Source organism: Streptomyces sp. NPDC001530 (assembly GCF_042894545.1).
Lineage (GTDB): Bacteria > Actinomycetota > Actinomycetes > Streptomycetales > Streptomycetaceae > Streptomyces.
The window spans coordinates 393,151-448,279 of sequence record NZ_JBIAVS010000005.1; the positions used below are offsets into that span (position 1 = coordinate 393,151).

Annotated in this window: 51 protein-coding genes and 2 pseudogenes (2 of these 53 running past the window's edge); 23 read left to right on the forward strand and 30 right to left on the reverse strand. The window is 70.6% G+C overall.

The window, feature by feature from the left end:
* The 7 genes from ACFY0T_RS12410 to ACFY0T_RS12440 all read right to left on the reverse strand — a co-directional run.
* Positions 1-807 carry the beginning of an SAV_2336 N-terminal domain-related protein gene (locus ACFY0T_RS12410; RefSeq protein WP_388868008.1) on the reverse strand. Its footprint begins 2,544 nt before the window's first position, so 807 of the gene's 3,351 nt are visible here — the first part of the coding sequence; the start codon lies at positions 805-807; its stop codon lies beyond the left edge, outside the window.
* 1 nt (position 808) lies between these two features.
* A complete protein-coding gene (locus ACFY0T_RS12415) occupies positions 809-1,759 on the reverse strand; it encodes an AAA family ATPase (protein ID WP_388868011.1) in 951 nt (316 codons plus the stop codon).
* 52 nt (positions 1,760-1,811) lie between these two features.
* Positions 1,812-3,935: a trypsin-like peptidase domain-containing protein gene (locus tag ACFY0T_RS12420; protein ID WP_388868013.1), complete on the reverse strand. Its 2,124-nt coding sequence runs from the start codon at positions 3,933-3,935 to the stop codon at positions 1,812-1,814.
* Positions 3,936-3,965: 30 nt separating this feature from the next.
* Positions 3,966-4,391: a CU044_2847 family protein gene (locus ACFY0T_RS12425; protein WP_388868286.1), complete on the reverse strand. Its 426-nt coding sequence runs from the start codon at positions 4,389-4,391 to the stop codon at positions 3,966-3,968.
* Between the two features lie 178 nt (positions 4,392-4,569).
* The gene (locus ACFY0T_RS12430) at positions 4,570-5,259 is read right to left on the reverse strand and encodes a siderophore-interacting protein (RefSeq protein WP_388868016.1); all 690 of its coding nucleotides are present in this window, start codon (positions 5,257-5,259) and stop codon (positions 4,570-4,572) included.
* A gap of 162 nt (positions 5,260-5,421) precedes the next feature.
* Positions 5,422-6,336: a GNAT family N-acetyltransferase gene (locus ACFY0T_RS12435; protein ID WP_388868019.1), complete on the reverse strand. Its 915-nt coding sequence runs from the start codon at positions 6,334-6,336 to the stop codon at positions 5,422-5,424.
* A 90-nt stretch (positions 6,337-6,426) separates the two neighbouring features.
* Positions 6,427-7,191, reverse strand: coding sequence for a hypothetical protein (locus ACFY0T_RS12440; RefSeq protein WP_388868022.1), 765 nt, complete (start codon positions 7,189-7,191; stop codon positions 6,427-6,429).
* A 204-nt stretch (positions 7,192-7,395) separates the two neighbouring features.
* Between ACFY0T_RS12440 and ACFY0T_RS12445 the strand changes: the two genes are divergently transcribed.
* The 5 genes from ACFY0T_RS12445 (at position 7,396) to ACFY0T_RS12465 (ending at position 14,737) form a co-directional block, all read left to right on the forward strand.
* Entirely contained in the window at positions 7,396-8,907 is a 1,512-nt protein-coding gene (locus ACFY0T_RS12445; protein ID WP_388868025.1) for an aldehyde dehydrogenase family protein, read from the forward strand.
* An 86-nt stretch (positions 8,908-8,993) separates the two neighbouring features.
* Positions 8,994-10,523, forward strand: coding sequence for a GMC family oxidoreductase (locus ACFY0T_RS12450; RefSeq protein WP_388868028.1), 1,530 nt, complete (start codon positions 8,994-8,996; stop codon positions 10,521-10,523).
* Positions 10,523-11,791, forward strand: a complete 1,269-nt coding sequence (locus ACFY0T_RS12455) for a glycine betaine/L-proline ABC transporter ATP-binding protein (RefSeq protein WP_388868031.1) — start codon at positions 10,523-10,525, stop codon at positions 11,789-11,791. Before ACFY0T_RS12450 ends, ACFY0T_RS12455 begins: the two co-directional genes overlap by 1 nt.
* Entirely contained in the window at positions 11,791-13,776 is a 1,986-nt protein-coding gene (locus tag ACFY0T_RS12460; protein WP_388868034.1) for an ABC transporter permease, read from the forward strand. The genes ACFY0T_RS12455 and ACFY0T_RS12460 overlap by 1 nt, the downstream gene beginning before the upstream one ends.
* Position 13,777: 1 nt before the next feature.
* A complete protein-coding gene (locus tag ACFY0T_RS12465; protein ID WP_388868037.1) occupies positions 13,778-14,737 on the forward strand; it encodes an ABC transporter substrate-binding protein in 960 nt (319 codons plus the stop codon).
* A 255-nt stretch (positions 14,738-14,992) separates the two neighbouring features.
* Here ACFY0T_RS12465 and ACFY0T_RS12470 read toward each other — a convergent pair whose 3' ends face one another.
* Genes ACFY0T_RS12470 through ACFY0T_RS12480 form a run of 3 tightly spaced genes read right to left on the reverse strand, consistent with a single transcriptional unit; the run spans position 14,993 to position 16,688 of the window.
* A complete protein-coding gene (locus ACFY0T_RS12470; RefSeq protein WP_388868039.1) occupies positions 14,993-15,721 on the reverse strand; it encodes an isocitrate lyase/phosphoenolpyruvate mutase family protein in 729 nt (242 codons plus the stop codon).
* Positions 15,715-16,161 carry a carboxymuconolactone decarboxylase family protein gene (locus ACFY0T_RS12475; protein WP_388868042.1) on the reverse strand — a complete coding sequence of 149 codons (447 nt, stop codon included), beginning with the start codon at positions 16,159-16,161 and terminating at the stop codon, positions 15,715-15,717. The genes ACFY0T_RS12470 and ACFY0T_RS12475 overlap by 7 nt, the downstream gene beginning before the upstream one ends.
* The gene (locus tag ACFY0T_RS12480) at positions 16,158-16,688 is read right to left on the reverse strand and encodes a carboxymuconolactone decarboxylase family protein (protein ID WP_388868045.1); all 531 of its coding nucleotides are present in this window, start codon (positions 16,686-16,688) and stop codon (positions 16,158-16,160) included. Before ACFY0T_RS12480 ends, ACFY0T_RS12475 begins: the two co-directional genes overlap by 4 nt.
* Before the next feature lie 47 nt (positions 16,689-16,735).
* On the opposite strand from ACFY0T_RS12480, the pseudogene ACFY0T_RS12485 reads away from it, so the two are divergent.
* A pseudogene (locus ACFY0T_RS12485) lies at positions 16,736-18,135 on the forward strand (PLP-dependent aminotransferase family protein).
* A 146-nt stretch (positions 18,136-18,281) separates the two neighbouring features.
* Here ACFY0T_RS12485 and ACFY0T_RS12490 read toward each other — a convergent pair.
* Positions 18,282-19,106 carry a DMT family transporter gene (locus tag ACFY0T_RS12490; protein ID WP_388868289.1) on the reverse strand — a complete coding sequence of 275 codons (825 nt, stop codon included), beginning with the start codon at positions 19,104-19,106 and terminating at the stop codon, positions 18,282-18,284.
* A gap of 180 nt (positions 19,107-19,286) precedes the next feature.
* Here ACFY0T_RS12490 and ACFY0T_RS12495 point away from each other — a divergent pair, with 180 nt between their 5' ends.
* Entirely contained in the window at positions 19,287-19,637 is a 351-nt protein-coding gene (locus ACFY0T_RS12495) for a hypothetical protein (RefSeq protein WP_388868048.1), read from the forward strand.
* Between the two features lie 38 nt (positions 19,638-19,675).
* Entirely contained in the window at positions 19,676-20,899 is a 1,224-nt protein-coding gene (locus ACFY0T_RS12500; protein WP_388868051.1) for a glutathionylspermidine synthase family protein, read from the forward strand.
* Positions 20,900-20,928: 29 nt separating this feature from the next.
* Here ACFY0T_RS12500 and rocD read toward each other — a convergent pair whose 3' ends face one another.
* The gene (gene rocD / locus ACFY0T_RS12505; protein WP_388868054.1) at positions 20,929-22,143 is read right to left on the reverse strand and encodes an ornithine--oxo-acid transaminase; all 1,215 of its coding nucleotides are present in this window, start codon (positions 22,141-22,143) and stop codon (positions 20,929-20,931) included.
* A 371-nt stretch (positions 22,144-22,514) separates the two neighbouring features.
* On the opposite strand from rocD, the gene ACFY0T_RS12510 reads away from it, so the two are divergent.
* Positions 22,515-23,960: a glycine hydroxymethyltransferase gene (locus ACFY0T_RS12510; RefSeq protein ID WP_388868058.1), complete on the forward strand. Its 1,446-nt coding sequence runs from the start codon at positions 22,515-22,517 to the stop codon at positions 23,958-23,960.
* Positions 23,961-23,988: 28 nt separating this feature from the next.
* Here the strand turns inward: ACFY0T_RS12510 and ACFY0T_RS12515 are convergent, their stop codons facing one another.
* From ACFY0T_RS12515 to ACFY0T_RS12530, 4 genes are all read right to left on the reverse strand, one after another.
* The gene (locus ACFY0T_RS12515; protein WP_388868061.1) at positions 23,989-24,702 is read right to left on the reverse strand and encodes a hypothetical protein; all 714 of its coding nucleotides are present in this window, start codon (positions 24,700-24,702) and stop codon (positions 23,989-23,991) included.
* Positions 24,703-24,813: 111 nt separating this feature from the next.
* Entirely contained in the window at positions 24,814-25,491 is a 678-nt protein-coding gene (locus ACFY0T_RS12520; RefSeq protein ID WP_388868064.1) for a hypothetical protein, read from the reverse strand.
* Positions 25,492-25,660: 169 nt separating this feature from the next.
* Positions 25,661-26,527 carry a hypothetical protein gene (locus ACFY0T_RS12525; protein WP_388868291.1) on the reverse strand — a complete coding sequence of 289 codons (867 nt, stop codon included), beginning with the start codon at positions 26,525-26,527 and terminating at the stop codon, positions 25,661-25,663.
* 1 nt (position 26,528) lies between these two features.
* Positions 26,529-27,143 carry an RNA polymerase sigma factor gene (locus tag ACFY0T_RS12530; RefSeq protein WP_388868067.1) on the reverse strand — a complete coding sequence of 205 codons (615 nt, stop codon included), beginning with the start codon at positions 27,141-27,143 and terminating at the stop codon, positions 26,529-26,531.
* A 99-nt stretch (positions 27,144-27,242) separates the two neighbouring features.
* Between ACFY0T_RS12530 and trpS the strand changes: the two genes are divergently transcribed.
* On the forward strand, positions 27,243-28,256 hold the full coding sequence (gene trpS, locus ACFY0T_RS12535) for a tryptophan--tRNA ligase (RefSeq protein WP_388868070.1): 1,014 nt from the start codon (positions 27,243-27,245) through the stop codon (positions 28,254-28,256).
* 230 nt (positions 28,257-28,486) lie between these two features.
* Positions 28,487-29,068, forward strand: a complete 582-nt coding sequence (locus tag ACFY0T_RS12540) for a 2'-5' RNA ligase family protein (RefSeq protein ID WP_388868073.1) — start codon at positions 28,487-28,489, stop codon at positions 29,066-29,068.
* 59 nt (positions 29,069-29,127) lie between these two features.
* On the opposite strand, the gene ACFY0T_RS12545 is transcribed toward ACFY0T_RS12540, so the two are convergent.
* Together ACFY0T_RS12545 and ACFY0T_RS12550 are read right to left on the reverse strand one after the other, a co-directional pair.
* Positions 29,128-29,883 carry a decaprenylphospho-beta-D-erythro-pentofuranosid-2-ulose 2-reductase gene (locus ACFY0T_RS12545; RefSeq protein ID WP_388868076.1) on the reverse strand — a complete coding sequence of 252 codons (756 nt, stop codon included), beginning with the start codon at positions 29,881-29,883 and terminating at the stop codon, positions 29,128-29,130.
* A 105-nt stretch (positions 29,884-29,988) separates the two neighbouring features.
* Complete coding sequence (locus ACFY0T_RS12550) at positions 29,989-31,338, reverse strand: FAD-binding protein (RefSeq protein ID WP_388868078.1); 1,350 nt, start codon at positions 31,336-31,338, stop codon at positions 29,989-29,991.
* Between the two features lie 179 nt (positions 31,339-31,517).
* On the opposite strand from ACFY0T_RS12550, the gene ACFY0T_RS12555 reads away from it, so the two are divergent.
* The 4 genes from ACFY0T_RS12555 to ACFY0T_RS12570 are packed head-to-tail and all read left to right on the forward strand — an operon-like array spanning position 31,518 to position 34,411.
* The gene (locus ACFY0T_RS12555) at positions 31,518-32,048 is read left to right on the forward strand and encodes a phosphatase PAP2 family protein (RefSeq protein WP_388868081.1); all 531 of its coding nucleotides are present in this window, start codon (positions 31,518-31,520) and stop codon (positions 32,046-32,048) included.
* Complete coding sequence (locus tag ACFY0T_RS12560) at positions 32,041-32,985, forward strand: decaprenyl-phosphate phosphoribosyltransferase (protein WP_388868084.1); 945 nt, start codon at positions 32,041-32,043, stop codon at positions 32,983-32,985. Before ACFY0T_RS12555 ends, ACFY0T_RS12560 begins: the two co-directional genes overlap by 8 nt.
* A 35-nt stretch (positions 32,986-33,020) precedes the next feature.
* Positions 33,021-33,455 carry a GtrA family protein gene (locus tag ACFY0T_RS12565; RefSeq protein ID WP_388868294.1) on the forward strand — a complete coding sequence of 145 codons (435 nt, stop codon included), beginning with the start codon at positions 33,021-33,023 and terminating at the stop codon, positions 33,453-33,455.
* Positions 33,443-34,411, forward strand: a complete 969-nt coding sequence (locus tag ACFY0T_RS12570) for a YihY/virulence factor BrkB family protein (protein WP_388868087.1) — start codon at positions 33,443-33,445, stop codon at positions 34,409-34,411. The genes ACFY0T_RS12565 and ACFY0T_RS12570 overlap by 13 nt, the downstream gene beginning before the upstream one ends.
* On the opposite strand, the gene ACFY0T_RS12575 is transcribed toward ACFY0T_RS12570, so the two are convergent.
* Positions 34,365-35,669, reverse strand: coding sequence for a D-alanyl-D-alanine carboxypeptidase family protein (locus ACFY0T_RS12575; protein ID WP_388868090.1), 1,305 nt, complete (start codon positions 35,667-35,669; stop codon positions 34,365-34,367). The genes ACFY0T_RS12570 and ACFY0T_RS12575 overlap by 47 nt on opposite strands.
* Before the next feature lie 175 nt (positions 35,670-35,844).
* Between ACFY0T_RS12575 and ACFY0T_RS12580 the strand changes: the two genes are divergently transcribed.
* The 4 genes and pseudogenes from ACFY0T_RS12580 (at position 35,845) to ACFY0T_RS12595 (ending at position 39,771) form a co-directional block, all read left to right on the forward strand.
* Positions 35,845-36,087 (forward strand): SCO4848 family membrane protein, encoded by a 243-nt coding sequence (locus ACFY0T_RS12580; RefSeq protein ID WP_362021718.1) that lies wholly within the window; start codon positions 35,845-35,847, stop codon positions 36,085-36,087.
* A 187-nt stretch (positions 36,088-36,274) separates the two neighbouring features.
* Complete coding sequence (locus ACFY0T_RS12585; RefSeq protein ID WP_388868296.1) at positions 36,275-37,564, forward strand: metallophosphoesterase; 1,290 nt, start codon at positions 36,275-36,277, stop codon at positions 37,562-37,564.
* 147 nt (positions 37,565-37,711) lie between these two features.
* A pseudogene (locus ACFY0T_RS12590) lies at positions 37,712-39,267 on the forward strand (ABC transporter substrate-binding protein).
* A gap of 102 nt (positions 39,268-39,369) precedes the next feature.
* Positions 39,370-39,771 (forward strand): ATP-binding protein, encoded by a 402-nt coding sequence (locus ACFY0T_RS12595; protein ID WP_388868093.1) that lies wholly within the window; start codon positions 39,370-39,372, stop codon positions 39,769-39,771.
* A gap of 1 nt (position 39,772) precedes the next feature.
* Here the strand turns inward: ACFY0T_RS12595 and ACFY0T_RS12600 are convergent, their stop codons facing one another.
* The 3 genes from ACFY0T_RS12600 to ACFY0T_RS12610 form a co-directional block, all read right to left on the reverse strand.
* A complete protein-coding gene (locus ACFY0T_RS12600) occupies positions 39,773-41,752 on the reverse strand; it encodes a sulfatase-like hydrolase/transferase (protein WP_388868096.1) in 1,980 nt (659 codons plus the stop codon).
* A gap of 225 nt (positions 41,753-41,977) precedes the next feature.
* A complete protein-coding gene (locus ACFY0T_RS12605; RefSeq protein WP_388868098.1) occupies positions 41,978-43,486 on the reverse strand; it encodes an ATP-binding protein in 1,509 nt (502 codons plus the stop codon).
* A 50-nt stretch (positions 43,487-43,536) separates the two neighbouring features.
* Positions 43,537-44,226, reverse strand: a complete 690-nt coding sequence (locus ACFY0T_RS12610) for a response regulator transcription factor (protein WP_388868102.1) — start codon at positions 44,224-44,226, stop codon at positions 43,537-43,539.
* A 164-nt stretch (positions 44,227-44,390) separates the two neighbouring features.
* On the opposite strand from ACFY0T_RS12610, the gene ACFY0T_RS12615 reads away from it, so the two are divergent.
* Positions 44,391-46,796: an MMPL family transporter gene (locus ACFY0T_RS12615; protein WP_388868299.1), complete on the forward strand. Its 2,406-nt coding sequence runs from the start codon at positions 44,391-44,393 to the stop codon at positions 46,794-46,796.
* 72 nt (positions 46,797-46,868) lie between these two features.
* On the opposite strand, the gene ACFY0T_RS12620 is transcribed toward ACFY0T_RS12615, so the two are convergent.
* The 5 genes from ACFY0T_RS12620 to ACFY0T_RS12640 all read right to left on the reverse strand — a co-directional run bounded on the left by ACFY0T_RS12620 (position 46,869) and on the right by ACFY0T_RS12640 (position 49,824).
* The gene (locus tag ACFY0T_RS12620; protein ID WP_388868104.1) at positions 46,869-47,657 is read right to left on the reverse strand and encodes a TetR/AcrR family transcriptional regulator; all 789 of its coding nucleotides are present in this window, start codon (positions 47,655-47,657) and stop codon (positions 46,869-46,871) included.
* A 10-nt stretch (positions 47,658-47,667) separates the two neighbouring features.
* Positions 47,668-48,174, reverse strand: coding sequence for a thiol-disulfide oxidoreductase DCC family protein (locus tag ACFY0T_RS12625; protein ID WP_388868107.1), 507 nt, complete (start codon positions 48,172-48,174; stop codon positions 47,668-47,670).
* Between the two features lie 14 nt (positions 48,175-48,188).
* The gene (locus ACFY0T_RS12630; protein ID WP_388868110.1) at positions 48,189-48,596 is read right to left on the reverse strand and encodes a hypothetical protein; all 408 of its coding nucleotides are present in this window, start codon (positions 48,594-48,596) and stop codon (positions 48,189-48,191) included.
* Positions 48,597-48,693: 97 nt separating this feature from the next.
* Positions 48,694-49,104 (reverse strand): VOC family protein, encoded by a 411-nt coding sequence (locus ACFY0T_RS12635; RefSeq protein WP_388868112.1) that lies wholly within the window; start codon positions 49,102-49,104, stop codon positions 48,694-48,696.
* 153 nt (positions 49,105-49,257) lie between these two features.
* Positions 49,258-49,824 carry a hypothetical protein gene (locus tag ACFY0T_RS12640; RefSeq protein ID WP_388868115.1) on the reverse strand — a complete coding sequence of 189 codons (567 nt, stop codon included), beginning with the start codon at positions 49,822-49,824 and terminating at the stop codon, positions 49,258-49,260.
* A gap of 94 nt (positions 49,825-49,918) precedes the next feature.
* Here ACFY0T_RS12640 and ACFY0T_RS12645 point away from each other — a divergent pair, with 94 nt between their 5' ends.
* The 3 genes from ACFY0T_RS12645 (at position 49,919) to ACFY0T_RS12655 (ending at position 53,808) form a co-directional block, all read left to right on the forward strand.
* Positions 49,919-50,311, forward strand: coding sequence for a hypothetical protein (locus ACFY0T_RS12645; protein WP_388868118.1), 393 nt, complete (start codon positions 49,919-49,921; stop codon positions 50,309-50,311).
* Complete coding sequence (locus tag ACFY0T_RS12650) at positions 50,311-52,782, forward strand: DUF4132 domain-containing protein (RefSeq protein ID WP_388868121.1); 2,472 nt, start codon at positions 50,311-50,313, stop codon at positions 52,780-52,782. Before ACFY0T_RS12645 ends, ACFY0T_RS12650 begins: the two co-directional genes overlap by 1 nt.
* A gap of 105 nt (positions 52,783-52,887) precedes the next feature.
* Positions 52,888-53,808, forward strand: coding sequence for a hypothetical protein (locus ACFY0T_RS12655; RefSeq protein WP_388868124.1), 921 nt, complete (start codon positions 52,888-52,890; stop codon positions 53,806-53,808).
* Here ACFY0T_RS12655 and ACFY0T_RS12660 read toward each other — a convergent pair.
* The 3 genes from ACFY0T_RS12660 to ACFY0T_RS12670 form a co-directional block, all read right to left on the reverse strand.
* The gene (locus ACFY0T_RS12660) at positions 53,761-54,234 is read right to left on the reverse strand and encodes a hypothetical protein (protein ID WP_388868126.1); all 474 of its coding nucleotides are present in this window, start codon (positions 54,232-54,234) and stop codon (positions 53,761-53,763) included. The genes ACFY0T_RS12655 and ACFY0T_RS12660 overlap by 48 nt on opposite strands.
* A 283-nt stretch (positions 54,235-54,517) precedes the next feature.
* Positions 54,518-54,832 carry a hypothetical protein gene (locus tag ACFY0T_RS12665; RefSeq protein WP_388868129.1) on the reverse strand — a complete coding sequence of 105 codons (315 nt, stop codon included), beginning with the start codon at positions 54,830-54,832 and terminating at the stop codon, positions 54,518-54,520.
* Positions 54,829-55,129 carry the 3' portion of a hypothetical protein gene (locus ACFY0T_RS12670; protein ID WP_388868132.1) on the reverse strand. Its footprint extends 293 nt past the window's final position, so the window shows 301 of its 594 coding nt (coding positions 294-594); its start codon lies off the right edge, out of view; it ends in the stop codon at positions 54,829-54,831. Before ACFY0T_RS12670 ends, ACFY0T_RS12665 begins: the two co-directional genes overlap by 4 nt.

The window sequence follows — 55,129 nt, forward strand, 5'->3', positions numbered from 1 at the left end:
CGTGCCGTGCCGCCAGGCGGCGCCCATGCCGTCGCTGACGACCAGCACGAGGGTGCGGCCCGAGGGGTCCTTGACCGTGCTCAGCGGCACCTGGACGCTGTCGTGCTGGAAAGGCCGTGCGCGCAGCCGCGGTTCGCGGGCGGCGCGGGTGTCGAGACCGAGCACGCGGGTGGTGGCGAAGGCCCCCAACCGTTCGAGCAGGGTGCGCAGTTCGGCGCCCAGCCGGTGCCACAGCAGCATCGACAGGCCGTCGTCGACGAGCAGCACGAGGTTCAGCCAGCGCTCCTGCACGGGCCGCTGCACCACGTCGGGCAGCCGGGTCTCGGCGAGCTCGGTCGCGGTGCGCTCCTCGTCGATCTCCAGGCGGTGCCTGCTGGCCAGGCGGCGGCGCAACGGCCGTAACGCGCGGCCCAGTTCGAGCTCGTCGCTCAGCGCCTTGCCCTCGGGGACCCGCACGGGCAGCGCCCTGCGTGGCTCCCGCTCGCGCTCGGGTCCCCGCAGCCGTACCTCGGGTGCCGGTGTCTGGCGGGCCGACGCGTACAGGGAGGGTGCGGTCAGGTCGGGCAGATCCGGGTCGTCGGGCTCCGGCGCGGACTGCGGCGGGGGCTGCTCGTCGGGTTCGGGGGCGGCGGGCCGCGGCGGGGGTTCTTGGGCGGCGCGCAGGCCCCGGTTCAGCGGTGCGGCGTCCGTGGCGGGCAGCCGGCGGGCGAGCCAGAGCACGTCGAGGACCTGGTCCGCGTCCAGGTCCTGCCCGCACGCGCCCAGCACCCGCAGTGCCTCGGCGAGCCGGTCACCGCCGCCCGCCATGTCACATGGCCCCGGTGAGCTGGTGCAGTACGGCGTCCAGGAGACCCTCCGCGTTCAGGTCGACGCCGCCGGCGCGCAGGAAGACGGCGTTCAGCAGCTGGTCGGTGGCGAGTTCGCCGGGGGCGCGGCGGCGCAGGAACGCCTCCAGCAGGTCGTCCGCCTGCCGCAGCGCGTCCGCGCCGAGGTGCGCGGCGACGATGGCGCGCAGCCGCTCCTCGTCGGGCACCGGCAGGTCGAGGCGGACGCAGCGGCGCAGGAACGCGGGCGGGAAGTCGCGCTCGCCATTGCTGGTGATGACGACCACGGGGAACTCGGCGCACTGGATGCGCCCCTGGTGCACCCGGACGGTGCCCCGGTGGTCGGCGGTCTGCACGTCCACGTCGGCGATGTCCTCGGGCAGCCGGGTGAGTTCGGGGATGTCGAAGACGCCCTCCTCGAAGACGGTGAGCAGATCGTTGGGCAGGTCGACGTCGCCCTTGTCCATCTCGTCGACCAGCAGGGCGCGCGGTACGGCGGAGGGGACCAGCGCGGTGCCGAGCGGGCCGAGCCGGATGAACGTGCCGATGGACGGCTCGCGTTCACCCCGGTCGCGGCTGAGCGTCGTCTCGCGCAGGCGCCCGATCGCGTCGTACTGGTAGAGGGCCTCGCGCACGGTGGAGCGGCTGTTGATGGGCCAGCGCAGCAGCTCGCCCAGGTTCAGCTCGTGCGCCACGGCCCGGGCCAGCGACGACTTGCCGGTGCCGGCCGGTCCCGTGACGAGCAGCGGGCGGCGCAGATGCAGCGCGGCGTTGACGACGTCGGCGTGCTGCGGCTCGATCAGGTACGGCAGTTCGGGCCGTACGGCCTGCGCGGGGGTGAAGCGGCGCCAGGGCGGGGCCGAGGGGAGGGCGACGGCCCGTGGCACGCCGTCGCCGCGGAAGAGACGCCAGTCGGCGTCGGGAGCGGTCGTCATGCGCTCTCCTGTGGCTCGAAAACGGGGACCGTACGTGGCCCGGGAGCGGGTGTCATGCGCTCTCCTGCGGTTCGGTCAGATGGAGGCGGGGCACCGTGCGGTCGGCGTCGGCCCAGGCGAGGACCGGACGGCCGGTGAACTCGAGGGGATTGGCCATGGTGTTGGCGCGGTAGGAGCGCACGCCGTCGGGCAGTTCGCGCGTGGCGACCTCCGCCATGTGCCTCACGACGTGCGAGTCCTCGTCCCGCCCCCGGTCCCACACCACTACTGGTACCCCGACGGCGAGACAGACCTGCACGATGCCGTCGCGAAGCCCCGGCGGCACGTCGACGGAGACCCGCACCGCGTCGAGCTTCTCCATCAGCTCGTAGTAAATCTGGTTCGGATCCTTGGACGCGTCCGAGAAGACCAGGGTTGCTCCGGAGTCGAGGCGACTCCACCGGTGCCGCCAGTCGGGCAGGAAACGCTCGTGTCGGCGCAGGAGTTCCGGACAGTGCACGACCAGCGGGAACTCCACCCCGAGCACACCGGGGACGATCTCGTCGGGAGCCCTGCCCTCCCATTCGTCGACGGGCAGGTTGAGGCTGGTGCGGTCGACCAGGACCTCCACGAGCGGACGCCTGCCGTGCACGGCGGAGGGGCCGAGGGACTCCAGGACGCGCAGCAGTTCGCGCGCCGCCTCCGAGGCCGAGTAGGAGACGGCGGCCGCGGTCGACACCTGCCGGGGCCCCGCGCCCTCGTCGCACCAGATCCGCAGCCGGTGGCGCCCCGGCTCGGCCCGCCGCACCTCCACCAGGACCCGTACGCGCGCCGATCGCGTCCGCATCTCACGCGCCCACTCCTGGGCGTCCGAGCGTCGCTCGGCCAGCGCCGAGCGGGGGATGCCGAGCCGGGTGATCACCGAGTCGGACCACATGCGCAGACCCGCGCGCTGCGGCCCTGGGCACAGCACACTGACGTACTCGATGACGCGCAGGAGCGCCGGAACCCGCGGCCCGCCGTCGTCCGAGCGGCCGTCGCCGTGCAGCGCCTCCAGATGGTCGAGCAGCGCGTCCAGGCTGCCGCCGCCGGGGAACGCGGCGGCCAGCGGCAGCGCGGCGCGCACCGCCTCCCCGAACCGCCCGAGCACCGCCTTGTCGACGCCCCGCAGGAGCTGGTGCAGGCGGGTGTACTCGCGTGGGGAGAGCAGCCGGGGCCCGCGCGCGAGGCGGCCCGCGGCCAGGATGCGGTCGGCCGCCGGCACGCCCTTGCGCCGCAGGATCTCGGTGAAGGCCGCGAGGGCGCGCGGATGGGTGAGGAGGAAGTCCGCGAACTCCTCGATCGTGGGCGGTGTCACCTCGCCGCCGTCCCCGACACCGCAGGCACGAGCCAGCTCACGGGCGATGTCGCCGCGCCCGGTCGAGAACGGGAACGCACCGTCGATCGCTTCCATGAGCAGACCGTGGGCCGGGTCGTCGACGTCGGCGGGTGCGAGGTCCTGGGTTTCGAAGGCGCCCGCGGCGCGCAGTTCGGCCTCGATGCGCTGCCAGGGGATGCCCCAGCTGCGCCGGATCAGATGCTGGGGGCTGTGCGCGGCGTAACCGCCGGTGTGCGGGTCGCGAGGCGGCATGAAGTGCGCGACGACGAGACCGACCACGGCCTTGTCCGGCCGGCACCACAGCGGGCCGCCGCTGTAGCCGGGGCCGACGGCCATGCCGGTGGCCTCCCCGTCGAGGTAACCCACGGGCCCGTCGGCGGACTTGACCGTCAGATCGGCGAAGGTGGCGCCGCCGGCGCTGCCGTGCCAGGTGCGCACCTCCTGCCCGGCCTCCATCGCGATCCGGCGGGCCGGCGGGTGGACGGCGTCGCCCGGCGCGTCGACCCGCAGGACGGCGAGGTCGCCCAGCCACTCGTCGTCGCCCTCGCCGACCACGCCGCCGTCCCTGGTGCGCGGCGCGATCCAGTGCGCCACGCGCGCGGGATACCGGTCGTGGCCGCGCGGTCCCCTCAGCTCGACCGGGATCTCGTCGGGACCCGGTGCCCCGGCCTCGAACAGGCCCCTGCCCAGGGCGTCATTGACGACATGGGCGCACGTCAGCACCGTGTCGGCGCCGAGGATGAGGCCCGCCCCCGCCACCTTGCCGTCCCGGGTGCGGCGTACGGACGCCACGCACGCGACCGGGGTCCCCCCGTCCATGGCCCCCAGGGGCCGGAACCACCCCACGGATCACTCCGCGCCCGGCGCCGCACCGCTGTCGGTGGCCGCCGTCGGCCTCCAGCTGGCGGTCACCGTGAGGTGGGCCTGTCCGTTGCCGCCGACGATCCCGAACTTGAGGTCCTGTCCGACCTGGACCCCGAAGGTCACGCTCATCTCACTGGGCGGCTCGGGCGCGGCCGTGACCGCGTCGTGGACCTCCTGGAGCAGCGGACCGAGCGGCCGGAGCGCGGCGCGCAGGGTGCCGACCGCGAACGTGGCGACGGCGCCGCGTCCGGTGGCCACGGGGATGGCCTTCCCCATGCCCTCGGGACGGTCTTCGTCTCCGCCCGGATCGGGTACCGCCCCGCCCTGGTCGGGCATCGCGCCCTGGACGGGAGTGAGCAGGAACCTGACGGGAGTACCGTCCTCGAACTGTGCTTCCGCTGAGGCTTCCATTGAGGTGGACACGGTCACATTGTGGCCGAGGTGGGCCCATGACAGCGGCACGTGTGCCCAACTCGGTTACCGCATCGATGCATTGGGCACGCGACCGAAGCATGTCCGGTATCTTGCGGGGGCGTTGCGGCGCTACTCCAGTGACGCATGTCCGGTTTCGCGTGGGGGCGTTGCGGCGCTATTCCAGTCCGCGTTTCCCCGGCGCCCAGAACGGTTTCGTCAGCACCGCCCGCCGGTCCCAGCCGGCGTCCCGCACGAGGGTCTGCCTCACCTGCTGCACGGTGCGGGCCTCTCCGGCGACGTAGGCGACGCCACCCGGCGCGGGGCTCAGCCCGCGGACCGCGTCCGGCAGTGAAGTGGCCCCGCGCAGCGACCAGGTGAGCCGCCCGGCGTGCGGGAGCGGAAGCCGGTCGTCGGCGCTCTCCGTCTCCAGGCAGCCGGAGACCGGCGCGCCGTCCGGCAGCGCGGCCAGCATCGCCCCGAAGGCGACGGACGCCGTCTCGTCCCCTACGAAGACATGGTGGGCGGCGTCGGGCCGCAGCACGAACGACCCCTCGGGCTTGCCGAGCCGGACGGTGTCGCCGGTCCGCGCGCTCCGCCCCCAGCGCGCTCCGGGCCCCGCCTTCGGGTGGTCCAGTACGCACAACTCGACGGCGCCAGAAGGGTCGTAGCGCCAGACCGAGTACGTACGCCGGGTCAGCGAGCCGTCCACCAGGACCCGCACCTGCTGTCCGGGGCGGGGGTCGAGACCCGCCAGCGCGGGGCCCTCGATGCGCAGCCGCCGCATCCGGGAGGCCACGGGCTCGGCCTCCGTGACGGTGCCCTGGAGCATCAGCAGGTCCAGGACGCGGGTGAGTAACGCGGGCATCGAGGGGCTCCTCGCGGTTCGGGGCGCGGCAGGGCGCGGTCGCGGTGCGGTGAGGGTGCGGCGGGGGATGCCCTGTCACCGTAGGGGCGGTGGTGACGTGTGCTCCAGTGCAATGTCGGCAGGGGACGCGTGCGTGGGACGCAGCCTTCCTGGCCGCAGGGGTCACCCCGACGCGTCGGGCAGCCGCTTCTCGAACCAGTGGGCGGCGTACACGTTGTCGTCGTAGCGCGGGATCTCCGTGTACCCGCACGCCCGGTACATCGCCTGCGCCTCCGCGAGCACGGCGTGCGTGTCGAGCCGTACGACCCCGTACCCGCGCGCGATCGCCTCTCGCTCGAGCCCGTCGAGAATCCGCCGCGCGAGCCCGAGCCGCCGGGCGTCGGGGTGCACCCACACATGCCGGATCTCGCCGACCCCCGCGTCGAGCCGGCGCAGCGCCCCGCACCCGACGGGACGCCCCTCCTCGTACGCGACGAGGAAGGCGCCCGAGTCCCCCGCCACCTCATGGGGCCGTACGAGAGCGGCGGGATCGAACCCTTCAGGGAACCGTGCGTCGATGTCGGCGGCGTACGCGTCGAGGCAGGCGCGGGCGTCGGGAGAGGCACCGTCGACGACTTCCACGGTGATGGCGGCCAGCCGCAGCAGCCGCTGCGCGGTGCCGAGGGCGGCGGTCAGCTCGTCGCGCTGGGGTGCGCCGAGTCCGGCGAGGAGCCCCTCGGCCAGCCCGTTGGCCAGCCGGTTCTGCTCCTTCACCTCGACCCGTCCGGCCGCCGTGAGCTCCGCGACGCGCAGCCTGCTGTCCCCGGGATGCACACGCACCCGGACCAGCCCCTGCGCCTCCAGCGCCCGCACCATCCGGCTCAAGTACCCGGCATCCAGCCCGAGCCGCCCCCTGAGCTCCCGCAACGAGGCCCCGTCGTCCCCGATCTCGAACAACAGCCGCGCCTCACCGAGCGGCCGGTCCTGCCCGAGGTAGTGGTCGTCGAGGACTCCGATGCGCCGGGTGAAGTAGCGATTGAAGCGGCGCAGGGCCCTCACGTGCTCGGCGGCTACGGCTTCTGCTGACACAGGCTCCATGGTTCTTTGACCTTAGTCAAAGAACAGTGAGCCCGCCATGGTTCCGCGGTGTCTTCGCCCCGCTCCACCGGTCGGATCCTCTGCGGCTGGTCAGAACTTCTGCAGCTCGCTCTGGAGCTCGGAGATGTCGACCGACTCGTCCGCCGACGGTGTCGCCGACGGGACCGGCTTGTTGTAATCCGTGAAAGTGAGGGCCGTGTCGGCGCCCTCGCCCTTCTCGGTCGCCCGGAACAGATGGTGATTGGAGTCGGCGGTGACGTACATCATGATCGTCCTGCCGTCCTCCCGCGGGTAGGTCAGCGGGATCACCTTGGTGCCGTCCAGCGTCGTTTCAGCGCCCTTCTTCAGGGGCGGGACGTGGTCCGAGTCGCTGAGGGCCTCCCTCTGGAAGGCGGTGAGGTCGCAGACGCCGGCCATGCCTATGAGGAGGGTGTCGGACGTCGAGCCGTGGATGTAGCGGTTGTTGAAGAGGTCGGCGACCGCCGAGCCCTGATTGCCCGGAATCTGCGCCTTCCAGAACTCCGTGTCCGGCTTCATCCACACGTCGGCGCCGCGTTTGATGAGCTTGACGCTGCCGCCGTCGGCACCCATCCGCATGCTGCCCGCGCAGTTGGCGTCCTGGTCGAGCGAGAGGTCGATCGAAGTCGGCACCCTCTTGCTCGCCGACGCGGCCGCGCTCTTGTCGGTCAGGTTCAGATGGACGGACTTCGCCGTCCGCAACCCTTCCCGTGCCTGGTCGGCGAGCTGCTGAGCGGTCGGATTGTCGCCGTCGTCCGCCAGGGCCGCCGTGGCGAGGGCGGGGGAGAGCAGGAGGGCCGCGGCCGCCGCCGCGCAGGTCAACGTCTTCCCGGACATCACGTCACCTCCGGGGTGCCGATGACTCTCAGCGTACGTTTCTGCAGATCTGCCCGCATTTCTGGTGATTTTTCAGTGACCCGGCGCACTTTTGGTCACCGATTGTGCATGCATCCGGGGCCGAGGGGCAGGTGCTCCCGGCCTCCGAGAGCGGCACATGTGTGACGCAGGGGCACGGAACAGGAACGGAAGGCAACACCGATCATGGCCGGACAGCAGGCACAACAGACCATCTACGTGGGCGGCGAGTGGCGCGAAGCCCTCTCCCGCGCCACCCGCGAGATCCTCGATCCCGCCGATGCCAAGCCGTTCGCCGTGGTCGCGGAGGGTGACGAGAAGGACGCGGACGCGGCCATCGAGGCCGCCCGCCACGCCTTCGACACGGGCCCCTGGCCGCACACCCCCACCGCCGAACGCGCCGCACTCCTGCGCCGCGTCGCCGATCTCCTCGTACGCGACCGCGAACGGCTCGGGCTCCTGGAGAGCCGCGACGCGGGCAAGACCCTGGAGGAGGGGCGCGTCGACATCGACTGTGTCGCCGACGCCTTCCGGTACTTCGCCGACCTCGTCGTGGGCGAGGGCGGCGGACGGGTCGTCGACGCGGGCTCCGACGACATCCACAGCGTCGTCGTGCACGAGCCCGTCGGCGTCTGCGCCCTGATCACGCCCTGGAACTACCCGCTCCTGCAGGCCAGTTGGAAGATCGCGCCCGCTCTCGCCGCCGGGAACACCTTCGTCGTCAAGCCCAGCGAGATCACCCCGCTGACGACCATCGCCCTGATCGACCTGCTGGTCGAGGCGGGACTGCCCGCCGGGGTCGCGAACCTTGTCACCGGGCCCGGCCACTCCGTCGGCGCCCGCTTCGCCGAGCACCCCGACGTCGACCTCGTCTCCTTCACCGGTGGCCTCGTCAGCGGTACGACGGTCGCACGGGCCGCCGCCGCGACCGTCAAGAAGGTCGCCCTCGAGCTCGGCGGCAAGAACCCCAACGTCGTCTTTGCCGACGCCTGCGCGACCGAGGAAGGCTTCGACACCGCCGTCGACCAGGCCCTCAACGCCGCCTTCATCCACAGCGGCCAAGTGTGTTCCGCCGGGTCGCGGCTCATCGTCGAGGAGTCCGTCCGCGAGCGCTTCGTCGCCGAACTCGCCCGCAGGGCAGGCAGGATCAGGCTCGGACGCGGCACCGAGGACGGTGTCGAGTGCGGCCCGCTCGTCTCCGCGCAGCAGCGGGAGAAGACCGAGGCATACGTCGCCTCCGCGCTGGCCGAGGGCGCGGTGCTGCGCGCGGGCGGCAAGCGGCCCGAGCCGTCCGAGGTCCGGCCCGCCACCGGGTACTTCTACGAGCCGACCGTCCTCGACCAGTGCCACCGCGAGATGACGGTCGTCCGCGAGGAGGTCTTCGGGCCCGTTCTCACGGTGGAGACCTTCCGCACCGAGGACGAGGCCGTCGCCCTCGCCAACGACACCGAGTACGGGCTCGCCGGCGCCGTCTGGACCGCCGACGCGGGCCGCGCCCGCCGCGTCGCCGGACGACTGCGGCACGGCACCGTCTGGATCAACGACTTCCACCCCTACCTTCCGCAGGCGGAGTGGGGCGGCTTCGGCAGGAGCGGGGTCGGGCGCGAACTCGGCCCGGCCGGTCTCGCCGAGTACCGCGAGACGAAGCACGTGTACCAGAACCTCGCGCCGAAGCCGGTCCGCTGGTTCGCCGGCTGAAGCCCTTTCCCGGCTTAAGCCGCCGCCCCCGTCCCCCCATCACCACTACGCGCCGTACCTTGCACGCCCCGGAGGAGCACCACTTCATGTCCCAGCACGAGAACACGTACGACTACGTCGTCATCGGCGGCGGCACGGCGGGCTCCGTCATCGCATCCCGCCTCACCGAGAACCCGGACGTCACTGTCGCCGTCATCGAGGGCGGCCCCAGTGACGTCGACCGCGAGGACGTCCTCACCCTGCGCCGCTGGATGGGCCTGCTCGGCGGAGAGCTGGACTACGACTACCCGACGACCCAGCAGCCGCGCGGCAACTCGCACATCCGGCACAGCCGCGCCCGCGTGCTCGGCGGCTGCTCGTCCCACAACACGCTGATCGCGTTCAAGCCGCTGCCGTCCGACTGGGACGAGTGGGAGGCGGCGGGCGCCAAGGGCTGGGGTGCGGTGCCGATGGAGGCGTACTACGCACGGCTCCTCAACAACATCGTCCCGGTCGACGAGAAGGACCGGAACGCCATCGCCCGCGACTTCGTCGACGCTGCGCAGGCCGCGCTCGACGTACCGCGCGTCGAGGGCTTCAACCAGAAGCCGTTCACCGAGGGCGTCGGCTTCTTCGACCTGGCGTACCACCCCGAGAACAACAAGCGCTCGAGCGCGTCGGTCGCGTATCTGCACCCCGTCATGGACCACCGGCCCAACCTGACGCTCCTGCTGGAGACCTGGGCGCACAAGCTGGAGCTGGACGGGACGCGCGCGACCGGCGTGCACGTCCGCACCAAGGAGGGCGAGGAGCTCCTCGTACGGGCCCGGAACGAGGTCCTGCTGTGCGCGGGCGCCGTGGACTCGCCGCGGCTGCTGCTGCACTCCGGCATCGGGCCTCGCGCCGACCTGGAGGCGCTCGGCATCCCGGTCGCGCACGACCTGCCCGGTGTCGGCGAGAACCTGCTCGACCACCCCGAGTCCGTCATCGTCTGGGAGACCAACGGTCCCCTCCCCGAGAACTCCGCGATGGACTCCGACGCGGGCCTGTTCGTACGCCGGGACCCGGAGCACCAGGGTCCGGACCTGATGTTCCACTTCTACCAAATCCCCTTCACCGACAACCCGGAGCGGCTCGGCTACGAGCGCCCGGCGCACGGCGTCTCGATGACCCCCAACATCCCCAAGCCGCGCAGCCGCGGCCGTCTGTACCTGACGAGCGCCGACCCGTCCGTCAAGCCCGCCCTCGACTTCCGGTACTTCACGGACGAGGACGACTACGACGGCCGTACCCTCGTCGACGGCATCAAGATCGCCCGCGAGATAGCCAAGGCCGAGCCGCTCGCCGGCTGGCTCAAGCGCGAGGTGTGCCCCGGTCCCGGCGTCACGGACGACGAGGAGCTCAGCGCGTACGCGCGCCAGGTCGCCCACACCGTGTACCACCCGGCGGGCACCTGCCGTATGGGCGCGCCGTCCGATGAACTCGCGGTCGTCGACCCCGAGTTGCGCATCCGCGGCCTCGACGGCATCCGGATCGCCGACGCGTCCGTCTTCCCGACGATGCCCGCCGTGAACCCGATGATCGGGGTGCTCATGGTCGGGGAGAAATGCGCCGAGCTGATCGGGGGTGCTGCGTGATGAGTACCGTAACCCTGCATCAGGACAAGGGCGTTGAGCCCGTCTTCTCCGTGCACAACCTGTGGAAGGTCTTCGGCCCCAAGGCCGACCGTATCCCCGCCGACTCCGAACTCGCCGCGCTCGACGCCGCCGAACTGCGCTCCCGCACCGGCTGCACGGCCGCCGTCCGCGACGTCAGCTTCGACGTCCGCAAGGGCGAGGTGTTCGTGGTGATGGGCCTGTCCGGCTCCGGCAAATCCACGCTCGTGCGCTGCCTCACCCGGCTGATCGAGCCCACCTCCGGCGGCCTCGCGATCGACGGCGAGGACGTCCTCGCCATGGACAAGACCCGGCTGCGCGAACTGCGCCGCCACCGCGCCGCGATGGTCTTCCAGCACTTCGGCCTGCTGCCCCACCGCACGGTCCTCGACAACGTCGCGTACGGCCTGGAGATCCAGGGCGTCGCCAAGAGCGCGCGCCGCGCGAAGGCCTTGGAGGTCGTCGCCAAGGTCGGCCTGGAGGGCATGGAGCAGCGGAAGCCCGGACAGTTGTCCGGCGGTCAGCAGCAGCGCGTGGGCCTGGCGCGGGCGCTCGCCGTGGACCCGGAGGTCCTCCTCTTCGACGAGCCGTTCAGCGCGCTCGACCCGCTGATCCGGCGCGACATGCAGGAGGAGGTCATCCGGCTCCACCGCGAGGAGGGCCGCACCATGGTCTTCATCACCCACGACCTGAACGAGGCCCTGCGCCTGGGCGACCGCATCGCCCTCATGCGCGACGGCCGCATCGTCCAGCTCGGCACACCCGAGGAGATCGTCGGCTCCCCCGCCGACGACTACGTCCGCGAGTTCGTCCGGGACGTCCCACGCGAACAGGTGATGACGGTGCGCACGGCCATGCGGACGGCGTCCATGGAGGAGGCGGGAAGTGGCCCCGCGGTCGCGCCGGACGCGACGGTCTCCGAGGCCATCGAGGCTGTCGCCCGCACCGGCTCCCCGGCCCGGGTCATGGATGAGGGCCGCTGCATCGGGGTGGTCGACCACGAGCGCCTGTTGGGCGTGGTGGCAGGCGCCGGTGCACCGGCGGGCAACGGTGCCGCCGAAGCGGCCGGTGCATCGGCGGGTAATGGTGCCGCCGAGGCAGCCGCTTCACCTGCGGGCCATCGTGCCGCCGAGGCGGCGCCCGTCCCACAGCGAGGCGGCACCCCGCAAGCGCCGGTGAGCGACACCCCGGCCCCGGCCACCCCCGACACCGGTGCACCTGTCGCCCCCGGCGAGGAGGAGGTGGCCTGATGGCTACAGCCACCGCTCCCATCGGCCATACCGGCCTGGCGGACCGAGCCAGAGCTCTGGTCCGCCACCGCGCCGCGGGCAAGCTCCTCCTGCTGGCCCTGGCCGCAGCCGTCCTCGCCCCGATCCTCGACGCCCGTTGGGCCAGCGGCACCTGGCCCCACGCCCTCACCGTCGACCTCACCGAACCCCTCGGCAGGACCAGCGACTGGATCATCGACAACCGGGACAGCCACCCCCTGTTCCTCTACTTCTTCGGGTACGTCAGCAACGCCGTCGTCCTCTCCGTACGCGCCGTCTACCTGCTGCTGCTCGCAGCGGGCTGGGCCGGCGTGACGGCCGCGGCGGCACTGGTCGCCTGGCGCACGGCAGGCGTACGGCTGGCCCTCGGCACGGCCGCCGCGTTCCTCGCCTGCGGCCTGCTCGGCATGTGGGTGCCCACCATGCAGACGCTCGCGCTCATGGTGGTCGCCGTGCTCGCGTCCGTCGTCCTGGGCACGCTGCTCGGCCTCGCGGCGGGCCTCTCCGACCGCACGTACCGCGCGCTGCGCCCCGTGCTCGACACCATGCAGGTGCTCCCGGCCTTCGCGTATCTGCTCCCCGTCGTCCTGGTCTTCGGCATCGGCGTCCCCGCGGCCGTGCTCGCGACCGTCGTGTACGCGGCCCCGCCCATGGCCCGCCTGACCGCGCTCGGCCTGCGCGGCGCGGACGGAGGTGTGATGGAGGCGGTGGCTTCCCTGGGCGCCACGGCCCGCCAGCGGCTGCTCACCGCCCGCCTCCCGCTGGCCCGCAGGGAACTCCTCCTCGGCCTCAACCAGACGATCATGATGGCGCTGTCGATGGCCGTCATCGCCTCCGTGATCGGCGCGGGCGGCCTCGGCGACCGCGTCTACCAGGCGCTGGCCTCCGTCGACGTGGGCGCCGCGCTGGCCGCCGGCATCCCGATCGTGCTGCTCGCGGTCGTCCTGGACCGGGTGACCGGAGCGGCGGGGGAGCGGCTCGGTGGCGACGGTGGCGACGCGGGCGACAGGGGTGACTCCCGCGGGAAGCCGACGGCATGGGCGTACGCCGCCGCCGCGGCCGTCGCCGTCGCGCTCGCCGGACGCTTCACGGACACCCTCGACTGGCCCGACGCCTGGACCCTGACCATCGCCGAGCCCGTGAACCACGTCGTCGACTGGATGACGAATCACCTCTACTCCGGCGTCCCCTACATCGGCGGCACCGCCGACTGGGCCGGCCACTTCACCACCTGGATCCTCGACCCGCTCCGGGACGGCCTCCAGTGGCTGCCCTGGTGGTCGGTCCTCCTGATCGTCGCCGCCCTCGCCTGGCTGATCGGCACCTGGCGCACCGCGCTCACCGCCGTCCTCGCGATGGCCGCGATCGGTGTGCTGGGCGTCTGGAAGCCGTCGCTGGACACGCTCTCGCAGGTACTCGCCGCGGTTGCCGTCACCCTCGTCCTGGGCTTCGCCATCGGTGTCGCGGCGGCCCGCAGCGAGCGGTTCGAGCGCCTGCTGCGGCCCGTACTCGACGTCTTCCAGACCATGCCGCAGTTCGTCTACCTGATCCCGGTGGTGGCGCTGTTCGGCGTGGGCCGCGCGCCCGCCGTCGCCGCGGCGGTCGTCTACGCGCTGCCCGCCGTCGTCCGCATCACCACCCAGGGCCTGCGCGCCGTCGACCGCGCCGCACTGGAGTCGGCCCGTTCGCTCGGCGCGACCAGTGGTCAGCAACTGCGCCAGGTCCAGCTGCCGCTCGCCCGCCCGGCGCTGCTCCTCGCCGTCAACCAGGGCGTCGTGCTCGTCCTCGCCGTCGTCATCATCGGCGGCCTCGTGGGCGGTGGCGCGCTCGGCTACGACGTCGTCTTCGGCCTCGCCCAGGGCGACTTGGCGACCGGCCTGGTCGCCGGCGCCGCGATCGTCTGCCTCGGCCTGATGCTCGACCGGGTGACCCAGCCGACGGAACGCCGCGCGAAGAAGGGAGCGTGACATGCGCATACGTACGATCTCCGCGGTGGCCGGCGCCTCGGCCCTGTTGCTGCTGACCGGCTGCGGCGCCGCCGACATGACCAAGCAGGCCTCGCCCTTCGCGAACGCCCAGGGCGCCAAGACCGTGACCCTCTCCGTGCAGTCCTGGGTGGGCGCGCAGGCCAACGTGTCTGTCGCGCAGTACCTGTTGGAACACGAGCTGGGCTATCGCGTCGACACCGTCCAGGTCGACGAGGTCCCCGCGTGGGACGCGCTCAGCCAGGGCCGGGTCGACGCGATCCTGGAGGACTGGGGCCACCCCGACCAGGAGAAGCGCTACGTCGAGGACAAGAAGACGATCGCGCCGGGCGGTGACCTGGGCGTCACCGGCCACATCGGCTGGTACGTCCCCACGTACTTCGCCAAGCAGCACCCCGACGCCACCGACTGGAAGAACCTCAACAAGTACGCGGACCAGCTGCGCACCGCGGAGAGCGGAGGCAAGGGCCAGCTTCTGGACGGCTCCCCGTCCTACGTCACCAACGACAAGGCGCTGGTGAACAACCTGAAGCTCGACTACCAGGTGGTGTTCGCCGGTTCCGAGGCCGCGCAGATCACCCAGATCAAGCAGTTCGCGAAGGAGAAGAAGCCCTTCCTGACCTACTGGTACTCCCCGCAGTGGCTCTTCGAGAAGGTCCCCATGACCGAGGTGAAGCTCCCCGCCTACAAGGAGGGCTGCGACACCGACCCGAAGAAGGTCGCCTGCGCCTACCCGCACACCCCGCTCCAGAAGTACCTCAACGCGGACTTCGCCAAGACCGGCGGCAAGGCCGCGGCCTTCCTGAAGAACTTCAAGTGGACCACCGAGGACCAGAACGAGGTCTCCCTGATGATCGCCAACGACAAGCTGACGGCCCAGGAGGCGGCGAAGAAGTGGGTGGGCAGCCACGAGTCGACATGGAGGTCATGGCTGCCGTCGTAACCGACGTACGTAGCTGTGGGCCTGCGTGCGGCAAGGGGGCGGCATCCCACCCGTCATAGCTGTGGGCAGGCGTGCCGCTAGGGGCGATGGGGGTCCCCCTGTTCGAGCGAAGTCGAGAACTTGGGGGAGGGTGGGCACTGGGGGTACCTCCTGCTCGAAGGGCTTGGGGGGAGGCACCTCGTAGGCGCCGAGTTGCGCACCCACCCCAAGCCCAGCCCCCACGCCGGGCGCCTCTGCGAGAGGCGCCCGGCCCGGCTACCGCAACCCCGCCGCGATGTCCCGCAACGCTTCGGTCGCCCACCGCTGCAACCCCGGCCCAAAAGTAACCCGCGTCGCCCCGAGTTCCCCCAGCTCGGAAACCGAGGGCCCATCAAGCCGGGCGAACACATTCACCGGCCCCTGGATCCCCGCCCGTAACAGTGGAAGCACATCAATGGGCGCCCCGATCGGATACACACAGTCGGCCCCCGCGGCGACGTACCGCGCCGCCCGCTCGATGGCCCGCTCGGCATCCGCGTCCCCGTACGCGAACACGTCGACCCGAGCGTTGATGAACAGCTGGTCACCCGCGGCGCCCCGCACCTCCGCCAGCCAGTCGGCGTGCTCTGCCGGGTCCTTGAGGACACCCTCGTTGGAGTCCTCGAGGTTGCAGCCGACCGCGCCCGCCTCCAGCAGCCGCTCCACCAGTTCCTTGGGCGCGAGCCCGTAACCGCCCTCGACGTCCGCGGACACGGGCACGTCGACGGCCCGTACGATCCGCGCGACCGCCGCGAACATCTCGTCGGCGGGCGTCGCCCCGTCCGCGTACCCGAGCGAGGCGGCGACCCCGGCGCTGGGCGTGGCGAGCGCCGGGAACCCGGCGTCCGCGAACACGCGCGCGCTCGCGGCGTCCCAGGGCCCGGGCAGGACCAGCGGCTCGTCCGGGAGGCGGCCCCGGTGCAGCGCGCGGAAGGTCTCGGCCTTGCTGACCCCGTAGCTCACCATTCCGTGCTCCCCGCCGGGATACGACGGCTGACCATCAGCCGGTTCCACCCGTTGATGACCGTGATCAACCCGATGAGATGCGCCAGTTGGCCCTCGTCGAAGTACTGTGCGGCCCGCTCGTACACCGCGTCCGGCACGAAGCCGTCCGTCAGGACGGTGACGGCCTCGGTCAGCGCGAGCGCGGCCCGCTCGCTCTCGCTGTAGAGGCCCTCGGCCTCCTCCCAGGCGCTGAGGAGCTGTAACCGGTCCTCGCTCACGCCGTGCTCGCGGGCGAGCGCGAGGTGCATGTCGAGGCAGAACGCGCAGTGGTTGAGCTGCGAGGCGCGGATCATGACCAGCTCCGCGAGCGCCGGGTCCCCGAGCCCCTTCTTCGCGGCGGCACTCAGCGACTGCATCGCGGAGCGGACACCGGCGTCCAGGTGGGTGGTGCGCGCCGTCACTTGTACTGCCCCGCCTGGTAGTGCCCGGGCACGAGACGGCAGGTCACGCCGAACCGGTTCCACGCGTTGATCACCGTGATCGCGGCGATCAGCTGCGCCAGCTCGGCCTCCTCGAAGTGCTCGGCGGCGTGCTCGTACACCTCGTCCGGCACGAAGCCGTCCGTCAGGACCGTGACCGCCTCGGTCAGCTCGATCGCCGCGAGCTCCTTCCGCGTGTAGAAGTGCTTCGACTCCTCCCACGCGCTGAGCTGCACGATCCGCTCGACGCTCTCGCCCGCCGCGAGTGCGTCCTTGGTGTGCATGTCGAGACAGAACGCGCAGTGGTTGAGCTGCGAGGCGCGGATCTTCACCAGCTCCAGGAGCACGGGGTCCACGCCCCGCCGGGCCGCCGCGTCGAGCTTGATCATCGCCTTGTAGACGTCGGGCGCGAGCTTGGCCCAGTTCAGCCGGGGGCTGCGCTCCGGGGCGTACTGAACGGCCTCGCCGGTCTTCGTGCTCTCGTCGGTGTGGGTCGTCTGGGTCGTCATGTGATCGACCCTACGAGCGGAGTAGCCCAGGAGTATGGTCCATTCCCATGGCAGAAACATGGGCCACTTTGAGGGTCGAAGGGGTCGACCTGCACGTCGAACCGACAGGGGCCGGCGTCCGCAGAGGCCTCACGGACGCGCTGCGCGAGGCGGTCCGCAGCGGCCGGCTGGCCCCCGGGACCCGCCTCCCGTCGTCCCGCTCGCTCGCCGCCGATCTCGGCATCGCCCGCAACACGGTCGCCGACGCGTACGCCGATCTCGTCGCCGAGGGCTGGCTCACCGCACGCCAGGGCTCGGGCACGAGGGTGGCCGAGCGGACCGTCGTACGGCCGGCCCCGGAGTCGGCGCCGCGCAGACGCGAGCAGGGGCGCCCCACCTACGACCTCGTCCCCGGCAGCCCCGACCTCGCCGCCTTCCCGCGCACCGCCTGGCTCAAGGCGGCCCGCCGCGCACTGACCGCCGCGCCGCACGACGCCCTCGGCTACGGCGATCCGCGCGGCCGCCCCGAACTGCGCACCGCCCTCGCGCACTACCTCTCCCGGGCCCGGGGCGTACGGGCCGATCCGGACCGCATCGTGATCTGCTCCGGCTTCTCGGACGGCCTGACCCTGCTGGGGGCGGTGCTGCGCGGGCGGGGCTTGCGCACGGTGGCCGTGGAGTCGTACGGCCTGGACGTCCACTGGAACCTCCTGCACCGCTCGGGCCTGCGTACGACGCCCCTTCCCTTCGACGAACTCGGTCCGACACAGGCGACTTGACGGGCGTACGGGCGGTCCTCCTGACCCCCGCCCACCAGTTCCCGATGGGCGTGCCGCTCCACCCGGACCGCCGGGCCGCCGTCGTGGACTGGGCCCGCCGCACCGGCGGGCTGATCCTGGAGGACGACTACGACGGCGAGTTCCGCTACGACCGCCAGCCCGTCGGCGCGCTCCAGGGCCTCGACCCTGATCGCGTGGTCTATCTGGGCACCGCCAGCAAGTCCCTGGCTCCCGCGCTGCGGCTGGGCTGGCTGGTGCTGCCCCCGTCGCTCGCGGACGAGGTCACCTCGCTGAAGGGCGGCGGGGGCTGGTCCACCGGAGCCCTGGACCAGCTCACCCTCGCGGAATTCATCACCTCCGGCGCCTACGACCGGCACGTCCGCGCCGCCCGTCTTCGCTACCGCCGCCGCCGGGACGCCCTGGTCGCCGCCCTCGCCACGCGCGCCCCCGCCGTCCACGCCACCGGCATCGCGGCCGGCCTCCATGCCGTCCTCCAACTCCCGCCGGGCACCGAACAGTCGGTGGTGCAGGCCACCGCGTGGCAGGGCCTCGCCATCCACGGCCTGTCCCGCTACCGCCACCCCGACGCGACCCCCGAGCCCCTCGACGCCCTGGTCGTGGGCTACGGCACCCCACCGGACCACGCATGGTCGGGAGCGTTGGACGCACTGTGCCGAGCGCTTCCTTGAGGGTCCGCTCGCTCCTCAAACGCCGGACGGGCTGAAGGATTCAGCCCGTCCGGCGTTTGAGGACGAGCGCGTCAGCGCGATACGGGGGTCTGGGGGCGGAGGCCCCCCAGGTACGGGACGGGTAGGGGCGGAGGGGGCGAAAAAACCTACGCCTCCCCACCCGGCGCCTCCCCGAACCGCGCCAGCGCCAACGCCCCCGCCACAGCCACCGCAAACCCGAGAACCGCCAGCCACTCCAGCCCCTCCCGCGTACGGTCCCCCAGCCACACCACCCCCACCACCGCAGGCCCGATGGTCTCCCCGATGACCAGCCCGGCGGTAGCCGTCGTCACCGACCCCCGCTGCAAGGCCGACGTGAGCAGCAGAAACGCCGCCCCTCCACCCAGCAGCAGCGCATACGTCGCCGGATTGCTCAGCAGCGCGCCCAAATCGAGGTCGTCAATCAGCCGCACCGCCACCTCGACCACCCCGAACCCGAACCCGGCCCCCAGCCCGAGTGCGAGCGCCCGCCCCCGCTCGGGCAGCCGCCCGCCCACGAACCCCAGCAGCAGCACCGCGACAGCCGTCGCCAACATCGCGTACTTCAACGCCGTGGACCCCGTCTGCTCCCCCTCCGTCCCGGACGCCAGACCCAGCATCGCGAGCCCCGCGCACACCACCCCCACCGCGCCCCACTCGACCCGGCTCAACCGCACGCGCAGCAGCCGCGCGGCCACCACCGCGGTCACGGCGAGGCTCGAGGCGAGCGCCGCCCCGACCGCGTAGATCGGAATCGAGCGCAGCGCCGCGATCTGCAGCAGAAACCCGACGCCGTCGAGCGCGAGCCCCGCCAGATACCGCCACTGCCGCAGTGCCCGCAGCAACAACGCGGCGTCGCCGCCCCGCCCGCTGTCGGCCGCGGCGCGCGCGGCCATCGCCTGCAACACCGTCGCCGTACCGAAACAGACCGCCGCGCCAAGGGCGCACATCATTCCAAAGAGCACGAAGTGACTGTAGGGGACGGCGAATCGCGGGGGGCCGCCTCACGCTCGTCCCAAGCGATCTCTAATCTGATCACCTTCAGCAAGCGAACGAACTGAACAGATCAAACGCACCGCTCAGAACAAACCGCTCAGAATCAACGCATCGCTCAGAACAACGGGGGAACGGACATGGCAGACGCACGACGCCAACTGCGCTCGGGCACGGTCGTACTCGGCGGCATGGGACTCCTCGCGGCCGCGCTCACCGCCTGCTCCTCGGACCCCGACAAGCGCTGCGTCGACCGCGACAGCTACACCCTCACCAAGGGCTACAAGGTCGTCGCCGACAAGAACTGCAAGTCGACGAAGACGTCCGTCAACGGCTCCTGGTACTACGGCGGCAAGAAGAAGAGCGGCTGGGTCGACGGCGGCTCCTTCACCAAGCCCAGCAAGGGGTCGGGCAGTTCGAGCGGCGGCAGCCACGGCAGCGGCGTCGACCGCGGCGGCTTCGGCAGCGGCAAGGGCAGCTCCGGCGGCTGAGCGCCCGGGACACACGGACGCGATCGGACTCGTACGCCATGGAACGCCGCACCATCGACCCCCGCCCCGGCTGGCAGCAGACCGTCGAGGAACAGGGCCTCATCTATCCGCTCACCCTCCCCCAAGCTCTCGAATCCGCTCGAGCAGGGGGGACCCCCATCCCCGACGACGCCTGGCTTCCCTACTGGGACGAGAGCGCGTACTACGTCTTCTCGCTCCCCGAGGTGGAGGCGCTGGAGGAGGTCGTCGAGGAACTGCACCGCATGTGCCTGGCGGCGGCCGACCACATCGTCACCGCACACCGCTTCGCCGACCTCGGCATCACCGACCCGCGCGTCGTCGAACTCGTCGCCGATGCCTGGCACCGCCGCGCCGAACTCCCCTCCGTCTACGGCCGTTTCGACCTTCGCTACGACGGCACGGGCCCGGCCAAGCTCCTCGAATACAACGCCGACACCCCGACCTCCCTGGTCGAGGCCGCGAGTCCCCAGTGGTTCTGGATGGAGGACCGCTTCCCCGGCGCCGACCAGTGGAACTCCCTCCACGAACGTCTCGTCGCCGCCTGGAAGAAACAGGCCGCCCTCCTGCCGCCCGGCAGCCCCCTCTACTTCGCCCACTCCGCCGCCGACGAACTCGGCGAGGACCTGATGACGGTCGCCTATCTGAAGGAGACCGCGGAACAGGCCGGCCTCGACACCGACTGGATCTCCATGGAGGAGATCGGCTGGGACTCCCTCTCCGGCCGCTTCGTCGACAACCAACTCCGCTTCATCCGCAGCTGCTTCAAGCTCTACCCCTGGGAGTGGCTCACCACCGACCGCTTCGCCGACCACGTCCTGGACACCCTCGACAACGGCGGCGGCACGGGCACGACCCTGTGGATCGAGCCCGCCTGGAAAATGCTCCTCTCCAACAAGGCCCTCCTCGCCATCCTCTGGGAGCTGTACCCGGACCACCCGAACCTCCTCCCGGCCTACCTCGACGGCCCCCGCGAGCTGGCCACCACCAAGGGATACGTGGCCAAGCCGCTCCTCGGCCGCGAAGGCGCCGGGGTGACGGTCCACGAACCGGGCGCCGCCCCCGTCGTACGCGAAGAGCCCTGCTGTTACCAGGAGTTGGCCCCCCTCCCGTCCTTCGACGGCAACCGCGTCGTCCTCGGCGCCTGGGTCGTCGAGGACGAGTCGGCGGGCCTCGGTATCCGCGAGTCCTCCGGCCTGATCACCGACGAGTACGCCCGCTTCCTGCCGCACGTGATCCTTTAGCCATCGAGTACGGCCAGGTAGGGCATCCTCTAGGCCCCCAGTACGTCACGGAGTTGGGCGAGCCCCCAGTCCAGGTCCTCCTTGCTGATGACCAGGGGCGGGGCGATCCGGATCGTGACGCCGTGGGTGTCCTTGACGAGGACACGCCGGTCCATCAGCTTCTCGGAGATCTCCCGTCCCGTGCCGTACTCCGGGGCGATGTCGACGCCCGCCCACAGCCCGCGCCCGCGCACCTCGGTGACATGACCCGTGCCCGTGAGCAGGCCCAGCTCGTGGTGCAGATGCTCGCCGAGCTCGGCGGCCCGCCGCTGGAACTCGCCCGACCGCAGCATCGCGATCACCTCCAACGCCACCGCACAGGCCAGCGGATTCCCGCCGAACGTCGACCCGTGCTCCCCGGGCCGGAACACCCCGAGCACCTCACGGGACGACACCACCGCCGAGACGGGTACGACCCCACCGCCGAGCGCCTTGCCCAGCACATACACATCCGGCACGACCCCCTCGTGGTCGCATGCGAAGGTCTTCCCCGTTCTGCCGAGCCCCGACTGGATCTCGTCCGCGATGAACAGCACGCTCCGCTCACGGGTCAGCTCCCGTACCCCCGCCAGATAACCGGGCGGCGGCACCAGCACCCCCGCCTCGCCCTGGATCGGCTCCAACAGCACGGCGACCGTCTCCTCGGTGACCGCCTCCCGCAGCGCCGCCAGATCCCCATACGGCACGATGTCGAAGCCCGGCGTGTACGGCCCGAAGTCCGCCCGCGCCTCCGCGTCCGTGGAGAAGCTGATGATCGTCGTCGTACGGCCGTGGAAGTTGTCGCTCGCCACGACGATCCGCGCCCTCCCGTCCGGGACGCCCTTGACCCGGTACCCCCACTTCCGGGCCGTCTTCACCGCGGTCTCCACCGCCTCCGCGCCCGTGTTCATCGGCAGCACCATCTCCATGCCGCACAGCGCCGCCAGCTCCCGGCAGAAGTCCGCGAACCGGTCGTGATGGAACGCCCGCGACGTCAGCGTCACCCGCTCCAACTGCGCCTTCGCCGCGTCGAGCAGCCGCCGGTTGCCGTGTCCGAAATTCAGCGCCGAGTATCCGGCCAGCATGTCGAGGAAGCGGCGTCCCTCGACATCCGTCATCCAGGCCCCGTCCGCCGTTGCCACGACGACCGGCAGCGGGTGGTAGTTGTGCGCGCTGTGCGCGTCGGCCGCGGCGATGAACGCCTGCGTCGTCTCCCTAGCGGTCACGGGATCTCCGTTTCTTGACGAGCGGCACCAGGGGCGTCCCCGAGCACGGGGGAGCGGCGCCCACGAGTGGCTTGTGGCCTGTTTTCTCTTGTGGCTCATTTCCTATCGTCGCTCGCATGGTGGACTCGGGAACCCGGCGATCCGGCGCGCCCGGTAGGCTGACCGGCGGGGCCGTGACTGGCGCGCTGGGATGGGACCGACCATCGGGGAGCGGCCCCACGCCGCGTTTTCCCGGGGGACAACCCCGGACCCCCGGCCGGAAAGACAGGTCGGCCGAGGGGCCCGGAGTGTCCACACGAGGAGACCCGGCAACCGAGTGCCGTGCGCCTGGGCCGACCCGTGAACGCTGAACGCCACGTCCGGAGGCCGTCATGCCAGAGCCCCTCTCCACCGAGTCCACCGCCTTCCGCAACGCCCTCGAGGTGATCCGGGCCGTGGAGCCCCGAGTCGCCGACGCCATCAGCCAGGAGCTCGCCGACCAGCGCGACATGCTCAAGCTGATCGCGTCGGAGAACTACGCCTCCCCGGCCACCCTCCTGGCCATGGGCAACTGGTTCAGCGACAAGTACGCCGAGGGCACCATCGGCCGCCGCTTCTACGCCGGCTGTCGCAACGTCGACACCGTCGAAGCCCTCGCCGCCGAACACGCCCGCGAACTCTTCGGCGCCGAGCACGCCTACGCCCAGCCGCACTCCGGAATCGACGCCAACCTCGTCGCCTTCTGGGCCGTCCTCGCCGCCCGCGTCGAGGCCCCCGCCCTGGAGCGGGCCGGCGTCCGCAACGTCAACGACCTCTCCGAGGCCGACTGGGCCGAGCTGCGCCAGGCCTTCGGCAACCAGCGCATGCTCGGCATGTCCCTGGACGCCGGCGGCCACCTCACCCACGGCTTCCGCCCGAACATCTCCGGCAAGATGTTCGACCAGCGCTCCTACGGCACCGACCCCGCCACCGGCCTCATCGACTACGAGGCCCTGCGCACCTCCGCCCGTGAGTTCAAGCCGCTGATCATCGTCGCCGGCTACTCCGCCTACCCCCGTCTGGTGAACTTCCGCATCATGCGCGAGATCGCCGACGAGGTCGGTGCCACGCTCATGGTCGACATGGCCCACTTCGCGGGCCTGGTCGCCGGCAAGGTCCTCACCGGCGACTTCGACCCCGTCCCGCACGCCCAGATCGTCACCACCACCACGCACAAGTCACTGCGCGGCCCGCGCGGCGGCATGGTGCTGTGCGACGAGACCCTCGCCGAGCAGGTCGACCGCGGCTGCCCGATGGTCCTCGGTGGCCCCCTTCCCCATGTCATGGCCGCCAAGGCCGTCGCGCTCGCCGAGGCCCGCCGCCCCGAGTTCCGCGACTACGCCCAGGCCGTCGTCGACAACTCCCGCGCCCTCGCCGAGGGCCTGATGCGCCGCGGCGCCACGCTGGTCACCGGCGGCACCGACAACCACCTCAACCTGATCGACGTCGCCTCCTCCTACGGCCTCACCGGCCGCCAGGCCGAGTCCGCCCTGCTCGACTCGGGCATCGTCACCAACCGCAACGCCATCCCCGCCGACCCCAACGGCGCCTGGTACACCTCCGGCATCCGCATCGGCACGCCCGCGCTGACCACCCGTGGTCTGGGCACGGCCGAGATGGACGAGATCGCCGGTCTGATCGACCGCGTCCTCACCGCCGCCGAGCCCGGCACCACCGCCAAGGGCAGCCCGTCCAAGGCCCAGCACGTCCTGGACCCGAAGATCTCCGACGAGATCTCCCACCGCGCCACCGACCTGCTCGCCCCCTTCCCGCTCTACCCGGAGATCGACCTCGGCTGACGCACCCAGCACCCCCACCTCACCGGGGCTACAAGTCGATCAGCTCCTGTCGTGGTTCCCGCGGCGGTCCGGCAGCTTCACGCCGGGCCGCCGCGCGGCGTATCAGGAGGGCGCCACCGGCGCCTAGGGCCAGGCCCGCCGCCAGCCCGGGTATCGCCCACCCTGCACGCCGCGCCGCATCCGGTTTCGAGACAGCCACCGACGCGCTTCCGGAGCCGAACAGCCTCCCCTGCTCCTCCAACTGCTCGAACACCGAGAGCGGTGCCCGATGCCAGCGGATGTCGTCGTCCTCCACGTCGGGCGAGGGATCCGACCGCACCCAGGGCGTGCCGTCCGCCGCGAGGAACACCTGGTCCTGGCGCTCGATGGCGACATCGCCGCCGGGCGCGCTGTTGGTCTGCGGCCAGCCGCCGACGCCGGTCAGCCCCCAGATCACCGTGGCCCGCACCTTGGGGAAGCGGCCCGCCACCCAGGCCTCGGGCACCGTCTCGGTCCCCGTGTACTTGGGCGACAGCAGCCGCCAGAGCCGTACGAAATCCTGTTCTCCCGAGCGCAGGGTGGTTGTCCGCCCCGTGTCACCGGCGACGACCAGGGCCAGATCTGGTGTGTCGGCCCGTGCGTACAGGGTGGTGCCCGTCGAGGCGTGGGCCCCTGGTGTGCCGAGCGCGACCAGCGCAAGCGCCCCGGAAGCCAGACACAGAAGCGATAACCTCGCCCTCGCCCGTCTGACGTGAAGCTTCATCCGACCCCCCTCATGCCCGCCCCCTCATGCGTCCCCCCTCGTCATCCGTCCCCCCTTATGGCCCGCACCTCACATGTCCCCCCGCCATCAGTCCCCTCGTATGGCCCGCACTCACGCGTCCAGCAACTCCTGCCGAGGCTCCCCCTTGCGAGGCAGCCGTACTCGGGCCAGCAGGGCCCCGGCCGCCGCGCCCGGTATCGCCCACCACCAGTCGGTGCCGTTGTCGGTCGTGGCACGGGCGGCCGTCGTCGTGCGCGGCTGTTCGGTGGGTGTGGGTGTGGTGCCGGAGTCATCCGGCGTCTGCAAGGGGGCCGGGAGGATTCCCCCGCCGCCCTCGGACGACGGCTTGCCCAGGACGCCGAGCTTCTTGAACAACGCCCGCACCTGGGCCGGGTGTTCGGCCTTGTGCCAGTAGCCGTTCATGCTCGGCAGGTCGGTCGTCGTGTGTATCCAGACGTCTTTGCTCCGCGGTGAGTCCGGATACACGCGGTCGACCCGCCATGGCGATACGTCATGGACCAGCCATGTGACATTGAGCTGATGTCCGGCCGCCGCGCCCAGTCCCGGCGGCTCCTCTCGGGTGCCCGCGCCCGGCTCGCCCAGCAGTCGCGTCAACTCCTCGTACTCCTTGTCCGAGTAGTACAGCGACGCGCTCTCCGCGCTCTCCGGTGAGACCACCAGCACGCTTGTCGGGCCACCGGCCATCGCGGACGGCGCCCCCAGCAGCACCGCCACGAAGGCCACCGCCAACGCCCCCATCACCGCGAGCAGTTCACGAAGTCTGCGCATCCGAACCCCCAACCAGCCGGTCGATCCACGTGCAGCCCGCCCGCACGCCGTGTGTCACTTCTGGTACACCGCTCGACCGGTCGGGGTTCCCACATGGCGCCGACCAATTTTCCGGCTGGTCCGACGGCCTCATGTCCGACGACTTCTCCGACTACTTCAGCTTCTCCGACTACTTCAGCGACTTCGCGATCTCCACCGCCCGCGCCTTCGAGGCCACTGCCTCGAGCCGGAGGGTCACGTCACCGTCGTGCATCCACAGCAGCGTGGGCCCCGCGGTCCGCTCGGAGCGGGTGAAGCGGTCGCCGTCCGCGTCGATCAGCCAGAAGCTCAACAGGTGCGGCTTCGGAAACCACAGCGCCGGATTGCCGTACTCCTCGTCTCCGCCCAGCGACACCCACTCCGGCGGCTCCCGCACCGTCTTGGCGAAACCGATGTCCAGGCGCGCCGGATACTCGTCCAGCCGGACTGTCTGTCCGTGCTCGCGCCAGCACAGGCTCATCAGGAGCCGCCCCTTCGGCTCGCGCGTCACCGTCACCGCGTCCGGCGCCCCGAGGGCGTCGGGCACGAGCGGCGCGAACCCGGCCCGCCGCTCGGCCTCCGCCGGCGTCAGCGAAGGGCCGCACCCGGGCACCTGGGCCCCGGGCGAGGGCATCGCCGACGGGTCGTACCGCACCTCGACTCCGCCGAAGCCGAACCAGTCGACCACCGCGGCGCGCACCGGAGGCGTGAGCACGAGGACGGTCAGCACACCGCACAGGCCCGCGGTCAGCGCGCGCCAGCGCATCCGCGCCCAGCGGCGCACCGACCGGAGCCGCTCGCCGGGTCCCGGCGGCTCGGCGACCGGGACCGGCATCCTCTCGGCGAGTATCTGCTCCAGCACCCGCTCGACCATCGACTCGTTGCCGTCGCCACCCGGGCCGTCCAGCGACCGCCCGAGCGCCCGCAGCTCCTCGGGCAGCCGCGAGACACCCTCGCGGGCACCCCGCCCCCGGTCGCCGGAGGGCTCCGCGCCTCCCCCCTCGTACGACCCGCTCATGTCACTCATGCTCATCACCTCCTTCCCGAGGCTCCCCGGGTTCGAAATCCGGCAGCAGTCGGCCGAGCTTGCGCAGGGCGCGGTTGAGGCGGGACTTCACCGTGCCGCGTGGCCAGCCCAGGGCCTGGGCCGTCTCCGGTTCGTCCATCTCCAGGAGATAGCGGTAGGTGACGACGAGGCGGTGCTCCTCGCTCAGCTGCTCCAGGGCGGCCAGCAGTGCCGCGCGACGCTCTATCTCCAGCGCCGCGACGGCCGGGTCCGCCGATTCCGGTATCAGCGGCTCCGCCTCCGCGAACGCGGCCTCCCGGCCGGCCAGCGTCCGCTGGCGCACCGCCGTCCGCACTGTGTTCCTCGTCTCATTTGCGACGATCGAGAGCAGCCACGGCTTGAACGCCGCGCCGTCCCGGAAGCGCCCCAGCGAGCAGTACGCCTTGATGAAGGCCTGCTGCACCACGTCCTCCGCGTCCGCACCCGCCCCCAGCGCCCGGGCCGCCCTGATCGCGATGCCCGTGTGGGCACGGACCAGCTCCGCGTACGCCTCCGGCTCACCGGCGCGTACGCGTGCGATCACCACGGCCTCGTCGACGACGATGCGGCCCCCCTCCCGCGTCCTCACACTCTTGCTACACCGCTCGGGGCCGATCGGTTCCCACCTGTGTCACATCTGTTTCCGACCAGTTCCGGACCCGGCCCCCGCACCTGAGAGAATGGGCCCATGGCCTCTGATCGTCCCCGCGTGCTCTCCGGAATCCAGCCCACCGCAGGCTCGTTCCACCTCGGCAACTACCTGGGCGCCGTCCGCCAGTGGGTGGCTCTGCAGGAGTCCCACGACGCGTTCTACATGGTCGTCGACCTGCACGCGATCACCCTTCCGCAGGACCCCGCGGACCTGCGCGCCAACACCCGGCTCGCCGCCGCGCAGCTGCTCGCCGCCGGTCTCGACCCGGAGCGCTGCACGCTCTTCGTGCAGAGCCATGTCCCCGAGCACGCCCAGCTGGCCTGGATCATGAACTGCCTCACCGGCTTCGGCGAGGCGTCCCGCATGACGCAGTTCAAGGACAAGTCCGCCAAGCAGGGCGCCGACCGCGCGAGCGTCGGCCTCTTCACGTACCCGATCCTGCAGGTCGCGGACATCCTGCTGTACCAGGCCAACGAGGTCCCGGTCGGTGAGGACCAGCGTCAGCACATCGAGCTCACGCGCGACCTTGCCGAGCGCTTCAACGGCCGCTTCGGCCAGACGTTCACGGTCCCGAAGCCGTACATCCTCAAGGAGACGGCGAAGATCTTCGATCTTCAGGACCCGACGATCAAGATGAGCAAGTCGGCGTCGACGCCGAAGGGCCTCATCAACCTTCTCGACGATCCGAAGACGACCGCCAAGAAGGTCAAGAGCGCGGTCACCGACACGGACACCGTCATCAGGTATGACGCGGAGCAGAAACCGGGTATCAGCAACCTGCTGACCATCTACTCGACCCTCACCGGCACCGGTATCGCGGAACTGGAGCAGAAGTACACAGGCAAGGGCTACGGTGCGCTCAAGACGGACCTCGCCGAGGTCATGGTCGACTTCGTGACGCCGTTCCGGGAGCGCACCCAGCAGTATCTGGACGACCCGGAGACGCTCGACTCGATCCTGGCCAAGGGCGCCGAGAAGGCGCGTGCCGTCGCCGCGGAGACGCTCTCCCAGGCGTACGACAAGGTCGGCTTCCTGCCCGCCAAGCACTGACCGCCGAGGCCACTGCCGCACTGACAGCGACACCGCTGTCGTACGGCAGCGGTACGGCACCCAATACCACAGCCCGTTCGGCAGTCAGTACGAGACGAGCGCGACACTCGTACGACCGCCGACAGCGGGCCGCACCGCCGTACAGTCGATAGCCGAACAGGCAGGACAGCCACCCCTGCCCGCGCGGAAACAGCGGACCACCGGACCATCGAACAACGACAGGAGACGACGTGGGGACCGTAACGATCGGCGTGTCGATCGCGGTCCCGGAGCCTCACGGCAGCCTGCTCCAGGAGCGGCGCGCGGGCTTCGGCGACCCCGCGGCTTCCGGCATCCCCACGCACGTCACGCTGCTGCCGCCGACGGAGGTGGACGACTCGGCGCTGCCCGCGATCGAGGCGCATCTCATCGAGGTCGCGGCCGCCGGGCGCCCCTTCCCGATGCGGCTGTCCGGCACGGGCACCTTCCGCCCGCTGTCGCCCGTCGTGTTCGTACAGGTCGTCGAGGGCGCCGAGGCCTGCGCCTGGCTCCAGAAGCAGGTCCGGGACGCGTCCGGGCCCGTCGCGCGCGAGCTGCAGTTCCCCTACCACCCGCACGTCACGGTGGCGCACGGCATCGACGACGAGGCGATGGACCGGGCCTACGCGGAGCTGTCCGGGTACGAGGCCGAGTGGCCCTGCGCAGGGTTCGCGCTCTACGAACAGGGCGCGGACGGCGTCTGGCGCAAGCTGCGCGAGTTCGCCTTCCGCGGCGCGGTGGTGCCCCCACAGGCGAGCGCGCCCGAGCGGGACACCACACTGCCGACCCGTTAGGACGTCCTGCCGGCACCATCCGTCGGCACGAACTGGCGGCACGACGCGTCGGCGGAACGTCAGATCGGCAGCCGCCGGAACACCGGTCGCGGTACGTGCCGCAGCGCCGACATCACCAGCCGCAGCGCCCCCGGCACCCACACCGTCTCCGACCGGCGTCGCAGCCCCGTCTCCACGGCCGTCGCGACCGCCTCCGGGGTGGTGGACAGCGGTGCCTGCGGCAGGCCCGCCGTCATCTTCGTACGGACGAATCCGGGGCGTACGACCATCACGTGCACGCCCGTGCCGTGCAGCGCGTCGCCCAGGCCCTGCGCAAAGGCGTCCAGGCCCGCCTTGCTGGAGCCGTAGATGAAGTTGGCCCGGCGGGCGCGCTCGCCGGCGACCGAGGAGAGCACCACCAGGGAGCCGTGCCCCTGCGCCTGGAGCGCCCGTGCGCACACCAGACCGGCCGACACCGCGCCCGTGTAGTTGGTCTGCGCGACCCGTACCGCCTGCGCGGGCTCCTTCTCGTCGCGCGCCTGGTCGCCGAGCACGCCGAACGCCAGCAGCACCATGTCGACGTCGCCGTCCGCGAAGACCTTGCCGAGCACGGTCTCGTGGGATGCGGGGTCGAGGGCGTCGAAGGCGAGGGTACGGGCGTCCGCGCCCATCGCGCGCAGCTGCTCGGCGGCTTGCTCCAGGGCGGGCGAGGGCCGTCCCGCGAGCCACACCGTGCGTGTGCGCCGGATGACCAGGCGGCGCGCGGTGGCCAGCGCGATCTCGGACGTGCCGCCGAGGATCAGCAGGGACTGGGGGATACCGAAGGCGTCCTTCATGAAAACCACACTCCTGGGGGCCGAAAAACAAAACCGCGCTCTTAGGGGGGCGTGACAAAAACCGCGCTCTTAGGGGGACGTGACATCAGACAAGGGGCCGCGACATCACAGACTCAGGCGCCGGGACAGGTCCGACGTGAACACGCCACGCGGGTCCAACTCGGCGCGCAGCTTCCGGAATTCGGCCAGCCGCGGATACATCCCGGCCAGCAGCTCCGGCCGCAGCCGGGAGTCCTTCGCCAGATAGACGCGGCCGTCCGCGCCCGCCACCTCCTCGTCCAGGTCGTCGAGGAAGGCGCCGAGCCCGGTCAGGTTCGCGGGGATGTCCAGGGCGAGGGTCCAGCCGGGCATGGGGAAGGACAGCCAGCCCGGATCGCCCTCTCCGAAGCGCTTCAGTACCGCGAGGAAGGACGGGCACCGGCGTTCGGAGATGAGCTGCACGATCCGGCGCAGGGCCTCCTCGTGCCCGTAGGGGACGACGAACTGGTACTGGACGAAGCCGCCCCGCCCGTAGACGCGGTTCCAGTGCGGCACCCCGTCGAGGGGATGGAAGAAGGTCGGGATCTTCTGCAGTTCACCGGCACGCGCGCGTGGTGCCTTCCGGTACCAGAGCTCATTGAAGAGGCCCACGGTCGTACGCCCCAGGAGTCCCTCCGGGACGAAGACGGGCGCGGAGGGGAACCGCGCGGGACGGAACGTCAAGGGGTGTCTACGCGCGCGTGGAGGCAGGGCGTCCAGCGGCGCGTGATCGCCGCGGGTCAGCACCGAGCGCCCCATCGACGTCCCGCGCGCGAGCAGGTCGATCCAGGCGACCGAGTACCGGTAGCGGTGGTCCGTGGCGGTGAGGCGGGCCATCAAGTCGTCCAGGTCCGCCGCGCGTTCGGTGTCGACGGACATCAGCGAGGTCTCGACGGGCTGGAGCCGGACGGTCGCCGTGAGGATCACGCCGGTCAGGCCCATGCCGCCCGCCGTGGCGTCGAAGAGGGGCGTGCCGCGGCCGACCGTATGGATCTCGCCGTCCGCGGTGAGCAGCTCGAAGGAGAGGACGTGCCGGGCGAACGAGCCCGACACATGGTGGTTCTTGCCGTGGATGTCCGCGCCGATCGCGCCGCCGACGGTCACATAGCGGGTCCCGGGTGTGACCGGCACGAACCAGCCGAGGGGGAGCAGGACTTCCATGAGCCGGTGCAGGGACACCCCCGCGTCGCACAGGACGGTGCCGCCGTCCACGTCGATCGCGTGGATCCGGTCCAGTCCCGTCATGTCGAGCACGGCCCCGCCGGCGTTCTGCGCGGCGTCCCCGTAGGCCCGTCCGAGGCCCCGGGCGATGCCTCCGCGCGTCCCGCACGTCCGGACCGCGGCCGCCGCCTCCTCGTACGTGCGCGGGCGGATCAGACGGGCGGTGGTCGGGGCGGTGCGGCCCCAACCCGTGACGGAGACGGTGTCGGCAGGCATGACCGTGACCGTAGCGCCGGTCAATGCCGGTAATGGTGCATAACACCCCAATCACCCCGAGCCTCACGGCTCCTCACCGAAATGGGTGATTAATGGGATGTCGTCCTAGATTGCCGTAATTCTGCGGCCACTCCCTAGAAGAGTGAGATCGCATGGACGACCTTGACGACCCTGACGACATGGATCGACGGCTTGACGGCATGGACCGTCGGCTCGATGACGTGGACCGTCGACTGCTGTCGGCAGTCCATGAGTGCGGCATGGATCCGCGGGTGGCGGCCGTCGCGCGCGCCCTGTCCTGGAGCGGGGAGCACGGCGCGTTGTGGCTCGCGGCGGGGCTCGCCGGGGCGGCCGTCGACCGTGAGCGGCGCGGTGCTTGGTTGCGCGCGACGGCGCTCACCACCACCGCGCACCTCGCCAGCATGGGGGTGAAACGGATCGTGCGCCGCCCGCGCCCCGCGCACGTGGTGCCGTTGGTACGCACGGCCGGACGGCACTCCTTCCCGAGCTCGCACGCCACGTCCGCGGCGGCCGCGGCGGTCGCGTACGGCGCGCTCGGCGCCCACGTGATCCCCCCGCTCGCCGCCGCGATGTGCGTCTCGCGCATCGTCGTCGGCGTCCACTACCCCTCGGACGTCGCCGCCGGTGCCGCCTTGGGGGCCCTGACGGCCCGTCTGGGCGCCCGCTGGGTCGGGGTGGGGCATGACTGAGCGGACGGCGGTCCTGGAGCGCTCACCGGCCGCACCGGCGCCCGCGAAGGGCCTCACCGGCCTCGCCCGGGGCCTGCTGAAGACCGCCCGCCCCCGCCAGTGGGTGAAGAACGTGCTGGTCGTGGCCGCCCCGGCCGCCGCGGGGCAGCTCTTCTCCCGGCACGCGCTCACCCAACTCGCGCTCGTCTTCACGCTGTTCACGGCGTGTGCCGCCGCCGTCTACCTGGTCAACGACGCCCGGGACGCCGCCGCCGACCGCGCCCACCCGGTCAAGCGCCACCGCCCGGTCGCCGCGGGCCAGGTCCCCGTGCCGGTCGCGTACGCCATGGGGGGCGCCCTCGCGGTTCTCGCGCCGACCGCCGCCGCCCTGCTCTGCTCGCCGGCCGTCGCCGCGCTGCTGACCGCGTACATCGGCATGCAACTGGCGTACTGCGTCAGCCTCAAGCACGTCCTGGTCGTGGACCTCGTCGTCGTGACGACCGGATTCCTGATGCGCGCGATGATCGGCGGTCTCGCCCTCGGCATCCCGCTCTCGCGCTGGTTCCTGATCACCACCGGCTTCGGGGCGCTGTTCATGGTCTCCGCGAAGCGGTACTCCGAGGCCGTGCAGATGGCCGAGAAAGCGGGCGCCACGCGCGCGTTGCTCACCGAATACACCACCGGCTATCTGCGTTTCGTCTGGCAGCTGGCCGCCGGGGTCTCCGTCCTTGGCTACTGCCTGTGGGCCCTGGAAGAGGGCGGCGTGCCGCACACGAGCGTGCTGCCGTGGCGGCAGCTGTCGATGGTCGCCTTCATCCTGGCCATCCTGCGGTACGCCGTCTTCGCCGACCGGGGCACGGCGGGCGAACCCGAGGACGTGGTCCTGCGCGACCGCGCGCTCGCGCTCATCGGGCTGGTGTGGCTCACGATGTACGGCCTCGCCGTGGCGAACTGGTGAGCCTCGTGCAGCGGCTGAGCCTCGTGCAGCGGCCGATGGCGCAGGAACTCCTCGGCTTCGCCACCGCCGGAATCCTCGCCTACGCCGCCGACCTCGGCCTCTTCGTCTGGCTGCGCGGCCCTGTGGGGCTCGACCCGCTGACCGCCAAGGCGCTGAGCTTCGTGGCGGGCTGCTCGGTGGCGTACGCGGGCAACGCGCTCGGCACCTACCGGCACACAGCCACCCGCGGCCCGCGCCAGTACGCGATCTTCTTCGCGGTGAACATCGCGGGCGCCCTCGTCCAGCTGCTGTGCATCGCCGTCAGCCACTACGGCCTCGGGTTCACCTCGCAGCGCGCGGACACCGTCTCGGGCGCCGGAATCGGCATGGCGCTCGCCACTGTCCTGCGTTTTTGGGGTACCCGGACGTTGGTTTTCCGAGGCGTTCGAGGTAAGCGAGACGAGGGCAGAATCGGATCATGGACTGGCTGAAAAAGCTTCCCGGTGTGGGGCCCTTGGTCACCCGCCTGATGGCCACGCACGCGTGGCGGTCGTACGAGCGTCTGGACCGGGTGAAGTGGACACGGCTCGCCGCGGCGATGACCTTCATCAGCTTCGTGGCGCTCTTCCCGCTGCTGACCCTCGCCGCCGCGATCGCCGCCGCCACGCTCAGCACCAGCCAGCAAAAGGAACTCCAGGACAAGCTCGCCGAGCAGGTGCCGGGCATCTCCGACCGGCTGAACATCGAAGACCTCGTCCAGAACGCCGGCACGATCGGCGTCATCGCGGGCGCCGTCCTGCTGTTCACCGGCATCGGCTGGGTCGGCTCGATGCGGGAGTGCCTGCGTGCGGTCTGGGAGCTGCCCGACAGCGAGGAGAACCCCTTGCTGCGCAAGCTCAAGGACGGCGGCGTACTCGTCGGGTTCGGCGGCGCCGTGCTCGTCACCATCGCCGCCTCCGCCGTCGCGTCCTCGCTGGTGGGCTGGACGGCCCGGCAGCTCGGCATCGACGAGTACGGCTGGGGGAGCGTGGTGCTGCAGGTTGCCGCGATCGCCGTCGCCGTACTCGCCGACTTCCTGCTCCTGCTGTACGTCCTCACGCTGCTGCCCGGCGTCCAGCCGCCGCGGCGTCGGCTGATCGTCGCCGCGCTGATCGGCGCCGTCGGGTTCGAGCTGCTCAAGCTGCTGCTCAGCGGCTATATGCGGGGTGTCGCGTCGAAGAGCATGTACGGGGCCTTCGGGGTGCCGATCGCCGTGCTGCTGTGGATCAACTTCACCGTGAAACTGCTGTTGTTCTGCGCCGCTTGGACGGCGACGCAGAGCGATGAGTCGGCGGAGGATGCGGAGGGTACGGAGGGCGAGGGGGACGAGGGGGGCGCGGGGGGCACGGAGGACCCCGTCGTCAGCGACGGCGGCGCATCAGATCCGGCAGCGGCCAGCGGCGGTTGATCAGGAAGACACCCGCCGCGAGCAGGGCGAGGAAGCCGCCCGTGATGCCCAGCGCGATGCCGATGCCGCTCGAACCACCCTGCGCGTCGGAGGCGGCCGCCACCGGCTTCGTGGACGCCTTGCCCGCGCCGGGGCTGGAGGCGTTCGCGCCCGGCTGCGCGCTGGTGTCGACGCCCTTCGGCGGCACCAGCTCACCCACCGGTTCGACCTTGTCCGCTGCCTGGAAGCCCCAGTCGAAGAGCCGGGCGGTCTCCTTGTAGACCTCGTTGTGCTCGTTCTTCTCCGGGTTCATGACCGTGACGAGCAGCACCTTGCCGTTGCGCTCCGCGACACCCGTGAAGGTGGCGCCCGCGTTGGTGGTGTTGCCGTTCTTGATGCCCGCGATGCCCTGGTATGTGGAGATGTCGCTGTCGCCGGTCAGGAGTCGGTTGGTGTTCTGGATCTCGAAGGATTCGCGGGTTTTCTTGCCCTTTTTGGTCTTTATCGTTTCGCCCGGGAATTTGGCCCGCACCGTCGAGCAGTACTCCCGGAAGTCCTTCTTCTGCAGCCCCGAGCGGGCGAACAGGGTCAGGTCGTACGCCGACGACACCTGGCCCTGCGCGTCGTAGCCGTCCGGGCTGACCACGTGCGTGTCGAGGGCCTGGAGTTCATCGGCGTGTGCCTGCATGTCCTTGACCGTCTGGTCGATGCCGTCGTTCATCTGCGACAGCACATGTACGGCGTCGTTGCCGGAACGAAGGAAGACGCCGAGCCACAGGTCGTGGACCGTGTAGGTCTCGTTCTCCTTTATCCCCACCATGCTGGAGCCCGAGCCGATGCCTGCCAGGTCGGAGGGGACCACCTTGTGCTTGGTGGTCTTCGGGAACTTCGGCAGCACCGTGTCGGCGAACAGCATCTTCAGGGTGCTCGCCGGGGGCAGCCGCCAGTGCGCGTTGTGGGCGGCCAGGACGTCGCCGGACTCCGCGTCCGCGACGATCCAGGAGCGTGCGGTGAGGTCCTTGGGCAGCACCGGGGCGCCGGTGCCGAGGTTCACCTGGGTGCCGGCCTGGCCGAGTCGTTCGCCGCCGACGGTCGACATGTTCGCCGGGGGAGTCGCTGACGGGGTCCCCGATGGGGTTGCCGATGTCCCTGTCGGGGTTGCCGAGGGGGTGGCTGTCGGGCTCGTGTCCGCGAACGCGGGGGCGGTGAGCGAAAGGGACAACAGGGTGGCGGAAGTGACCAGCAAGGATCGCTTGCCGATCTTTTTGGTGGCGGGCACGGTCGAGAAAGTACAGGGCGTGGGTCGGGAAGTCCCATCAGCCCGTCGGGAAGTCACCTCGGCCCGTTGGGAAGTCCCCTCGGCCCGTCGGGGAATCTCATCGGCCCGTCGGGAAGTCCCCCCGCTCTCCCCACCCCGGCGCCGGGGCCCGGTCGGCGACAGCGATACTGGACCCATGAAGCTCAGCCGCCCCGTGTCCTGGTTCCTGCTCGCCTTCGGGGTGTGGAGCTGGGTCATCTGGATCACTTTCGTCAAGAACCTGTGGAAGGACGGCAGCGGGCTCGCGTTCGACGACGCGGGCGATCCGACGGCGTACTTCTGGGTGCACCTGACGCTCGCCGTCGTGTCCTTTGTCTTGGGGACGGTCGTCGGCGTGATCGGGTTGCGCGGGGTGCGTGCTTTGCGCCAGACGTCATAACAGGGATTCGGCTGACGGGGGATACGGCGTCGTGGTCGTTGTGTTCGTGCTGGTGGGTGTGGCTGTGCTGGCCGCGTTCTGTGCGTTGCACTGGTATGCGTGGCGTCGGCTGGTGCGGGACACGACGTCCCGGCCCGGGCTCCTGCGCAGTGCGGGCACGGTGCTCTTTGTCGCTGGGCCGCTGTTGATGTTCGGTGCCGTCGCGAGTGAGCGGGCGGGGGCGCCGTTCTGGGTTCAGCGGATGCTGGCGTGGCCCGGGTTTCTGTGGATGGCGCTGGCGATCTATCTGGTGCTGGCGTTGGTCGTGGGGGAGCTCGTACGGCCGGTCGTACGGAAGGTTGTGGAGCGGCGGGCGGGCGGTTCGGATGCTCCTGCCGTCTCGGGTGCGTCTGCCGTCTCGGGTGCGTCTGCCGTCTCGGGTGCGCCCGCCGTCTCGGGTGCGGCTGTCGGGTCGGATGCAGCTGTCGGGTCGGCTGCGCCTGCCGAAGTGGGTGAGTCGGGGACGCGCCGGAGCATCCGTCCTCGGTCTGGCGCGGAATCGGTCGGGCTCCAAGAGGCCGGCGTTGACGCGCCATCCGCTGCAGGCGGACGTTCCGGCGCGTCCCCTTCGGTCGGATCGGCGGGTGCGGGCCGTCCCCCATGGGGTGAAGGGCCCTCGCGGCGGCTCTTCGTCTCGCGGGTGGTGGGTGGTGCTGCCGCGGCTGCCGCTGTCGGGACGGTGGGGTACGGCACGTACGGCGTTCTGCGTGGGCCCGCGGTGAAGCGGGTCACCGTGCCCTTGGCCAAGCTGCCGCGGTCGGCTCATGGGTTTCGGATTGCTGTTGTCAGCGATATTCACCTTGGGCCGGTGCTCGGGCGCGGCTTCGCGCAGAAGGTCGTGGATATTGTCAATTCGACCCAGCCCGATCTCATTGCTGTTGTTGGTGATCTGGTCGACGGCAGTGTGAAGGATCTTGGGCCCGCCGCCGCGCCGCTTGCTCGGCTGCGGGCGCGGCACGGTTCTTACTTCGTCACGGGTAATCACGAGTACTTCTCCGGGGCCGCGCAGTGGGTCCGGGAAGTGCGGGAGCTGGGGATTCATCCGCTGGAGAACGCGCGTACCGAGTTGCCTGGATTCGATCTCGCGGGTGTGAATGACGTACAGGGGGAGAGCGAGGGACAGGGGCCCGACTTCGGGAAGGCGCTCGGGGATCGGGATACGGCGCGGGCGTGTGTGCTGCTTGCGCATCAGCCGGTGCAGATTCATGAGGCCGTGCGGTATGGGGTCGATCTTCAGTTGTCCGGGCACACGCATGGGGGGCAATTGTGGCCGGGGAACTTTGTTGCTGATGCCGCCAATCCGACGCTGGCCGGGCTGGAGCGGTACGGGGACACGCAGTTGTACGTGTCCCGCGGCGCGGGGGCCTGGGGGCCGCCTACGCGGGTGGGTGCTCCCTCGGACATCACGGTCGTGGAGCTGGCCTCGCGGGAAGCCTGAGAGTTCGCTGTGAAACAGGCTTGAAATAGTTGTTTGGGTCGCCCTGATTTAGTTTCCAGGCGCCTCTTTCCTCGGCTGAAACTCCTGTGGTTAGGCGATCCGCGTCACTAGGGGAGTGACGTGCGGTGGGCCTGGGGAGGGGCACCGATGCGATCGGTTCGCCTACGGATTCTCGCGACGCTGCTCGTGCTGGCGGGCGTGGGTGTGGGGGGCTGGCAGTTGCTGCCGGCCAAGGAGAACAGCAATCGGACCATTACGGTCGGGACGACGGATGCCGTGACGTCGCTCGATCCGGCGGGTGCGTACGACGCCGGTTCCTGGGCGCTGTTCAGCAATGTGTTCCAGTCGCTGCTGACGTTCGAGCCGGGCGGCGCCGCCCCCGTGCCGGACGGGGCGAAGAGCTGCGACTTCGTGGGCGGTGGGCTGCAGACGTACCGCTGTACGTTGCGCGACGATCTGACCTTTCCGAGCGGGCGGAAGATGACCGCCGAGGATGTGAAGTATTCGTTCGCGCGGGTCAAGCGCATCAATTCCGAGGTGGGGCCCGTGTCTCTCTTCGCCACACTCGGCTCGGTGGATGCCAGTGGGCTGACCGTCACCTTTCATCTGTCCTCGCCCGACGCCACGTTTCCGTTCAAGTGGCGACCGGTGCCGGCTCGATCGTGGACCACACGCGGTATCCGAAGCGCACCCTGCGCACCGACACCGGCGTCGACGGCACCGGACTGTACGTACTGAAGACGTATACGAAGAACAAGCGGGCCGTCCTCGCGGCCAACCCGCACTACGAGGGCGCCGTCGAGGAGACCGGCCGGCCCATCGTGCTGCGCTACTACGCCGACTCGCAGGCGCTGGAAGCCGGTTGGAAGGCCAAGAAGTTCGACGTCGCCGCCCGTCAGCTGCCGCCCGCGATGCTCGCCGACCTCTCGCCGAGCGACCCGACGCAGCGCGTCACGGAGCCCGACAGCGCCGAGACCCGCAATCTCGTGCTCAACGTGCGGGCGCACTCGCCGCTGCACGACCGGCGGGTGCGGCAGGCCATCGCCGCGCTCGTCAACCGCGAGGAGTTGGTCAGCCAGACGTACAAGGGGACCACCGATCCGTTGTACGGGCTGATTCCGGCGGGTATCACGGGGCATTCGACGTCGTTCTTCGACAACTATCCCAAGCCCGACGCGAAGAAGGCACGGGCCCTGCTGACCGAGGCCGGGGTGCGGATTCCGGTCCGCTTCACGTACGGATACGCCGAGGGGCGGGGCGCCGCGGCGCAGGAGGCCGCCGAGCTGAAGCGTCAGCTGGAGGCGAGCGGGCTGTTCAAGGTGGCGACCAAGGGGTACGAGTGGACCGCCTTCCAGAAGCGGTACGCCGAGGGCCAGTTGGATGCGTGGACCGTCGGCTGGGTGGCCGACTATCCCGACCCGGACACCTTCAGCGCCCCGCTCGTCGGCACCGGCAACAGCATGAAGAACGGCTACAGCAACAAGGCGGTCGACCGGCTGATTCTGGCCACTCAGCAGTCCGGGGACCGCAGCCGCGCGGCCGACTCCTTCCGGCAGTTGCAGGAGGTCGTGGCTCAGGATGTTCCGCTGATTCCCCTGTGGCACCGCAAGGAGTATGTCATCAGCAGTGAGGACGTCGGGGGCGGTCAGTATCTGTCGGACGGGACCGGTGTCTTCCGCCTCTGGCGGCTGAGCTGGATATGACAACTGACGTGATCTCGCGGGGTTGACGCCACCCCAGTGACATCGCGCTCTCGCCCAACGCAGCACCATGTGTCGGAGGTGTGTGCGGGGTGAGGAGCGGATGTGGTGAGACGGAACTCCTTCCGGCTGCCCCGGCACCCGGCGTCCGTCGGTCTCGCCCGTCGCCGGGTGCGGGACCATCTGGCCGATTGGGGTCACAACTCCGACGATCCGGCCCTTGAGGACGTCGTGCTTCTCGTCTCCGAGCTGGCGACCAACGTGGTGCGCCACGGGCCCCTCCTTGAAAGGGAGTTCGAGGTCGCGGTGACCGCCCTCGCCGACGGCTCCTGCTTCATCGAGGTCTCCGACGAGGGCCTCGCCGAGCCCCGACTACGGCCGGTCGCCGACTGGGAGGAGACCGGCCGCGGGCTCCACCTGGTGGAGAACATCGCCGTGGCGTGGGGGGTGTGGAGCCGGGGGCGCTACGGGAAGACGGTGTGGGCGCTGGTGGCCGCGGACACCTGAGTCACGGGTTGGGCGTGGAGCCGTACGCCGTCAGGAAGCGGTCGCGGAACGCGCTCATCTTCCAGACCGGGGCGTTGTGCTCGGGCCGCAGGCCGTCCGTCCAGCCCCAGTCGGCGATCTTGTCGAGCACCTTCGGGTCCTTGGCGACGATCGAGACCGGCACATCACGGCTGGCGTGGTTGCCGCTGACCCGGGCGATGGGCTGGTGGTCGCCGAGAAAGATGAGCACGGTGTTCTTGTTGCCGTACTTCACCAGGTAGTCGATGAGGCTGGTCACCGAGTACTGGATGGACTTGCCGTACCCCTGCTTCGACTTGGTGGAGTCGGTGATGATGTCGCCGGGCTTCTTGCCGGCCTTCTCGATGGCGTCGTAGATCGAGCCGTCGCCGACCTGGTCCTGGGGGACCGTCTTGGGGATCGGCGCCCAGGGCTGGTGGCTGGAGGTCAGGATGATCGTCGACATCAGCGGCTTGTCGTGCTTCTTGCTGTGCACGAGGCGCTCGAACGCGGTCAGCGCGTACTGGTCGGGCATGGTGGACCAGCTGAACTTCGGGCCCTTGTAGCCGAGGTCGTGGGAGTCGTAGAGCTTGTCGATGTCGTAGAAGTGCTGCTCCGGCCAGGCCTTCTGGACGCCCGGCATGACCCCGACCGTGTCCCAGGCGCCCGTCTTCTTGAAGGCGCCGGAGAGGGTCAGGTGGTCGCCCGCGGTGACGGTGCGGTAGCGCTGCTGGTTGTTGATCCACAGGCCCGACATGAAGGTGGAGTGACCCAGCCAGCTGCTTCCGCCGTACGTCGCCGACGTGAGCCACCCGCTCTTCGCCGCGAACCCGGCCTGGGTCAGCTTCTCGTTCTCGGCGGTGAGGGTCGCGTCGACGCCCGGCGCCATGACCGGGTCCTCGATGGCGCTGCGGCCGTAGCTCTCGATGAACGTGATCATCATGTCCTTGCCGCGCAGCCCCGTCAGCAGCTGGTCCGGCGGAGTGTTGGCGAAGGCGTCCTTCTTGGCGATCTTCGCGAACGCGGCCTCGTCGCGGATCGTGTCCCGCACCCGCTTGGCACGGTCCTGGAGGACCAGCGTGGTGTGTTCGGAGGCGATCGGTACGCCGGTGAACTGCACGCCGAGCGCCGCGCAGGTGACCCAGACGATCGCCATCACCAGCGTCGTACGCGTCGCCGCCTCGGTGTGCCGGGCCAGCAGGTTGCCCAGCCGGACGACCGACAGCGTCATCAGCGCGAGCACGGCGATCACGATCAGCACGACGAGGGCCGCGATGCCGAGCGCGCCGTTCTTGCCCATGGTGTCCTGGAGGTACGCCTGCGCGTCGCTGAACAGCGTCCAGTCGAGGACGACGTTGAAACCACGCCCGAGGTATTCGTTGAAGCCGATGTCGAGGAAGTTCAGGACGGTCAGCGCGCCGAGGCTCAGCCCGGCGAGCGCCGCCACGACGATCCGCGGCTTGCGCGGCAGGACGATCAGCAGGGCGGCGCCGAAGATCGCCTCCACCGGGATACGGACGAACTCGGCGGGCCGGAAGTCGTCCCGCTTGTTCGGCATGAGCAGCGCGAACAGCACGAGCGCGGCGGCCAGGACGGTGATGGTCCACGTCAGGGTGCGGGCCGCGACGGGGTACCTCTCCCGCCAGCCGCGCCAGCGCCGCCGGCCACGGGCGGGGACGGGGACGGGGGCTTCAGCTTCACTGGGGGTGGCTTCGGGCAGGGCCTCGGTGTCAGCGGGGGCGGCTTTGGGCGGGGCCTCGGTGTCAGCGGGGGCGGCTTTGGGCGGGGCCTCGGTGTCAGCGGAGGTGGCTTCCGGCGGGGCTTCGCCGTCGCCCGGATCGGTGTCCGAGGAAGGCTCCGGTGCGGGCTCCTCCCGCTGAGGCTCTGATGCCGTCCCCTCCACCGGAGGCTCCGGCACAAGGCCCTTCTCCGGAGGCTCCTCGTCCGTCTTCGGCAGCTGTTGAGAGCTCGTGTTGAACGACAACCCGGAGGTCCTTCCGTGCGAAGCCCGGTGGTGGCGCGGCGGACCAGGCTGGGGACGTCGGGGCCGCCTTCATCTGTACCTGAATCTGTGTACGGCGCCGTGCTGCCCCGTGTTCAATCGTCCTGGTCAGCTTCTGCCCAAGTCCGTTCTAGCAGGTCACCGTGGCGGAAGGGCGAGCGTTACCGCGGCGGAAGCGCGAGCGTCACCGCAGGGTAGGGGCGAACGTCACCGCGCCGGAAGTGTCACCGTCACCGCCAGCCCCTCGCCCGGTGCCGTCCGCACCGCCACCTCGCCCCCGTGCGCCGTCACCACGCCGTGCACGATCGCCATGCCGAGCCCGCTGCCCGCGCCACCGCCCGCCCGGAAGAACCGGTCGAAGATACGCGCCGCGTCGTCCTCCGCGAGCCCAGGACCCTCGTCCGCGACACACAGCCGTACGACACCGTCCGCGCGCTCCAGGCCTAGCCGCACCGGCACTTCGGTGGGCGTATGGGTGCGTACGTTGCCCACGAGGTTGCCGAGCACCTGCCGTAGCCCCGACTCGTCGGCCCGCACGAGCAGCGTGCCGTCGGCGCCCACGGTCACCGGGCGCCCTGGCTGCTGGGCCCGCAGATCCTCGGCCGCGTCCCGCACCAGGCGGCTCAAGTCGACGTTCCTGAGGCGGAGTTCGGGGCGCTGGTCGAGGCGGGCCAGGGTGAGCAGCTCGTCCACGAGCCGGCCCATGCGGTCGGCCTCGGCGTTCATCCGGTCCCAGGCCCGCTTGCGCTCGGCCGGATCGGTCAGCATCCCCTTCTCGTACAGCTGGAGATAGCCGCGTATCGCCGACAGGGGCGTGCGCAGCTCGTGCGAGGCGTCGCCGACGAAGCGGCGCAGCTGGGCCGCGCTGCGCTCGCGGGTCCGGTACGCCGACTCGACCTGGTGGAGCATGGAGTTGAGGGCGAGTCGCAGCTGCTCGACCTCCTGGGTCGGATGGTGACTGGAGGGCACGCGCCGGGTCAGATCCCCCTCGGCGATCGCCGACGAGGTCTCCACCATGTCCTCCAGCGGCCGCATCCGGCGGCGCACGCTGAACATCGTCAGGCAGGCGAGCAGCGCCAACAGCAGGGTCCCGATGGTCACATCGAGCCTGAGCGCCTTCGCGATGCCCCTGTGCAGCGCGTCGGTCGAGGTGGCGAGCAGGACGTATGTGCCGTCGGCGAGCCGTACCCCGGTCGCCCGGTAGGCGGCGCCGTGCACGGTGACGTCGTGCGGTTCGCTGTCGGCGACGAGCGCGCGCGGGTCGTCCACCGCGACGGCGAGGGCGCGCTGGGTGGCGGTCGGTTTGAAGCCGGCTACGGCAACGGCCTTTCCGTTCCCGCCGACCGCCGCGAAGATCGAGTCCGGCTTCGGCGACTCGTCCGTGGCGGGCAGCATCCGGTCGCGTACGAACGCCAGGGCGCTCAGTGAGTCGATCTGCTGCATCGTGAGCCGGGAACTGTTCAGCGACTCCCGCGTCTGGGCGAGCTCGGTGTCGACCTGATCGAGCAGATAGTGCCGCATGCCCATCAGGCTCACGGCGGTCGCCACGATGATGCCCAGGGCCAGCAGCCCCACGTTGGCGAGCGTCAGCTGGCCGCGCAGCGAGTGGATGCCGTGCCGGCAGCGTGGGGCCCGGAGTTGCCCGTGAGCCGAGAGCTTGCCGCGAGCCGGCAGCTTCCTGCGAACCGGGATCTTCCAGCGCGCCGGGAGCCTCATGCGCGTCGGGATCCTCATGCGAGGGGGCATCTTCATGCGTTCCCGGACCTTCACGCCAGCCCGTACCCGACGCCCCGCCGGGTCTGGATCACCGGCGGTCCCAGCGGTTCGAGCTTGCGCCGCAGATAGCTGATGTACGTCTCCACGACGGTCGACTCGGCCGAGTGCTCGTACTGCCATACGTGGCGCAGGAGCTGCTCCTTCGGCACGATCCGCCCGCCGTTGCGGACCAGGAAGCGCAGCAGGGCGTACTCGGTGGGGGTGAGCTCCACCGTGCGGCCCGCGCGGTGGACGCTGTACGTCGTCTCGTCCAGCTCCAGGTCGCCGTACCGCAGGGGAGGGCGCTGCGGCAGGACGTCGTCGGGGCGCGTGCGGCGCAGGACGGCCGTGATCCGGGCGACCACCTCGTCGATGTTGAACGGCTTGGTGATGTAGTCGTCGCCGAAGCCGAGCGCGCCCACGATCTCGGCGGGAGCGTCCCGCGCGGTGAGGAAGACGATCGCCAGGTCCGGCTGTCGCGCCCGCAGTTCACGCCCGAGCGCCCGGCCGTCGCCGTCCGGCAGCATCACGTCCAGCAAAGCCGCGTCGGGGCGCGTGCGGTCGGCGAGCGTGAGCGCCTCGCGGACGGTGCCCGCGGTCATCACCTCGAAACGGTGGTAGCGCAGCGCGATGGCCAGGACGTCCGCGATGCTCGGCTCGTCCTCGACGACGAGAACGGTGGCTCCCTCGTGACCGGTCATGCCCCCAGTATCCGCAGCGGCACTGACAGCGGAGGCGGTCCGCTCTTTGGAGTTCCTTGAGAGTCATGGCCGCCAGGTGTCCACGCGCGCGTGCCCCCCGAAATCCTGTTGCCCAGGACCTGGGGGACCAACCGACCGACTAAGGAGCGTTGAGCGTGGCGACATTGGCACGGTGGTGCTATCGGCACCGGCTGGTGGTCCTGTTGTTGTGGGTGGGGGCACTGTTCGGACTGGGCTTCGCGGCGTCCACCGCGGGCACGGACTACGCGAACGTCTTCTCCCTCCCGAATACGGACTCCAAGCGCGCGTACGACCTGATGGAGAAGGCGTTCCCGGACAGCGCGGGCGACACCGACACGGTGGTGTGGAAGGTCGACGAGGGAACGGTCCGGGACGAGTCCGTACGGTCCCGGATCCAGCCCGCGCTCGAAGAGATCGGGAAGATGAAGGGCGTCGGTGACGTCACCAACCCGTACGCGGGCGGGCAGGGCGCGGCGCAGATCAGCTCCAACGGGAAGATCGCGTACGCCCAGATCACCTTCGCCGAACAGGCGAACGCCGTACCCAAGGAACTCGTACAGGACGTCGTCGACACCGCACAGGACGCCGAACGCGGCGGCCTGCAGGTCGAGTTGGGCGGTCAGGCGATCCAGCGGGTGCAGGAACCGCCCACCGGACTCGCCGAGATGGTCGGCATCCTGGCCGCGGCCCTCGTCCTCTTCCTCGCCTTCGGCTCGCTCTTCGCGATGCTGCTCCCGATCGGTATCGCGATCTTCGGCGTCGGCACCGGACTGTTCTCCACGCAGCTGCTCAGCCATGTCACGGACGTGCCCGATCTGGCCCCGCTGCTCGCCACACTGATCGGGCTCGGCGTCGGCATCGACTACGCGCTCTTCATCGTGACCCGGCACCGGCGCGGCATCCTGCGCGGCGCCGACCCGGAGGAGTCGGCGGTCACCGCCCTCAACACCTCGGGCCGGGCGGTGCTGTTCGCGGGCGGCACGGTGTGCATCGCGCTTGCCGGGATGCTCGTGACGAACCTGCGGTTCCTGGACGGCGTGGTCATCGGCACCTCGCTCACCGTCGTCTTCAGCGTGCTCGCGGCCGTCACCCTGCTGCCGGCGCTGCTCGGACTCCTCGGCACCCGGGTGCTCAGTCGTCGTCAGCGGCGCAAGCTCGCAGCGGACGGGCCTGAGCCGGAGCGGTCGAGCGGTGCCGCGGCGCGCTGGTCCGCGAACGTCCAGCGGCGCCCTCGCACGATCGCCGCCCTGGCCTTGGTCGTCATGGCGATCCTCGCGCTGCCCGTGCTCTCGCTGCGGCTCGGCGCCACCGACCAGGGCAACGACGACGCCTCGACGACGACCAGGAAGGCGTACGACCTGCTCGCCGAGGGCTTCGGGCCCGGTTTCAACGGCCCGCTGCAGGTGGTCACGTCCAGCGGTGACACGGACACGCTGGTGAAGGGCATCGGCGACACCGCCGGAGTGGCGAGGGTCGCCGCGCTGCCGCCCGCCCAGGGCGTGACGGTGATCCAGGTGGTGCCGACGACCTCGCCGCAGTCGGAGAAGACCGACCAGCTCATCGACACACTGCGGGACCGGGTGATCCCGGACGCGGGGGCGCAGGCCCATGTCGGTGGCGTGACGGCCGTCTCCAAGGACTTCGCGTCCATCACCGGTGACCGGCTGCCCTACTTCATTGCCACGATCATCGGCCTCGGCTTCCTGCTCCTGCTGGTCGCCTTCCGCTCCCTCGTGGTGCCGCTCACGGCCGCGCTGATGAACCTGATCGCGGCTGCCGCGTCCTTCGGCGTACTCACCGCGATCTTCCAGTGGGGCTGGGGCCTCGATCTGCTCGGCCTCGGCAAGGAGGGCCCGATCAACGCCTTCCTGCCGGTCATCATGCTGTCCCTCCTCTTCGGCCTCTCGATGGACTACCAGGTGTTCCTGGTGAGCCGGATGCACGAGGAGTGGGTGCACACGAAGGACAACGCGCGCGCGGTGCGGGTCGGGCTCGCGGAGACCAGTCGCGTCATCAACTCCGCCGCCCTGATCATGGTCTGCGTCTTCCTGGCCTTCGTCCTCAGCGGCGACTCGGGGGCCGCGATGGCGGGCGTGGGCCTCGCGGCCGCCGTCGCCCTGGACGCCTTCATCCTGCGTACGGCCCTGGTGCCGGCCGCGATGCATCTGCTCGGCACGTCCAACTGGTGGCTGCCGGCCGGGCTGGAGAAGCGGCTGCCGCATCTGGCGGTGGAGCCGAAGGAGGAGGCTTCGGAGGAGGCTCCCGCGGAGGGCGGCGCCTCGGTGGTCCACGGCTTCATCCGCACCGCCGACGGCGACCCCGTAGAGGGTGCGGTGGTGACCCTCCTGTCGAAGGGCGGGCGCCAACTGGACCGGGTCACCTCGCTGGCGGACGGCTCGTACATCGTGTCGGTACCGGCGCAGGGTACGTACCTCCTGGCGGCGACGGCCGCGTCGTACGGGTCCCGCGCACGGCACGTGGTCGTGGAGGACGGGCCGCTGGTGTACGACGTGGAGTTGGCGGAGGGGGAAGTGGACGCGGTGAACTGAGTCTTCGGCCGCGTCACTTCGGGGCTCGCTCTTACTGAGTCTCTTAGGGGGCCCGTTTTCTGAACGGGTCCCCTAGGAGGAGCCTTTGGAGGAGCCCTTCTTGGCCGGGTCGGGCAGCCCCTTCGTCATCCCCGGCAGGAAGTCCGTGAACAGCTCGTGCACCTCGTGGACGAGGGGCCGCAGGACACGGAAGCGGGCCAGCGAAACGCCCCGCGCGGTCAGCCGTGCCCCGCGTTCGGCGAGCCGGTAGCTGCGCTCGCGCCCGTCCGTCCGGTCGAAGATCCAGTACAGGACGAGGCCCATCTGGGAGAGCCACATCAACTCGGGCAGTACTTCCCGGAGTTCCTCGGGGACCTTGGTCTTCGCCCCGGCCAGCACTTCCCGGTGGACGCTGATGGCCTCCACGCGCGCGTGCTCCGATTCGGGGGAGAAGGGGCTGAGCGGGCTGTCCGGGTCGGCGGCGTTCTTGAAGAACTGCACCGCGAACTCGTGGTACGGGGTGGCGATGTCCAGCCACACCCTCAGTACCCCGCCGAGCCGGGCCTCCAGATCCGTCTCCCGGTCCAGCACCTCCCGCACCGCCGCCCGGTGCTCGGCGGCGAGCCGGTCGTAGAAGCCCTGGATCAGGTGCTCCTTGCCGGCGAAGTAGTAGTACGCGTTGCCGACAGAGACTCCGGCCTCCTGGGCGATGGCCCGCATGGTCGTCTTGTCGTACCCCCGCTCCTGGAAGAGCCGCATGGCCGTCTCCAGGATCAGGGCACGGGTCTGCTCGCTCTTGGTGGGGCTCTTCTGGGGGTCCTTCTCGGCTGCCCCGTCGGGGCCGGAGCTGTCCTGACCGGGGCTGTCTGTTGGCGCTGGCACGGGGATGAGCCTAACGAGTGGAACCGGTGGAGCAGCTGCCGCTCTCGCAGGCGGGGGGTTCGTACGTCCATCCCGTGCTCGGGTCGTAACTCCATCCGTCGCCCCAGTGGTACGCGCCACCGCCCCACCGCTCCGGGGGGTGGGCCTCCCGCCACTTGGCGGCGGCGAGCGCTGCGCCCTTCGCGAGACGGGCACCCGCCGGGGTGCTCAGCCGGTGGGCGAGCGGCCGGTGCTCGCGCAACGCCCACAGGGTGACGACCCAGGCGGCGGCCCCCTGGTAGACCTGCCCGCCGTCCCCCACGACGGTGATCTCGCCGAGGGTGGCGCGGTGATCGAGCTCGAGTAAGCGCTGCCGGGCTTCGTCGGACCCGGCTGGAACGAACCGGAGCGGCACCAACTGCCGCTGCTTGCCGAGCCAGTCGCGCAGGAAGGCGCACAGCGAGCACTGGGCGTCGTACAGAACGGTGAGCCCGAGGACCGGGACGCGCGCGGCGCCCCGGTCCCGAGTGGCTGCCATGCCGGCCATCGAGGTCACGCCCCGGCCGTCGGCGCGACCCAGTCCGTCGGCGTGACGGGCGGTACCTGCTCCTGCTCCATCACTCCGCGCCGCCGGATCTTGTTGAGCACGTACACGTTCCCCAGGTGCATGACACCGAGGACGAGCAGGACGACACCGAGCTTGGTCGACAGGACCTCGAAGACCTCGCGGGTGTTCGTGATCTCGTCGCCCCCGCTCAGGTAGAGCGCGACGAAGCCCAGGTTGACGAGGTAGAAGCCCACCACCAGCAGATGGTTGACGGCGTCGGCGAGCTTCTCGTTGCCGTGCAGCACATCAGCCAGGAAGATCCGCCCGTTGTGGCTCAGCGTGCGCGCCACCCAGACCGTCAGCGCGATGCTGACCAGCAGGTAGATGACGTACGCGACGACTGTGAGGTCCATGTCCCCACCCCTTCTTGAACGCGTTCAAAACGCTGTCGAGGAAGACTGTAGACCTACTTTTGAACGCGTTCAAGTCAGGGGTCTGGTGAGGGACTTGCTAGGCCTGACGGCCCAGCTCGGGCCGCTTGCCGTAATCCGTGAGGCCGATGACGTTGCCCCAGGGGTCGGCGAACTCGACGGTCCATCCGGTGGCTACGGGGAAGGGGGCGTCGAGGGGCTGAATGCCGGCCGCGGTGAGGGCGTTCGCCGCCGCCCGTGCGTCCCGCACCTCCAGCCACACCCGCGGCGAGGCCCACGGCGGCGGCCGATGGCTCAACTCCTCGTCCAGCCGCAACAACACGCCCGGCGTCTCCTTGCCCACCTTCAGCAGCGCGATCCCGGCCTCGTCGAGCCGGAACGCGACCGGGAACCCGGCCCGTCCGTAGAAGGTCACAGCCTCGTCGAGGTCCCCGACGGACAGCAGCACGTTGTCGAATCCGAGCAGCTCGTATGACACGTCATCTGACATGCCATCAGATTAGGTCGGGACCCGCGCCGGACCACGGAACCGACAGAGCGCATCTTCGTGCCGCCCCGAGGCGGGGGATGCGGCGATCTCGTTTACGTTGCGGTCGTCACCGCCCAGCTCGCCAAGCTGAAGTAGGTGGAGCGGGCTGGGGGCTCAGAGAGGGGATATCTCCAGTCTGCCGGTGTACCGGCCGTCGATCTGCGTCGCCAGCCACTCGATGCGGGCGGTGTGGTGTTCGGCGTCCGGCACGTGGACGTGGATCGTGTGGTCTTGGGACGGCTCGTCCTGGTAGAGGTCGCGGGAGTTCACCGAGAGGGTGAGGTAGGCGTACTTCTGGGTGATGAGCGCCAGGCCCGCCTCGGGGACCTCCGGCCAGGCGTTCAGGTCCCAGCGGATGGCTGCGGAGTCCGGGCCCAGTGCCCCGATGAAGGGTTCGGCGAGGTCCAGGGGGTGGCACCAGTCGTGCACCTGGATGGGGAGACAGTCCGCCGGGTCTTCACCGGTTTCCGAGCAGCCGTGTTCCGAGCCGGCCGCCGCCCACCAGTTGAGGTCGGGGAGTAGCTGACGTACCTGTGCCAGGACCTCCGGTGACCGGATCACGGCCTCGAAGTCGACCTCCGCGTGATGCAGATCCGCGATGTCCAGCAGGGTGCGCACGGCGCGTATCGCCTCGGCGAGGTCGGGTGTGGTGAGGACGGCGGCCGCCCGGGAGTTGCTCATGGCGGAACGATAGGGCGGCCGTGCGCGCGAGGTCCCGCCCTCTTTCGACCGACGCGGTGACCGATTGTCAGTGGTGGCTCGTACTGTCTTCGGCATGGGAATGGTGACGTTCGTCGACGAGACGACCAGTGGGGACCGGGGCGAGGGCTGGGGGATCGAGATCGCCGAGGAGCGGCTCGCGTTGCGCGAGCTGATCCGGCGGCGGGTCTTCCAGGAGGTTGCCGAGTACAACGCGCGTACGCCGGGGGTGTTCCAGGGGCTGGTGCAGCCCGAGGAAACCGAGCGCGTGTTGAACGGGTACGCGTTGCGGACGCCGCGGCGGATAGATCCGCAGGTGCAGACCGAGCTGGCGCTCAAGGCCTTCGCGGGCAATGGGTTCCTGGTGCTCGTGGGGGACCGTCAGGTGACGGATCTCGACGAGGAGATCGAGCTGGTGCTCGGCACCGAGGTCACCTTCCTGAAGCTCGTCGCGCTGGTGGGTGGCTGATGAAAACGACTCCGAAATCACACACGCAGAAGGTCCGGAACCATGTCGCCGCGGGTGACATGGGGAAGCTCGCCGATCAAGTACTGAAGGCCGCCGTCGCCAACCGTGGCTACTGGGGCGGCGGTTGGGCCGAGATCCTCGACACGCTGCGCGGCATTCCCATGGAGGAGCGCACCCGCCTGGCGGGCGCCCTCGCCGAGCGGTTCCACTCGGTCGGTGAGGACTCCGACGCCCGACGCAACGCGCTGACCCTGCTCGGCATCATCTCCCGCGATCTCCCCGACGACGTGCTCTCGGTGGAGCGGCTCAAGGAACTCGAGGGCCTCGGCCGACGGCACTCCTTCTGGTACGCCGCGCGGTTCGACGTCCTCGCGGAGGCCGAGCTGGCCGTCGGCCGCCCCCTCGCCCCCGCCGTCGTGGCCGTCTTCCGCCGCACCGCCATGGACGCCTACCGCTCCGACACGCTCGCCGGGCTGGCGAAGAAGCTCACCGACCCCGTCCTCAACGTCGGCGAGGAGTGGGCCGAGCGCGCCATGGAGCAGCTCACCGGGCCCGACGACCCGTGGCACGCCCTGCTCGCCCACGCCGTCACGGCCACCGCCTCCAAGCCCACCGCCAAGTGGGACAAGCAGGCCCGCGCCCTCATCGACAGCCTCGGCGCCGACCGCGTCCGCGCAACGGTGCTGCCCTGGCTCGCCCTCGTCGGCCGTCCCCGGACGTTCCCGCTGGAACGCCAGACGTACGAGCCGGACATCAACAGCGCCTACGACCCCTACAACGCCAACGCCCTGCGCGGCCTCGCCTGGCTGCTCTCCCTCCTCCCGTCCCACGCCGATACGGCCCGAGCCCTCGGCGCCCTCGTCGAGACCTCCCTCAAGAAGGTCGCCGGACTCGGCCCGCGCAACCCCAAGGTCGCCAACGCCGGGGTGATCGCCCTCTCCCGCATCGACAGCGAGTCCGCCCTCGCCGAACTGGCGCGGCTGGCCACCCGGGTGACGTACAAGAACACGGCGAAGCTGCTGGACGGCGCGTTGGAGGGCCGGGCCACCGCGCTCGGGCTGAGCCGCGAGGAGATCGAGGAGCTCGCTGTCCCCGCGTACGGCCTCACCGAGGTCGGCCGTGCCGCACACCAGTTCGGGGAGATCACCGCCCTGATCGACGTCCAGGGACCTCGCGCGGTGCTCAGCTGGCGCAGCGCCGCCGGCAAGGCGGTCAAGAGCGTCCCCGCCGCCGTGAAGCGCGACCACGCCGACGAGCTCAAGGAGCTGAAGGCGGCGGTCAAGGACATCGACAAGATGCTGTCCGCGCAGACCGAGCGGCTCGACCGGCAGTTCCTCGCCCGGCGCACCTGGGCGTACGCCACCTGGCGCGAGCGCTACCTCGACCATCCCCTCGTCGGCACCCTCGCCCGCCGCCTCCTCTGGACCGTCGACGGCACGCCCGTCGGGTTCGCGGACGGCGAGCTGCGCACCCTTACCGACGACCCGGTGACCGCAGCCTCAGAAGTCGAACTCTGGCACCCCGTCGGCCGTGAGCCCGCCGAGGTCGTCGCCTGGCGGGACTGGCTGGAGAGGCACGCCGTCACCCAGCCCTTCAAGCAGGCCCACCGCGAGGTGTACCTGCTCACGGACGCCGAGCGGAACACGGGCACGTACTCGAACCGTTTCGCGGCGCACATCCTGCGCCAGCACCAGTTCAACTCCCTTGCCGCGATCAGAGGCTGGCGCAACAAGCTGCGGCTGTGCGTGGACGACAGCGCCCCGCCCGCCACCCGCGAGCTGACGCAGTGGGGCCTGCGCGCCGAGTACTGGATCGAGGGCGACGGCGAAGACTACGGCGTCGACACCACCGAGTCCGGCAGCTATCTCCGGCTGCGCACCGACCAGGTCCGCTTCTACCCGATCGACGCCCCGGAGAACTCGGCGCACTGCTGCGGCGGCGAGTACAGCATGTGGCTGCGCAACGGAGAGGAGCCGGTCGAGCCTCTGCCCCTCACCGAGATCCCGCCCCTCGTCCTCTCCGAAGTCCTGCGTGACGTCGACCTGTTCGTCGGTGTTGCGAGCGTCGGCAACGACCCGACCTGGCAGGACGGCGGCCCCGGCGGCCGCTTCCAGGAGTACTGGACGTCGTACGGCTTCGGCGAGCTGAACCAGAGCGCCGAGACGCGCCGCGCCCTCCTCGACCGCGTGATCCCCCGCCTCGCGATAGCCGACCGCTGCACCCTCGAAGGCCGCTTCCTGCACGTCAAGGGCGAGCGCCACACGTACAAGATCCACCTCGGCTCGGGCAACATCCTGATGAGCCCGAACGACCAGTACCTGTGCATCGTCCCCAAGTCGACGCCCGGCACCCCGCACAGCGGCTATCTCCCGTACGAAGGTGATCGCACCCTTGCGGTGATCCTCAGCAAAGCGATGCTGCTCGCCAAGGACTTGGAGATCACGGATCCGACGATCCTGAGCCAGCTGTGAGCGTTCTCGGAAGACGGCCGTGAAACCCGTTGTGCAACCGTCATACTGAAGAGCATTCAGATGCCTGTGCGAACACAGGGGTGCGGGACGCGAGGGGGCGGCTCTGTGCGACGGGTGCTGGCGGTGCATTTCGTGCCGTGCGCGCTCTTTGTCACGTGCGTGTACGGGTTGGTTCGGGCGGGGAGTTTTTCGGGTCGTAGCGACGGGGCCGCCGTCCTGCCGTCCAGCCCGGCTGCCACGGCCGGTGCCCTTCTTCTGATCGGTGCCTGCGCCGCCATACTCGGGATGCTGCTGCAGCCCTTTCAGGTACGGGCGGTGCGGGTGTTGGAGGGATATTGGGACCGGTGGCCGATCACGGCAGGATTTGCCGGGGTGCTGATGGAGTTGCAGCGCCGCCGCGGACAGGCGCTCGCCGATCGCGCCACCGCCGCGGCCGATGCAGGCCCCGACGCCCGGCGGGTCGCGGCTGACGCCTCCAGGCGGCTAGCGGCCGGACCACCGGTGAACGCTCTTTTGCCCACGGCACTCGGCAATGCCCTCAGAGCGGGCGAGCTCAGCGCGGGCGAGCGTTACGGACTCACGACCCTCGCCTCGTGGCCGCGCATCCATCCACAGGTGTCCGCCCCGCTTGCCCAGGCGCTGAGTTCGGCCCGGGACATGCTGGATATGGCGGTTAACCTCTGCCACGCCTTCCTCGCCTGCGCTGTCGTCATGGGGGCCGCCTTCTACGACGAAGCAGGTGACTGGTGGCTGGTTGCACTCGCACTGGTGATGGCCGCGGTGGCGTACAAGGGAGCTGTGATCGGGGTACAGGCCTACGCTGGGCTCATGCATGTCGTGTACGACCTGCACCGGTTCGACCTCGTCGAGGCCCTGCACCACCCGCTGCCGGACCGCGACGGCGAGTGGGCGCTCTTCCAGCGTCTCTCGGACCGGTTCGCGGGTCGACGTGTGAACCTGCCGTACGCACACGGGAGTTCACGCCCGCACAAGACTGACGGCCCCGACCAGCCCGAGCAGGTGTAGGCCGACCTCGCGAGCGGCGTCAGCATCGGTGCCCGCGTGCGGACCCGTGTCGCTGATGCGGGTGAGGACGGTGCCGGCCGTACGGACCGTGACGGGCCAGTCCCTGGGCACGGTCAGGTGGACGTGGCCGGCCACCGCCGTCACCTGGACGGTCAGGCTGCCGTCGAGGACAGAGCCGGTCAGATCGGCGCGCAACTCACCAGCTATGGCACGGAGTACCACCTGGGAATGGTCGGTGCGGCAGCCGAGCGTGTGCGTCGTACGCACCCGGCCGGTCGCCAGCACGCGCGTCCACTGGTGGGAATCCGTCTCGCGGGAGGAGAGCAGCAGCGCCAGGCCGACGAGGATCAGGGCGGCGGGTGCGACGAGGTCGGCCAAGGTACGGGTACTGTTGTCGTGCGCCGCCGCCAGCCCGCCGAGGGCCACGGCGGCGAGCAGGCCGGGCGCGATGAGCGAGCCGGCGGTGATGGCCGAACGCGCAGGTTCAGCAGGGCGAGGGCCAGCAGCAGCCAGGGCCACCAGGTGGTGAGCCAGTCCGCGGCGGCCCGGACCCGGTGCGCGCTGTCACCGACGGTGAAACTGCCCACGGCCAGGACGGTCAGGCCAAGCCACAGACGGGAGCGCTGCCCCCTCCACCCCCCTGTGCCCGCCACGCGCGCCATCGTAATGGGGCGATCCGGGGGGCTTCTGGGGTGGGGCGGTTACGCGTTCAGCGTGCGCCGTTCGCCAATTCGAGCTCGTCCACAAGGGCATCGTAGGAGCCACGGCACGCCACATGGATGGACGGAGGCAGGTCGCTGAATTCGCAGCCCTTCGCGTGCTCGTCCTTGAACTGGGCGTTGTACGTGTCCAGATAGGTGTCCATCGCCGCGTCGCCACCCTCCAGCGCAGCGTGCCAGGCAGACACTGTGTCGCCTTCGACGGGGGGACCGACCACAAGATGACAGTCAGTGCCCCGGCAGTCTGCGGCGTCTGGGGGGTAGATCCTTCCGTTGCCCGGCAGGGTCATGGCATGGGTGGTCATGCGGTCTCCCTCGGTTCGGTGATCGCGCTCAGCGCAGCACCACGCTTTCGGCGCAGGTTCACGTTCTTGCGGTAGATGACGAGCGTCCACACCGCCTCTGCGACGGTGCACACCAGCACCAGACCGGCGGCCGCCCATCGCCACGAGGCCTGCCGACCGCCGTCCGGGGGCATGAGGGCGGCGACGATACCCAGCCCCAACAGGACAGTCCCCGCGTTGAAGCAGTGGACGGCCCGGTCGTTGTTGCGCGCCCATTTGTCGTAGTCGTCGCCCTGCCACGCGTACAGCCGGGTGAGC

Excerpts from the sequence above, each read along its gene's own strand:
- ACFY0T_RS12415 (WP_388868011.1), bottom strand. The coding sequence starts at position 1,759 with ATGACGACCGCTCCCGACGCCGACTGGCGTCTCTTCCGCGGCGACGGC.
- ACFY0T_RS12420 (WP_388868013.1), bottom strand. The coding sequence starts at position 3,935 with ATGGACGGGGGGACCCCGGTCGCGTGCGTGGCGTCCGTACGCCGCACC.
- ACFY0T_RS12425 (WP_388868286.1), bottom strand. The coding sequence starts at position 4,391 with ATGGAAGCCTCAGCGGAAGCACAGTTCGAGGACGGTACTCCCGTCAGG.
- ACFY0T_RS12430 (WP_388868016.1), bottom strand. The coding sequence starts at position 5,259 with ATGCCCGCGTTACTCACCCGCGTCCTGGACCTGCTGATGCTCCAGGGC.
- ACFY0T_RS12435 (WP_388868019.1), bottom strand. The coding sequence starts at position 6,336 with ATGGAGCCTGTGTCAGCAGAAGCCGTAGCCGCCGAGCACGTGAGGGCC.
- ACFY0T_RS12440 (WP_388868022.1), bottom strand. The coding sequence starts at position 7,191 with ATGTCCGGGAAGACGTTGACCTGCGCGGCGGCGGCCGCGGCCCTCCTG.
- ACFY0T_RS12445 (WP_388868025.1), top strand. The coding sequence starts at position 7,396 with ATGGCCGGACAGCAGGCACAACAGACCATCTACGTGGGCGGCGAGTGG.
- ACFY0T_RS12450 (WP_388868028.1), top strand. The coding sequence starts at position 8,994 with ATGTCCCAGCACGAGAACACGTACGACTACGTCGTCATCGGCGGCGGC.
- ACFY0T_RS12455 (WP_388868031.1), top strand. The coding sequence starts at position 10,523 with ATGAGTACCGTAACCCTGCATCAGGACAAGGGCGTTGAGCCCGTCTTC.
- ACFY0T_RS12460 (WP_388868034.1), top strand. The coding sequence starts at position 11,791 with ATGGCTACAGCCACCGCTCCCATCGGCCATACCGGCCTGGCGGACCGA.
- ACFY0T_RS12465 (WP_388868037.1), top strand. The coding sequence starts at position 13,778 with ATGCGCATACGTACGATCTCCGCGGTGGCCGGCGCCTCGGCCCTGTTG.
- ACFY0T_RS12470 (WP_388868039.1), bottom strand. The coding sequence starts at position 15,721 with ATGGTGAGCTACGGGGTCAGCAAGGCCGAGACCTTCCGCGCGCTGCAC.
- ACFY0T_RS12480 (WP_388868045.1), bottom strand. The coding sequence starts at position 16,688 with ATGACGACCCAGACGACCCACACCGACGAGAGCACGAAGACCGGCGAG.
- ACFY0T_RS12490 (WP_388868289.1), bottom strand. The coding sequence starts at position 19,106 with ATGATGTGCGCCCTTGGCGCGGCGGTCTGTTTCGGTACGGCGACGGTG.
- ACFY0T_RS12495 (WP_388868048.1), top strand. The coding sequence starts at position 19,287 with ATGGCAGACGCACGACGCCAACTGCGCTCGGGCACGGTCGTACTCGGC.
- ACFY0T_RS12500 (WP_388868051.1), top strand. The coding sequence starts at position 19,676 with ATGGAACGCCGCACCATCGACCCCCGCCCCGGCTGGCAGCAGACCGTC.
- ACFY0T_RS12510 (WP_388868058.1), top strand. The coding sequence starts at position 22,515 with ATGCCAGAGCCCCTCTCCACCGAGTCCACCGCCTTCCGCAACGCCCTC.
- ACFY0T_RS12515 (WP_388868061.1), bottom strand. The coding sequence starts at position 24,702 with ATGAAGCTTCACGTCAGACGGGCGAGGGCGAGGTTATCGCTTCTGTGT.
- ACFY0T_RS12520 (WP_388868064.1), bottom strand. The coding sequence starts at position 25,491 with ATGCGCAGACTTCGTGAACTGCTCGCGGTGATGGGGGCGTTGGCGGTG.
- ACFY0T_RS12525 (WP_388868291.1), bottom strand. The coding sequence starts at position 26,527 with ATGAGCGGGTCGTACGAGGGGGGAGGCGCGGAGCCCTCCGGCGACCGG.
- trpS (WP_388868070.1), top strand. The coding sequence starts at position 27,243 with ATGGCCTCTGATCGTCCCCGCGTGCTCTCCGGAATCCAGCCCACCGCA.
- ACFY0T_RS12545 (WP_388868076.1), bottom strand. The coding sequence starts at position 29,883 with ATGAAGGACGCCTTCGGTATCCCCCAGTCCCTGCTGATCCTCGGCGGC.
- ACFY0T_RS12550 (WP_388868078.1), bottom strand. The coding sequence starts at position 31,338 with ATGCCTGCCGACACCGTCTCCGTCACGGGTTGGGGCCGCACCGCCCCG.
- ACFY0T_RS12555 (WP_388868081.1), top strand. The coding sequence starts at position 31,518 with ATGGATCGACGGCTTGACGGCATGGACCGTCGGCTCGATGACGTGGAC.
- ACFY0T_RS12560 (WP_388868084.1), top strand. The coding sequence starts at position 32,041 with ATGACTGAGCGGACGGCGGTCCTGGAGCGCTCACCGGCCGCACCGGCG.
- ACFY0T_RS12565 (WP_388868294.1), top strand. The coding sequence starts at position 33,021 with ATGGCGCAGGAACTCCTCGGCTTCGCCACCGCCGGAATCCTCGCCTAC.
- ACFY0T_RS12570 (WP_388868087.1), top strand. The coding sequence starts at position 33,443 with ATGGACTGGCTGAAAAAGCTTCCCGGTGTGGGGCCCTTGGTCACCCGC.
- ACFY0T_RS12580 (WP_362021718.1), top strand. The coding sequence starts at position 35,845 with ATGAAGCTCAGCCGCCCCGTGTCCTGGTTCCTGCTCGCCTTCGGGGTG.
- ACFY0T_RS12585 (WP_388868296.1), top strand. The coding sequence starts at position 36,275 with ATGTTCGGTGCCGTCGCGAGTGAGCGGGCGGGGGCGCCGTTCTGGGTT.
- ACFY0T_RS12605 (WP_388868098.1), bottom strand. The coding sequence starts at position 43,486 with ATGAGGCTCCCGGCGCGCTGGAAGATCCCGGTTCGCAGGAAGCTGCCG.
- ACFY0T_RS12610 (WP_388868102.1), bottom strand. The coding sequence starts at position 44,226 with ATGACCGGTCACGAGGGAGCCACCGTTCTCGTCGTCGAGGACGAGCCG.
- ACFY0T_RS12625 (WP_388868107.1), bottom strand. The coding sequence starts at position 48,174 with ATGGCAGCCACTCGGGACCGGGGCGCCGCGCGCGTCCCGGTCCTCGGG.
- ACFY0T_RS12630 (WP_388868110.1), bottom strand. The coding sequence starts at position 48,596 with ATGGACCTCACAGTCGTCGCGTACGTCATCTACCTGCTGGTCAGCATC.
- ACFY0T_RS12635 (WP_388868112.1), bottom strand. The coding sequence starts at position 49,104 with ATGTCAGATGACGTGTCATACGAGCTGCTCGGATTCGACAACGTGCTG.
- ACFY0T_RS12640 (WP_388868115.1), bottom strand. The coding sequence starts at position 49,824 with ATGAGCAACTCCCGGGCGGCCGCCGTCCTCACCACACCCGACCTCGCC.
- ACFY0T_RS12645 (WP_388868118.1), top strand. The coding sequence starts at position 49,919 with ATGGGAATGGTGACGTTCGTCGACGAGACGACCAGTGGGGACCGGGGC.
- ACFY0T_RS12650 (WP_388868121.1), top strand. The coding sequence starts at position 50,311 with ATGAAAACGACTCCGAAATCACACACGCAGAAGGTCCGGAACCATGTC.
- ACFY0T_RS12665 (WP_388868129.1), bottom strand. The coding sequence starts at position 54,832 with ATGACCACCCATGCCATGACCCTGCCGGGCAACGGAAGGATCTACCCC.